This is a genomic window from uncultured Ruegeria sp., assembly GCF_947489545.1.
Classification (GTDB): domain Bacteria; phylum Pseudomonadota; class Alphaproteobacteria; order Rhodobacterales; family Rhodobacteraceae; genus Ruegeria.
The window spans coordinates 1-53515 of record NZ_CANLDZ010000014.1 but is presented as its reverse complement, the minus strand read 5'-3'; the positions used below and the strand labels follow the sequence as shown (position 1 = coordinate 53515).

The 53515-nt window shown below is 55.0% G+C and carries 63 protein-coding genes and 2 tRNA genes (1 of these 65 cut by a window edge); 40 read left to right on the top strand and 25 right to left on the bottom strand.

What is annotated here, in order from left to right; genetic code table 11:
- Nucleotides 1–316, bottom strand: partial view of an AAA family ATPase gene (locus Q1B13_RS17820; RefSeq protein ID WP_299082695.1) — the 5' portion only. 227 nt of this gene lie to the left of the window's left edge; only the first 316 of its 543 coding nucleotides appear in the window; it begins with the start codon at nucleotides 314–316; its stop codon lies off the left edge, out of view.
- Between the two features lie 714 nt (nucleotides 317–1030).
- On the opposite strand from Q1B13_RS17820, the gene Q1B13_RS17815 reads away from it, so the two are divergent.
- From Q1B13_RS17815 to Q1B13_RS17800, 4 genes are all read left to right on the top strand, one after another.
- Nucleotides 1031–2176: a Hint domain-containing protein gene (locus Q1B13_RS17815; protein ID WP_299082693.1), complete on the top strand. Its 1146-nt coding sequence runs from the start codon at nucleotides 1031–1033 to the stop codon at nucleotides 2174–2176.
- Nucleotides 2177–2346: 170 nt separating this feature from the next.
- Entirely contained in the window at nucleotides 2347–2634 is a 288-nt protein-coding gene (rpmB, locus tag Q1B13_RS17810) for a 50S ribosomal protein L28 (protein ID WP_298936971.1), read from the top strand.
- Nucleotides 2635–3044: 410 nt separating this feature from the next.
- Nucleotides 3045–3395 (top strand): hypothetical protein, encoded by a 351-nt coding sequence (locus tag Q1B13_RS17805; RefSeq protein ID WP_299800130.1) that lies wholly within the window; start codon nucleotides 3045–3047, stop codon nucleotides 3393–3395.
- 41 nt (nucleotides 3396–3436) lie between these two features.
- A complete protein-coding gene (locus tag Q1B13_RS17800; protein ID WP_299082689.1) occupies nucleotides 3437–3910 on the top strand; it encodes a copper chaperone PCu(A)C in 474 nt (157 codons plus the stop codon).
- 112 nt (nucleotides 3911–4022) lie between these two features.
- On the opposite strand, the gene Q1B13_RS17795 is transcribed toward Q1B13_RS17800, so the two are convergent.
- Both Q1B13_RS17795 and Q1B13_RS17790 read right to left on the bottom strand, forming a co-directional pair.
- A complete protein-coding gene (locus Q1B13_RS17795) occupies nucleotides 4023–4631 on the bottom strand; it encodes an HdeD family acid-resistance protein (RefSeq protein WP_299082687.1) in 609 nt (202 codons plus the stop codon).
- A 76-nt stretch (nucleotides 4632–4707) separates the two neighbouring features.
- Nucleotides 4708–5406, bottom strand: a complete 699-nt coding sequence (locus tag Q1B13_RS17790) for an NAD-dependent deacylase (protein WP_299082685.1) — start codon at nucleotides 5404–5406, stop codon at nucleotides 4708–4710.
- A 28-nt stretch (nucleotides 5407–5434) separates the two neighbouring features.
- Between Q1B13_RS17790 and Q1B13_RS17785 the strand changes: the two genes are divergently transcribed.
- Nucleotides 5435–5878: a low molecular weight protein-tyrosine-phosphatase gene (locus Q1B13_RS17785; protein ID WP_299082683.1), complete on the top strand. Its 444-nt coding sequence runs from the start codon at nucleotides 5435–5437 to the stop codon at nucleotides 5876–5878.
- On the opposite strand, the gene Q1B13_RS17780 is transcribed toward Q1B13_RS17785, so the two are convergent.
- Nucleotides 5875–6825 (bottom strand): LysR family transcriptional regulator, encoded by a 951-nt coding sequence (locus Q1B13_RS17780; protein WP_299082822.1) that lies wholly within the window; start codon nucleotides 6823–6825, stop codon nucleotides 5875–5877. The two genes, Q1B13_RS17785 and Q1B13_RS17780, sit on opposite strands and share 4 nt — an antisense overlap.
- 65 nt (nucleotides 6826–6890) lie before the next feature.
- Entirely contained in the window at nucleotides 6891–7199 is a 309-nt protein-coding gene (locus tag Q1B13_RS17775; RefSeq protein WP_299082681.1) for a hypothetical protein, read from the bottom strand.
- A 182-nt stretch (nucleotides 7200–7381) separates the two neighbouring features.
- On the opposite strand from Q1B13_RS17775, the gene Q1B13_RS17770 reads away from it, so the two are divergent.
- The 6 genes from Q1B13_RS17770 to Q1B13_RS17745 all read left to right on the top strand — a co-directional run bounded on the left by Q1B13_RS17770 (nucleotide 7382) and on the right by Q1B13_RS17745 (nucleotide 13151).
- Entirely contained in the window at nucleotides 7382–8122 is a 741-nt protein-coding gene (locus Q1B13_RS17770) for a hypothetical protein (RefSeq protein ID WP_299082679.1), read from the top strand.
- A 438-nt stretch (nucleotides 8123–8560) separates the two neighbouring features.
- The gene (gene lepA, locus Q1B13_RS17765; RefSeq protein ID WP_299082677.1) at nucleotides 8561–10360 is read left to right on the top strand and encodes a translation elongation factor 4; all 1800 of its coding nucleotides are present in this window, start codon (nucleotides 8561–8563) and stop codon (nucleotides 10358–10360) included.
- 326 nt (nucleotides 10361–10686) lie between these two features.
- The gene (locus Q1B13_RS17760) at nucleotides 10687–11799 is read left to right on the top strand and encodes a hypothetical protein (RefSeq protein ID WP_299082675.1); all 1113 of its coding nucleotides are present in this window, start codon (nucleotides 10687–10689) and stop codon (nucleotides 11797–11799) included.
- 188 nt (nucleotides 11800–11987) lie between these two features.
- Nucleotides 11988–12158 (top strand): hypothetical protein, encoded by a 171-nt coding sequence (locus Q1B13_RS17755; protein ID WP_299800125.1) that lies wholly within the window; start codon nucleotides 11988–11990, stop codon nucleotides 12156–12158.
- A gap of 107 nt (nucleotides 12159–12265) precedes the next feature.
- Nucleotides 12266–12586: a hypothetical protein gene (locus tag Q1B13_RS17750; protein WP_299082673.1), complete on the top strand. Its 321-nt coding sequence runs from the start codon at nucleotides 12266–12268 to the stop codon at nucleotides 12584–12586.
- Between the two features lie 112 nt (nucleotides 12587–12698).
- Entirely contained in the window at nucleotides 12699–13151 is a 453-nt protein-coding gene (locus tag Q1B13_RS17745; RefSeq protein WP_299082671.1) for a hypothetical protein, read from the top strand.
- 490 nt (nucleotides 13152–13641) lie between these two features.
- Here the strand turns inward: Q1B13_RS17745 and Q1B13_RS17740 are convergent, their stop codons facing one another.
- Both Q1B13_RS17740 and Q1B13_RS17735 read right to left on the bottom strand, forming a co-directional pair.
- The gene (locus tag Q1B13_RS17740; protein ID WP_299082669.1) at nucleotides 13642–13779 is read right to left on the bottom strand and encodes an entericidin A/B family lipoprotein; all 138 of its coding nucleotides are present in this window, start codon (nucleotides 13777–13779) and stop codon (nucleotides 13642–13644) included.
- Nucleotides 13780–13956: 177 nt separating this feature from the next.
- A complete protein-coding gene (locus tag Q1B13_RS17735; protein ID WP_299082667.1) occupies nucleotides 13957–14298 on the bottom strand; it encodes a helix-turn-helix transcriptional regulator in 342 nt (113 codons plus the stop codon).
- Nucleotides 14299–14666: 368 nt separating this feature from the next.
- Here Q1B13_RS17735 and Q1B13_RS17730 point away from each other — a divergent pair, with 368 nt between their 5' ends.
- From Q1B13_RS17730 to Q1B13_RS17705, 6 genes are all read left to right on the top strand, one after another.
- The gene (locus tag Q1B13_RS17730; RefSeq protein WP_298936956.1) at nucleotides 14667–15299 is read left to right on the top strand and encodes an ATP-dependent Clp protease proteolytic subunit; all 633 of its coding nucleotides are present in this window, start codon (nucleotides 14667–14669) and stop codon (nucleotides 15297–15299) included.
- Between the two features lie 132 nt (nucleotides 15300–15431).
- Complete coding sequence (gene clpX, locus Q1B13_RS17725; protein ID WP_298936955.1) at nucleotides 15432–16700, top strand: ATP-dependent Clp protease ATP-binding subunit ClpX; 1269 nt, start codon at nucleotides 15432–15434, stop codon at nucleotides 16698–16700.
- Between the two features lie 67 nt (nucleotides 16701–16767).
- Complete coding sequence (locus tag Q1B13_RS17720; RefSeq protein ID WP_299082665.1) at nucleotides 16768–17139, top strand: Rid family hydrolase; 372 nt, start codon at nucleotides 16768–16770, stop codon at nucleotides 17137–17139.
- 80 nt (nucleotides 17140–17219) lie between these two features.
- Nucleotides 17220–17603 carry an NADH:ubiquinone oxidoreductase subunit NDUFA12 gene (locus tag Q1B13_RS17715; RefSeq protein WP_298936953.1) on the top strand — a complete coding sequence of 128 codons (384 nt, stop codon included), beginning with the start codon at nucleotides 17220–17222 and terminating at the stop codon, nucleotides 17601–17603.
- 12 nt (nucleotides 17604–17615) lie between these two features.
- On the top strand, nucleotides 17616–18065 hold the full coding sequence (gene mlaD / locus Q1B13_RS17710) for an outer membrane lipid asymmetry maintenance protein MlaD (protein WP_299082663.1): 450 nt from the start codon (nucleotides 17616–17618) through the stop codon (nucleotides 18063–18065).
- Nucleotides 18062–18430 (top strand): DUF2155 domain-containing protein, encoded by a 369-nt coding sequence (locus Q1B13_RS17705; RefSeq protein WP_298936951.1) that lies wholly within the window; start codon nucleotides 18062–18064, stop codon nucleotides 18428–18430. Before mlaD ends, Q1B13_RS17705 begins: the two co-directional genes overlap by 4 nt.
- Here the strand turns inward: Q1B13_RS17705 and aat are convergent.
- From aat to Q1B13_RS17685, 4 genes are all read right to left on the bottom strand, one after another.
- Nucleotides 18385–19017, bottom strand: coding sequence for a leucyl/phenylalanyl-tRNA--protein transferase (aat, locus tag Q1B13_RS17700; protein ID WP_299082661.1), 633 nt, complete (start codon nucleotides 19015–19017; stop codon nucleotides 18385–18387). The two genes, Q1B13_RS17705 and aat, sit on opposite strands and share 46 nt — an antisense overlap.
- Before the next feature lie 45 nt (nucleotides 19018–19062).
- Nucleotides 19063–20412, bottom strand: a complete 1350-nt coding sequence (gene accC / locus Q1B13_RS17695; protein ID WP_298936949.1) for an acetyl-CoA carboxylase biotin carboxylase subunit — start codon at nucleotides 20410–20412, stop codon at nucleotides 19063–19065.
- A 9-nt stretch (nucleotides 20413–20421) separates the two neighbouring features.
- Nucleotides 20422–20916 carry an acetyl-CoA carboxylase biotin carboxyl carrier protein gene (gene accB, locus Q1B13_RS17690; protein ID WP_298936948.1) on the bottom strand — a complete coding sequence of 165 codons (495 nt, stop codon included), beginning with the start codon at nucleotides 20914–20916 and terminating at the stop codon, nucleotides 20422–20424.
- Nucleotides 20917–21067: 151 nt separating this feature from the next.
- A complete protein-coding gene (locus Q1B13_RS17685) occupies nucleotides 21068–21604 on the bottom strand; it encodes a LuxR C-terminal-related transcriptional regulator (protein WP_299082659.1) in 537 nt (178 codons plus the stop codon).
- A 213-nt stretch (nucleotides 21605–21817) separates the two neighbouring features.
- Between Q1B13_RS17685 and Q1B13_RS17680 the strand changes: the two genes are divergently transcribed.
- The 5 genes from Q1B13_RS17680 (at nucleotide 21818) to Q1B13_RS17660 (ending at nucleotide 27743) form a co-directional block, all read left to right on the top strand.
- The gene (locus Q1B13_RS17680; RefSeq protein ID WP_299082658.1) at nucleotides 21818–23110 is read left to right on the top strand and encodes a helix-turn-helix transcriptional regulator; all 1293 of its coding nucleotides are present in this window, start codon (nucleotides 21818–21820) and stop codon (nucleotides 23108–23110) included.
- Nucleotides 23111–23188: 78 nt separating this feature from the next.
- Nucleotides 23189–23569, top strand: a complete 381-nt coding sequence (locus Q1B13_RS17675) for a response regulator (RefSeq protein ID WP_299082657.1) — start codon at nucleotides 23189–23191, stop codon at nucleotides 23567–23569.
- Nucleotides 23566–23886: a hypothetical protein gene (locus Q1B13_RS17670; protein ID WP_299082656.1), complete on the top strand. Its 321-nt coding sequence runs from the start codon at nucleotides 23566–23568 to the stop codon at nucleotides 23884–23886. The genes Q1B13_RS17675 and Q1B13_RS17670 overlap by 4 nt, the downstream gene beginning before the upstream one ends.
- A complete protein-coding gene (locus Q1B13_RS17665; protein WP_299082655.1) occupies nucleotides 23874–26552 on the top strand; it encodes an ATP-binding protein in 2679 nt (892 codons plus the stop codon). Before Q1B13_RS17670 ends, Q1B13_RS17665 begins: the two co-directional genes overlap by 13 nt.
- A 78-nt stretch (nucleotides 26553–26630) precedes the next feature.
- Complete coding sequence (locus tag Q1B13_RS17660) at nucleotides 26631–27743, top strand: FliM/FliN family flagellar motor switch protein (RefSeq protein ID WP_299082654.1); 1113 nt, start codon at nucleotides 26631–26633, stop codon at nucleotides 27741–27743.
- A 13-nt stretch (nucleotides 27744–27756) separates the two neighbouring features.
- Here Q1B13_RS17660 and Q1B13_RS17655 read toward each other — a convergent pair whose 3' ends face one another.
- Nucleotides 27757–28188 (bottom strand): TIGR01244 family sulfur transferase, encoded by a 432-nt coding sequence (locus Q1B13_RS17655; protein ID WP_298936941.1) that lies wholly within the window; start codon nucleotides 28186–28188, stop codon nucleotides 27757–27759.
- A gap of 193 nt (nucleotides 28189–28381) precedes the next feature.
- Nucleotides 28382–29245: an MBL fold metallo-hydrolase gene (locus Q1B13_RS17650; RefSeq protein WP_299082653.1), complete on the bottom strand. Its 864-nt coding sequence runs from the start codon at nucleotides 29243–29245 to the stop codon at nucleotides 28382–28384.
- A gap of 245 nt (nucleotides 29246–29490) precedes the next feature.
- On the opposite strand from Q1B13_RS17650, the gene Q1B13_RS17645 reads away from it, so the two are divergent.
- A complete protein-coding gene (locus Q1B13_RS17645; RefSeq protein ID WP_298936939.1) occupies nucleotides 29491–29706 on the top strand; it encodes a hypothetical protein in 216 nt (71 codons plus the stop codon).
- A gap of 9 nt (nucleotides 29707–29715) precedes the next feature.
- Here the strand turns inward: Q1B13_RS17645 and Q1B13_RS17640 are convergent, their stop codons facing one another.
- A complete protein-coding gene (locus Q1B13_RS17640; RefSeq protein WP_299082652.1) occupies nucleotides 29716–29934 on the bottom strand; it encodes a hypothetical protein in 219 nt (72 codons plus the stop codon).
- Between the two features lie 163 nt (nucleotides 29935–30097).
- On the opposite strand from Q1B13_RS17640, the gene Q1B13_RS17635 reads away from it, so the two are divergent.
- Nucleotides 30098–30364, top strand: a complete 267-nt coding sequence (locus Q1B13_RS17635) for a DUF2312 domain-containing protein (protein ID WP_120633351.1) — start codon at nucleotides 30098–30100, stop codon at nucleotides 30362–30364.
- 9 nt (nucleotides 30365–30373) lie between these two features.
- Here the strand turns inward: Q1B13_RS17635 and Q1B13_RS17630 are convergent, their stop codons facing one another.
- Nucleotides 30374–31285, bottom strand: coding sequence for a hypothetical protein (locus tag Q1B13_RS17630; protein ID WP_299800115.1), 912 nt, complete (start codon nucleotides 31283–31285; stop codon nucleotides 30374–30376).
- A 138-nt stretch (nucleotides 31286–31423) separates the two neighbouring features.
- Here Q1B13_RS17630 and Q1B13_RS17625 point away from each other — a divergent pair.
- Together Q1B13_RS17625 and Q1B13_RS17620 are read left to right on the top strand one after the other, a co-directional pair.
- Nucleotides 31424–31499, top strand: a tRNA-Thr gene (locus Q1B13_RS17625).
- A gap of 256 nt (nucleotides 31500–31755) precedes the next feature.
- Nucleotides 31756–32040, top strand: coding sequence for a hypothetical protein (locus Q1B13_RS17620; RefSeq protein ID WP_171105563.1), 285 nt, complete (start codon nucleotides 31756–31758; stop codon nucleotides 32038–32040).
- An 845-nt stretch (nucleotides 32041–32885) separates the two neighbouring features.
- Here the strand turns inward: Q1B13_RS17620 and Q1B13_RS17615 are convergent.
- Nucleotides 32886–33278, bottom strand: a complete 393-nt coding sequence (locus Q1B13_RS17615; RefSeq protein ID WP_299082650.1) for a hypothetical protein — start codon at nucleotides 33276–33278, stop codon at nucleotides 32886–32888.
- A 170-nt stretch (nucleotides 33279–33448) separates the two neighbouring features.
- On the opposite strand from Q1B13_RS17615, the gene Q1B13_RS17610 reads away from it, so the two are divergent.
- Complete coding sequence (locus Q1B13_RS17610; RefSeq protein WP_299082649.1) at nucleotides 33449–34102, top strand: hypothetical protein; 654 nt, start codon at nucleotides 33449–33451, stop codon at nucleotides 34100–34102.
- A gap of 72 nt (nucleotides 34103–34174) precedes the next feature.
- On the opposite strand, the gene Q1B13_RS17605 is transcribed toward Q1B13_RS17610, so the two are convergent.
- The 6 genes from Q1B13_RS17605 to Q1B13_RS17585 all read right to left on the bottom strand — a co-directional run bounded on the left by Q1B13_RS17605 (nucleotide 34175) and on the right by Q1B13_RS17585 (nucleotide 41124).
- Complete coding sequence (locus tag Q1B13_RS17605; protein ID WP_299082648.1) at nucleotides 34175–34993, bottom strand: hypothetical protein; 819 nt, start codon at nucleotides 34991–34993, stop codon at nucleotides 34175–34177.
- Between the two features lie 189 nt (nucleotides 34994–35182).
- A complete protein-coding gene (locus tag Q1B13_RS17600) occupies nucleotides 35183–37825 on the bottom strand; it encodes a DUF5906 domain-containing protein (protein WP_299082647.1) in 2643 nt (880 codons plus the stop codon).
- Between the two features lie 154 nt (nucleotides 37826–37979).
- Entirely contained in the window at nucleotides 37980–38909 is a 930-nt protein-coding gene (locus tag Q1B13_RS17595) for a hypothetical protein (RefSeq protein ID WP_299082646.1), read from the bottom strand.
- Between the two features lies 1 nt (nucleotide 38910).
- Nucleotides 38911–39099, bottom strand: a complete 189-nt coding sequence (locus tag Q1B13_RS27020; protein ID WP_366871110.1) for an AlpA family phage regulatory protein — start codon at nucleotides 39097–39099, stop codon at nucleotides 38911–38913.
- A gap of 301 nt (nucleotides 39100–39400) precedes the next feature.
- Nucleotides 39401–39979 carry a hypothetical protein gene (locus tag Q1B13_RS17590; protein ID WP_299082645.1) on the bottom strand — a complete coding sequence of 193 codons (579 nt, stop codon included), beginning with the start codon at nucleotides 39977–39979 and terminating at the stop codon, nucleotides 39401–39403.
- Nucleotides 39976–41124 carry a site-specific integrase gene (locus Q1B13_RS17585; RefSeq protein WP_299800111.1) on the bottom strand — a complete coding sequence of 383 codons (1149 nt, stop codon included), beginning with the start codon at nucleotides 41122–41124 and terminating at the stop codon, nucleotides 39976–39978. Before Q1B13_RS17585 ends, Q1B13_RS17590 begins: the two co-directional genes overlap by 4 nt.
- 578 nt (nucleotides 41125–41702) lie before the next feature.
- Here Q1B13_RS17585 and Q1B13_RS17580 point away from each other — a divergent pair.
- From Q1B13_RS17580 to Q1B13_RS17570, 3 genes are all read left to right on the top strand, one after another.
- Nucleotides 41703–42935: a tyrosine-type recombinase/integrase gene (locus Q1B13_RS17580; protein ID WP_299082643.1), complete on the top strand. Its 1233-nt coding sequence runs from the start codon at nucleotides 41703–41705 to the stop codon at nucleotides 42933–42935.
- A gap of 141 nt (nucleotides 42936–43076) precedes the next feature.
- On the top strand, nucleotides 43077–43310 hold the full coding sequence (locus Q1B13_RS17575; RefSeq protein WP_299082642.1) for a helix-turn-helix domain-containing protein: 234 nt from the start codon (nucleotides 43077–43079) through the stop codon (nucleotides 43308–43310).
- Entirely contained in the window at nucleotides 43310–44506 is a 1197-nt protein-coding gene (locus tag Q1B13_RS17570) for a hypothetical protein (protein ID WP_299082641.1), read from the top strand. The genes Q1B13_RS17575 and Q1B13_RS17570 overlap by 1 nt, the downstream gene beginning before the upstream one ends.
- Here Q1B13_RS17570 and Q1B13_RS17565 read toward each other — a convergent pair.
- On the bottom strand, nucleotides 44503–44700 hold the full coding sequence (locus Q1B13_RS17565; RefSeq protein WP_299082640.1) for a hypothetical protein: 198 nt from the start codon (nucleotides 44698–44700) through the stop codon (nucleotides 44503–44505). The two genes, Q1B13_RS17570 and Q1B13_RS17565, sit on opposite strands and share 4 nt — an antisense overlap.
- A 583-nt stretch (nucleotides 44701–45283) precedes the next feature.
- On the opposite strand from Q1B13_RS17565, the gene Q1B13_RS17560 reads away from it, so the two are divergent.
- The 5 genes from Q1B13_RS17560 to rfbA all read left to right on the top strand — a co-directional run bounded on the left by Q1B13_RS17560 (nucleotide 45284) and on the right by rfbA (nucleotide 49135).
- Nucleotides 45284–45412: a hypothetical protein gene (locus Q1B13_RS17560; RefSeq protein WP_299800108.1), complete on the top strand. Its 129-nt coding sequence runs from the start codon at nucleotides 45284–45286 to the stop codon at nucleotides 45410–45412.
- A 368-nt stretch (nucleotides 45413–45780) separates the two neighbouring features.
- Nucleotides 45781–46350, top strand: coding sequence for a dTDP-4-dehydrorhamnose 3,5-epimerase (gene rfbC / locus Q1B13_RS17555; protein ID WP_299082639.1), 570 nt, complete (start codon nucleotides 45781–45783; stop codon nucleotides 46348–46350).
- Nucleotides 46347–47387: a dTDP-glucose 4,6-dehydratase gene (rfbB, locus tag Q1B13_RS17550; protein WP_299082638.1), complete on the top strand. Its 1041-nt coding sequence runs from the start codon at nucleotides 46347–46349 to the stop codon at nucleotides 47385–47387. Before rfbC ends, rfbB begins: the two co-directional genes overlap by 4 nt.
- Nucleotides 47384–48262, top strand: coding sequence for a dTDP-4-dehydrorhamnose reductase (gene rfbD, locus Q1B13_RS17545; protein WP_299082637.1), 879 nt, complete (start codon nucleotides 47384–47386; stop codon nucleotides 48260–48262). Before rfbB ends, rfbD begins: the two co-directional genes overlap by 4 nt.
- Nucleotides 48263–48265: 3 nt before the next feature.
- A complete protein-coding gene (gene rfbA, locus Q1B13_RS17540; RefSeq protein WP_299082636.1) occupies nucleotides 48266–49135 on the top strand; it encodes a glucose-1-phosphate thymidylyltransferase RfbA in 870 nt (289 codons plus the stop codon).
- 406 nt (nucleotides 49136–49541) lie between these two features.
- Here the strand turns inward: rfbA and Q1B13_RS17535 are convergent.
- Nucleotides 49542–49627 (bottom strand) — tRNA-Leu (locus tag Q1B13_RS17535).
- Between the two features lie 556 nt (nucleotides 49628–50183).
- On the opposite strand from Q1B13_RS17535, the gene Q1B13_RS17530 reads away from it, so the two are divergent.
- On the top strand, nucleotides 50184–50372 hold the full coding sequence (locus Q1B13_RS17530; RefSeq protein ID WP_298936933.1) for a hypothetical protein: 189 nt from the start codon (nucleotides 50184–50186) through the stop codon (nucleotides 50370–50372).
- Here Q1B13_RS17530 and Q1B13_RS17525 read toward each other — a convergent pair whose 3' ends face one another.
- Nucleotides 50373–51131, bottom strand: coding sequence for an alpha/beta fold hydrolase (locus Q1B13_RS17525; protein ID WP_299800105.1), 759 nt, complete (start codon nucleotides 51129–51131; stop codon nucleotides 50373–50375). It abuts the gene before it with no gap.
- A 90-nt stretch (nucleotides 51132–51221) separates the two neighbouring features.
- Here Q1B13_RS17525 and Q1B13_RS17520 point away from each other — a divergent pair, with 90 nt between their 5' ends.
- From Q1B13_RS17520 to Q1B13_RS17505, 4 genes are all read left to right on the top strand, one after another.
- Nucleotides 51222–51596: a hypothetical protein gene (locus Q1B13_RS17520; RefSeq protein ID WP_299082634.1), complete on the top strand. Its 375-nt coding sequence runs from the start codon at nucleotides 51222–51224 to the stop codon at nucleotides 51594–51596.
- A 56-nt stretch (nucleotides 51597–51652) separates the two neighbouring features.
- Nucleotides 51653–52243 (top strand): TetR/AcrR family transcriptional regulator, encoded by a 591-nt coding sequence (locus Q1B13_RS17515; RefSeq protein WP_299082633.1) that lies wholly within the window; start codon nucleotides 51653–51655, stop codon nucleotides 52241–52243.
- An 89-nt stretch (nucleotides 52244–52332) separates the two neighbouring features.
- Nucleotides 52333–53016 (top strand): PspA/IM30 family protein, encoded by a 684-nt coding sequence (locus tag Q1B13_RS17510; RefSeq protein WP_299082632.1) that lies wholly within the window; start codon nucleotides 52333–52335, stop codon nucleotides 53014–53016.
- A 42-nt stretch (nucleotides 53017–53058) separates the two neighbouring features.
- Nucleotides 53059–53343, top strand: a complete 285-nt coding sequence (locus Q1B13_RS17505) for a hypothetical protein (protein WP_299082631.1) — start codon at nucleotides 53059–53061, stop codon at nucleotides 53341–53343.
- Nucleotides 53344–53515 lie beyond the last annotated feature (172 nt).

Here is a 53515-nt window from a genome sequence, read left to right as displayed (position 1 = left end):
GGCCAAGCGTCTCGTGGATGCCCACCCCTGTTGCCACCTGCAAGGCTACCGCTGCATCGATCAAGCCTCGGTCAAAGAACACAAACCCGATCTTGTGCGCGGCGGTTCGAAGATCCTCGTGCGCCATCTTCAGCGCGCGATGTGCAAAGGCCTCTAGATTGACCCAAGGAAGGGCCGCGCCGGTGCCAGTTTTCTCCTCTGCGACGACGCGGCGACCAGGTTCGGCTACTGTCCATTGCCCTCGACGCCTGAGTTCCGCGAGCAGGGCCGACTTGCCGCCGCCAGAGCAGCCAGAAATCAATATACGTTGGTTCATAACCAATTGCCAAGAAACCTATTGGTTGTCCTACCTGCTTTCAAAACCGCAGTCAGCACTTTGCAGGGCTACACGACCGACAAACATGGATGCCTGTTCGCTTTTTCAATAGCTTTTGCAGGATTGCGAGAAGTCAATCCACGCCTCCGGTGTATCATGGTGTCTTTCGCTCATTGCGCGCACGACAATATGCTGAAGACGCGCGCCTGAAACGCCCATTTGGGCAACCCCAACGTACAAAATTCCACTTGGGTGAGACACAACGATGCCCGACTCCAACCTAAACCAGTCAACGCAGCCATGTCTTTTTGGGACCTCGCAGCCCGAAACCAAGCGAGCGCTATTATATCCATCTGACGCAAATGTGGCGTGCAGTTAAGCTTTGGTATTTGTGGGCGTGACAGCCACAGGACTATTTCAAAGCCAAGTGGGCCGGCTCTGATCAAACGGGGTTTTGCACCACAGCCTTGGTGCGCAATCTATGTATTGATCGGTTCATCTGATGAATTCGGCAAATCCCACTTCGCACGTTCAACCTCTATGTCTTGTTGGCCTCAGGTGAACGTCAAAAAAAACGTGGAGGTGGCGAAATCGCCACTGGTCCGCTAAGCTGGCCCTGGATGCGGCTTTGTGTTGTTTCTCGCCAAAGCGTTGAAAGTGTTTTGGGAATTGTGCAAACGCGCTTGCTAGATCGGACAAACGGGACCCGACCACATGCCCAATATTGTAGGGACAAATGGCGCCGACAATATAGATGTCACCAATGACAACGGCACCCTGAACGGTACGGCGCAGGGGTCGCCGATTGATGATATTCGCGCGCGTGGTGGGGCGGATACGATCACGGTGACCAACAGTACCATCATTGGCCGGGTCCGCGGCAATGCTGGTAATGATGACATTACCATCACCGGCAGCACGGTGAACGGGCAAGTCAACGCAGGCAATGATGATGATACGGTCACTGTTCAGGGATCAAACATTGGCGATATCCGTCTGGGTCGCGGCAATGACACGCTCAATTTTCAAAGCACCGATGTGTCGGGCGATGTGCGCGGTGGTAGCGGAACGGACGCTCTGAATCTGCCGGTCGGAACTGTGATTACAGACAGTACATTCGGCCCGATCACTGTTGCAGCCGGGGTCAGCTATTCGCTGTCCAGCGGTACCTTCACGCTGCCGTCGGGCAAGACGGTGACCTATACGACATTCGAAACCGGAACGGGGTTTCCGTGCTTTACCCGCGATACCCTGATAAGCGGTCCACGCGGCCAGATCCGGATACAGGACCTTAAGATCGGCGACGTTGTTCAAACCGTCGGCAACGGATCCTCTTCCATCCGGTGGATCGGTCGTCGCCGCTTTGACGCAACGGCGCTGCGGGACAATCCTAGACTTTTTCCCGTGCGCATTGTCGCGGGTGTGTTGGGTCAAGGTCTGCCCAGCCGCGACCTGCTTGTGTCCCGGCAACACCGCATGCTGGTGCAATCGCAAATCGCGCAGCGCATGTTTGGCGCCAACGAGGTGCTGGTCCCCGCGATCAAACTGACCTCGCTGCCGGGCATTTTTGTCGACGAAAAAGTAGAGAGCATTGAATATTTTCACCTGCTCTTTGATAGGCATCAAGTCATATGGGCCGAAAATGCGCCGACGGAAAGCTTGTTCACGGGTCCGGAAGCGCTCAAGTCCCTCAGCGATGAGGCACGGCAGGAAATCTTTGGCATTTTCCCAGAGCTATCCGAGATGACCCATTCCGCTGATCCGGCACGCATGATTCCGTGCGGAAAGCTGCAAAAACAACTGGTCGCGCGACACCTGAAAAACAACAAACCTCTGTTGCAGGCGGCGGGTTCGGTCTAATCGAACGGCAATCAGCTCAAGGGTGCAAAGATTTCACTTTGTCCGTCTTGACCCTTGTTGTGATTCCCACTAAACGCATCCAACCAGTTTTCGGGCGCGACTTCGGGTTGTGCCCCTTGTGATTTGGCCGAGGGCCTTGTGCCCGGCCACCAGAAACAAAGGAAGAAACCATGTCGCGCCGTTGCGAACTGACCGGAAAAGGCCCGATGACTGGCAACAATGTCAGCCACGCCAAAAACAGAACTCGTCGTCGTTTTCTGCCCAACCTGAACGACGTCACCCTGCAGTCGGAAACCTTGGGCCGTGGCGTCAAGCTGCGCATCTCGGCGGCTGCCTTGCGCTCGGTCGACCACCGCGGTGGTCTGGACGCCTTCCTGGCGAAAGCCAAGGATGATGAGCTGTCCACGAACGCTCTGAAAGTGAAGAAGGAAATCGCCAAGGCACAAGCCTCGGCCTAATCCTTTGACAGCTGCAAGAATTCAGCCTTGTACCCATGCGGTGCAGGGCCTTTTTTGTTTTTAATTTCGAAACGGTTAAACCCTATTGTTTTCATTTTTAGATTAATTGCACAGGTTGGTGACTTGGTTCACATACAAAGGGCCTGCGAGTATCTTACATTAGGACCTATCTAAAGCCGGTGGGGGCCAAGTTATGTCTTTAAAGAGTTTCTATTTTTTTCTGGTGCTGGCGGCGGTGTTTGGCAAAGTTGTTTCGGCATGCGCCCGGATGCAACGACGGGTGAACCGAACCCATACCAACCTGACCGAACGGCCTGTAAAGCGACCCGGACTAGACTGGTAGGGCCGGTTCAGGCGCGACCCTTTGGCGCTTGAAGCGCCTTGAACCGCTGGCCTATACCCGGGTCAGGATGAAAGCCGCTGTAAACAGAGTTCTGCCCCTTATCCTGTCCCTGCTCGTGATTCTAACCGGGCAGGGCGTTGCAGCGTCGCGTGGTATGGACAATGCCGTGGGCCAGATGGTGCTATGTACCGGTTCTGGCCCAGTTGTTGTCTATATGGATGAAAACGGGCAGCCCACGTCGCCCCCGCATTATTGCCCGGACTATGCACTTTCGCTGCTGGGCGCGGTTATGGTCCCCTCTGTGGCACTGCCGGAAGTATCGCAGCAGAGGCTGCTATCGCCTCAGCGCCAAACCGGCAGTCTTATTGCCTTGCCCAAGCCGCGACGGCCAGCCCGGGCACCGCCTGTTCCTGTCTGAACAGCTTTCATATCTTTCAGACTTTATACAGGAGAGACACAATGTCGCTCAGATCGACACTGCTTGCATCGCTGGCCGCCGCAGCGCTTGCGCTTCCCGCCCTCGCCGAAAGCGCCATCAAGGTCGATGACGCCTACGCCAGATCAGTAGGCAAGTCCGCCAAGGCAGGCGCAGCTTTCATGATGATCCAGAATCAGGGCGATACCGATGATCGTCTGATCAGCGCGTCCTCTGACGTTGCGGCGCGTGTGGAACTGCACACCCATATGATTGATGAAAACGGCGTAGCCAAGATGGTTCATGTTGAAGAGGGTTTTGTGATCCCGGCGGGTGAAACCCACATGCTGCAACGCGGTGGGGACCATGTGATGTTCATGGGCCTAACAGCCCCGTTCGAGCAGGACGCCAAGGTACCGGTTATATTGACTTTCGAACAGGCCGGCGTGGTCGAACTTGAGGTACCGGTCGACCTTGAACGTCAGGACAAGGGCGGCCACGGGTCACATTCGAACTAGGCCAACGCCTGTCTTCGAGCCGCGCTGCGGCCGTCATCTATGCGTCAGGCCGGGCATTGCCCGGCCTGTTACTGTTATGGCCAAGGGGTTTGATACATGGCAAGGATCATCGCTATTTGTGGATGGTCTTCATGCCCACCCGGTCACCGGCCTGACGAAAACGCGCAGCCAGCCAGAACATAACAAGCGCGAGTGTCAGCGCCGAGAATGCAATCGCCCATCCCAGGGCGACAAGACCGCTGCCAGGCCAAAACATCAGCACCAAACCGATGACGCAGGCGACACCGCCCGAGATGCGCATGGTCGCGCGCTGCGGATCCTGATCGTACATTTGTTGGCCCGCCATCAGCGAGCCGATCCCGATGATTAGCACCCAGGCTCCGATCAGGAAAAAGGCGAGCCGGGCAGCACCTTCGGGCCACAACAGCAGCACCAGCCCGATCAGCGCAGCGGCGATGCCAGCCCCTCCGACCAGACCGCGACGCCCGAACCCCAGCAAGGTTAAGCCGCCATCCAGGATCAGCAGAGCGCCGACGAGCCGCAGCAGCAACGCAATGCTGCTGGTTGGCCAGAACAGGGCCGCCAGGCCAACGGCGCCAGCCAAAACACCGCGCAGAAGGAAAGTCCACCACAGGTTGGCCAGCTGATTGCCCAACTGATCACGGCCCGCCATGCTGTCATCATCCACGATTTCGCCGGTTTGGGGGTCTTGGTCTGTCATATGTCACGCTCCACCGAGTTTGGGATCAGAATAAACAAGAATGAACAGGGCTGTCTTTAGTTTTCGCTGCCGCAGATTAATCCGTCTGCTGCAACAGGCGGTTGACCCATTGAGGAACCGTTTCGGTCGCCTTACCAACCAGCCGGTCGTCAAACCCCGACGCTCCCATCGTTGGTTCCAGATTGATCTCGATCGTGTGGGCACCTGCAGCCTGCGCCTCATGCACGAAGGCGGCGGCCGGATAGACTTGACCTGAGGTTCCGATGGCTGCAAAGACCGACGCGCTGGACAGGTGGGAATAGATCTCTTCCATGTGATAAGGCATCTCACCAAACCAGACTACATCCGGCCGGGCTGTTGGTTCGGCGCAGGCGGGGCAGGGCTCGCCCACTGCCATTTCCGGTGGAGCGGCCCAGCGATGCCCGCAAGCAGCACACAGCGCCCCGTCCAGACTTCCGTGCATGTGGATCACATTCTCAGCGCCGCCCGCCTCGTGTAGGCTGTCGACGTTTTGGGTGACAATGACCACCTCGCTGGGCCATTCCGATTGCAACCGGGCCAGGGCCTGATGCGCCGCATTGGGTTGCACTTGAGCCGCTTGGACACGGCGTGCATTGTAGAAATCTTGCACCAGATCGGGATCACGGGCGAACCCTTCGGGCGTTGCGACATCCTCGATCCGATGCTGCGCCCACAATCCGCCTTCATCGCGAAAGGTGTTCAGCCCGCTTTCGGCGGAGATTCCGGCCCCCGTCAGTATGACGATCTTTTCCATAGCTCCTCCGTGCGCTACACCTTGCCCCATGACCCACCGTATCCTGTTTGTCTGTCTCGGCAATATCTGCCGATCCCCCGCCGCTGAAGGTGTCTTTCGCATCCGGGCGCCCCATCATGCAACCGATAGCGCTGGCACCATGGGGTGGCATGTCGGAAACGCACCTTACGGGCCGATGCAAAAAGCCGCCAGCGCCCGGGGTGTCGATCTCAGTGACCTGCGTGCGCGCCAGTTTACGGCGCGGGATTTCGATGATTTCGACCTGATCATAGGCATGGATGCCAACAACATCGCGGATATCGAAGACCGGCGGCCTCCGGGAAATACCACACCGGTTCACCTGCTGACTGAGTTCGCTCCCCAGACCGGCGCTGATCATGTGCCCGACCCATACTACACACGGGATTTCGACGGCGCGCTGGACCTGATCGAAGCTGCGGTCACAGGGCTTGATGCGCATCTGTCGCGCTAGTCGATCACCTTCAGCTGGTCATTCAACCACGGCACCTGCGCTAGCGCCGGATCAATAATCTGGTTCTGCATCAGCCGCCGGATCATGCCTGCGACCTCCTGAGGGACCTGATCCGACCAGTCGGTGCGGGTGAACAGGGAAATGGTCCGGGAGAACGCCCCAAACGGGGCGGGATGCACTTCTAACCCGTCATGGAACCGGGCCGCCCGCATGTAACCCAGCGGCGTTGTGACCGCCCAACCCAGCCCACGCGCAACCATGGCCATCAACGCCATATGCGAACCGATCTCGAACCGCTCCTCGAACTCCATCTGTTGCCGCGCCAGATGGCCTTCGATCTGCCGGCTGATCAATTGCTCGCGCGCGTAGCGCAGAAACGGCAGGTCGCGCAAGGCCGCTTCAACGCAGCCCGCGCCTTTGGGTGTCGCCAGAATGAATGGATCCTGAACCAACGGGTATTCAATCACGCCTTCCAGCACCTCACCGCTATGGGCCGAGATCGCGAGATGCAGCCGCTGTGCCTCAAGCGCTTCGAACAGATCGAGACTGGACAGAGTGATCAGCTTGAATTTCGATCGGGTCAGGCTGTCAGCCAGCAACGTGGCCAGGCGCGGTGTCAGATCATTGTCGAAATCGTCGATCAACCCGATAGACAGCGTGGTCAGATGGCCCAGATCCATCACCGACAGCTCGCTCTGCGCCATCTGCAGCTCGGCCAGCACCGATTCAGCGCGGGCCAGGAAACTGCGCCCAGCCTGCGTCAAACGCATGGGACGCCGCCCATGATCTACCAGATCGGTGCCCAAGGCCTTTTCCAGGTTGCGCAATTGCTGACTGACCGACGGCTGGCTGAGCCCCGTGATCTCGGCCGCTTGCGCCACCGATCCCGTTCGCGCCAGCGCCTCGAACACCTCGAGCCCGCGCAGGGTCAGCCCTTTCATCACCATCGCACATACCTTTCGCTGCGCCATTTCTGGGGCGCAGCGTGCATCAGGTCAAGGACTGACAGGGGTTAGCTGCAGATCGCCTGCGCCATCTGACCAAAGTTTTGATACCGATCCCACAGAGCGTCATCGCGCGCGGTCTGCGACATCTTCAACTCCTGCGCCTGATGGGGGTCTTCGAACCATTTCGAGACGGTCTTCTGATCACTGCGCGTCAACGCCTGATCCGCGACGCGCTGAATGCAAGAGCACCGCGCCCGCGTCGCCGCCGACCGGTCCGACGCCATGCACGCCCGTTTGATCTGGGACGCGTCCACCGCCGGAGCCGTGGCCGTCAGCGATGCCGCACAAAATGCGATGAGGAGGAACTGTTTCATACTCGAGCCTCGTTTTTGCCTGCCCGGACGGGTCTGATGCCCCTCGCGGTCTGCGGCGGAGTATGAATCAAACGGGGGTAGGGATCAATTGTTTTGACACTCCAATCAAACGATGTTGATTTTGCTCGCGTGGCGCGACCGGCCGGAAGCGGACGTGAGCAGCGAATATAAGGGGCACGAAAATGAATTCTATCAAAACGGTTTTGGTGTCAGTCCTATTTTGCTTGTCTGCAGCAGTAGCTTTGGCGGAAGCACATTCTTTGCAAGGTGAAGATACAGCGGAATTCAAAGAAGCGATTCAGGCTTGGTTGGATGGAGAGGATCTGGCGGCGCTACAAAGTCTGTCTGAACGGGCGCAACAGGGGAATACGGCGGCTCAGATATTACAGGCGAGCATTGCAAGTCGGAGCAGCTTTCATGCGCATTTGACAACAAAAATGGATCGGAATGAGCGCATCAGTTTGCTGCGAATGCCTGGGGGATTCTCTGGCAAATCCTGGCTTATAGCTGCTCAAGAGACTGAACCGCTTGCTTTAGCTCTTCTTCAAGTGACCAGAGTACGAGAAAAGGCACCCGCGATCGCGGCGCTTGTCGAGTTCGGCGAACCACAAACCGCAATGATTGCTGCGCAAACAGTGCTCATAGACGGCCGGGGAAAGGAACTTGTAACAGTTCTACAGGGTTTGGATCAAAAACTGCCCCCGGAGGCGGATATCCTTTTGCTCTGGGCGCTATTTCAAGCCGAGAATGGTTTGGGTCCACCACACTATGGAGGGTCTCCCTGGCTTGCTTGGAGCTTAACAGGTGAAGATAGGTTTTTGCGATCAGAACTGGTTTGGAGGGGGCTCGCGACGAAAAAGCTCACAGAAGACCCGGAATATCGACAAGCCGCTATTAAGTTTAGCGGCGAAATAGAAGCTTAGACCCCAATTTACAATCTGTGTTCCAAATACTGTCCAAACGAAGTTGCAATATGCGCTGCGATGGGGGGATCTTTGTTGGCGTCACCGTTCACGCCGAGAAGTCCCTTGCAGAGTTTGATATCGAATGATGAGTATTGGGCGAGTGATCGAATTGAGGGTGACGTCGCGCGCTCTACTGTGAGCCTAGAGGCTTGGGATTCTTCGAAACACCCGACGCCGAGCCCCTGTTTCTTGTCCACGATCAACAAACTCCAGTTAAGACATTGGCCTTAAACGAGGTGTATGGACGATAAGGCAGCGCCTTTGCTTGAAAGTTCAGTTGGGATTCACGCTAGATCTGCCATCGGGTTTACGTCTGCTGGTACTATGTGAGTTCATGGTGAGAAGGTTTGCGCGAACCATTGACCACAGCCCATTTCCGACGCATATCCCCAACCCATGACAGACCTCGCTCATATTCGCAATTTCTCCATCGTCGCGCATATCGACCATGGCAAATCCACCCTTGCTGACCGGCTCATCCAAGAGACCGGGACAGTCAAGGATCGTGACATGAAGGAACAGCTGCTCGACAGCATGGATATCGAGCGGGAACGCGGCATCACCATCAAGGCCAACACGGTTCGCATCGACTATACCGCTGAGAATGGTGAGGCATACGTGCTGAACCTGATCGACACCCCCGGCCATGTGGACTTTGCCTATGAGGTCAGCCGGTCCATGCGAGCGGTCGAAGGATCGCTGCTGGTTGTGGACTCGACGCAGGGCGTTGAAGCGCAGACGTTGGCCAACGTCTATCAGGCCATCGACGCCGATCATGAGATCGTGCCGGTGCTGAACAAGATCGACCTGCCCGCGTCCGATTGTGACCGCGTCGCCGAACAGATCGAGGATGTAATCGGTATCGACGCGACCGATGCCGTTCAGGTCAGCGCCAAGACAGGGCAGGGCATCCATGAGACGTTGGAGTCCATCGTCACCCATCTGCCCGCGCCCAAAGGCACGCTCGACGCGCCGCTCAAGGCGATGCTAGTGGATTCGTGGTACGACGCTTATCTGGGTGTGATCGTTCTGGTCCGTATCATGGACGGCACGCTGAAAAAGGGCATGCGGGTCAAGTTCATGTCGAACGGCACCCTGCATCATGTCGACCGCGTCGGTGTCTTCCGGCCCGAGATGGAGATGGTCGACAGCCTCGGCCCCGGTGAGATTGGCTTTCTCACAGCCTCGATCAAGCAGGTCCGCGACACCCGCGTCGGTGACACGATCACCAATGACCGCAACGGCACCGAAGTGGCGCTGGACGGCTTTAAACCCGCGCAACCGGTGGTGTTCTGTGGCCTCTTCCCCGTTGACAGTTCCGAATTCGAAGACCTGCGCGACGCGATCGACAAACTGGCGCTGAACGACGCCAGCTTCAGCTTTGAAATGGAAACCTCGGCAGCACTTGGCTTTGGCTTCCGCTGCGGCTTCCTCGGGCTTCTGCACCTTGAGGTCATCCGCGACCGCATCGAACGCGAATATGATATCGAGCTCATCACCACCGCGCCCTCGGTGATCTATCGCGTCTACATGAAAGACGGCGAGATGATCGAGCTGCACAACCCCGCCGACATGCCCGACCCCTCCAAGGTCGACCATATCGAGGAACCGCGCATCAAGGCGACCATCCTTGTGCCGGACGAATTCCTGGGCGACGTGCTGAAACTCTGCCAGGACCGCCGCGGCATCCAGATGGACCTGACCTATGCGGGCAGCCGCGCCATGGTCGTCTATGACCTGCCGCTGAACGAGGTCGTTTTTGACTTCTACGACCGTCTGAAATCGGTGACCAAGGGCTATGCGTCGTTTGATTATCAGATGACCGGCTATACCGAGGATAATCTGGTCAAGATGTCGGTGCTGGTGAATGACGAGCCGGTCGATGCGCTGTCGACCATGGTTCACCGCGACCGGGCCGAGATGCGGGGCCGGGCGATGTGCGAAAAGCTCAAGGACCTGATCCCGCGCCACATGTTCAAAATCCCGATTCAGGCCGCCATCGGAGGCAAGGTCATCGCCCGCGAGACCCTCTCGGCCCTGCGCAAGGACGTGACCGCCAAATGCTACGGAGGCGACGCCACGCGGAAACGCAAACTGCTGGACAAGCAGAAGGCGGGTAAGAAGAAGATGCGCCAGTTCGGGAAAGTGGATATACCTCAGGAGGCGTTTATTTCAGCTTTAAAAATGGACAGCTAATGCCGTCCATTTTTAAGGCGGGTGGGCGGAAGCGGTTGGCGCAGCCAAACGCGTGCGGCACCCGGTGCAGTTTGTGAGCAGGTGGACAGCTAAAGGCAGGCCAATTCTACGGCGGGTGGGCGAAAGCGGTTGGAGAAGCCAACGCGTGCGATAACTGTTCAAAGCTGAGAGTAAGGGGGCAACCAAAGCCAATCATTTTAAGTGCCGGCAGACGGCGATTGAACCACATCAGCTATTCACATTTATCTAGTCCCATGCCATCTTTCGGATGTGCTGGATCGTAGCTACGTTCCATCGAAACAATAGTTTTTCATTTGAGAAGTTGAATGTCAGATAATCAGATTTCAATAGCTTCAGGCCAAGGTGAAAACGAAAATTTAGTAGTACAGTTTTCAAAACAAGATTTTTCTGACTTCATTTTGTCGCTTGTTAAGACACCACAGGAACATGAAAAGGAACTTGAGGTAGGCTTCGACATCGGTATCACTGACTTGAGAAATTTGGTTGATAAATTACTCTATCAGGTCAAGACGCAAAACGATGTGCTTAACAGCGATTTGACTGCAAATATTGAATATTCTGATGGCCGAAAGGTATTCTATAACTCGTATGAGCAGCTGTTTCAGACTCACGATTATCGTCGTGAAGACGTAAGGCGAATTTCGATGACTATTTCTTTGTTAATTGGATTTAATCGGGGTGAGGATAAGAAAAGTTTCGAAAAACAGACGGTCGCACTCACTTTTTTGGCCGGTGAATTTGGATCTGCCGAAATCTCAATAAGATCGACGGAACTTACGTGGCCCAACACGGTCTTCTCGCTTTTGGAAAGTGAAGTGTTGGATATATCCGAGGCTACAGGCGGTTTGCCATCAATAAACGCACAAAGCAAGTACCTTCCATTAAGCAAGATGTTGGCGAAGAGTAAGTCTAAAGACAGTAAAGCACTTATTGATCCTGAAGGTCTAATTTTGGTGTTAATATTCTCGTTTTCATTTTTAGTTCTACCAGCTTTGTCGACCGATGGGCTAGCTGTGTTTGATGAGGAGCAAGGGAAAATCGTATCGATTTCGTTGGAAGAGGTATTAGAGAATTCGAATTGGCGCGAAGCTGTACAGGACCTAATTGCGACAAAGGAGTTGGAAAAAGCCGGTGTGGAACTGGCCGTTCCCAAGCCACACTTAGTCGCTAGAATTTGGCATCGACTGGTGGGTTTAGGTCCGATTGTGCATTTGGTTTCAGCAGGCGTATTTGTATACTTACTACTCACGTATCGATTGAAAAAACAAATTGAAATTCCGAGGAAAGCAAGGATTTTCTTAAGTCCTCCACCATTTCCGGAGAGGCCAAGTGTCGAACCATGGACTGGTTTGTTTGCTTCTTTGATCTATGGCATAGTGGGCGGTATTCTCACTAGTATTTTAATGGCGGTATTCTAAACTCTACCGTTTTAATTTCGTACCTTTGTTTGCGACCCGGGGCTCCGCCTGTTCGGCCCTGAAACGGTCCGCTGTACCGTTTCCGAGACGGGCCTCACCCCCTCGGGCCGGCGCTGCCCTTAGTTTGTTGATCGACCGCTCGGTAACCGGTTGCAATTGTGCTAAAAGCGGTCGAATTTGATACGATCATGTTTAGGTATGACCCCAAAATCGAATTCATCGCGTGTTGCATACTTGTGGCTGCTGTTGGTGCGTACCGTTGGGTGCACTATCAGCCGAACTACATAGTTGATGCGATTTGTGCGGGTGTGATCATCGGCGCGGCCTATTTTCACTATAGGTGGAAGCGAAAACAGTAGTTCGTAGCAGCTATTTCACCACCCAACCAACTGTGACCCACCTCACAGCCCCAACCCCGCTCACCTGCTATTGTTGACGCAACGGAAACAGTCCGAGGAAGCGTCCAATGTCCACGTCCATGATCCCCCTTATCGCCCTCGGGTCGGCGGGTCTCTATTCTGTGGCCATGATCGCGATGAAGTTCTGGTGGAAACTCCCCGGCGTCGGGCTTGGCCTGCTGATCGTCGCCACGCTATTGGCCGGGGCAACGCTCGAACTCGCCGCGTTGCGCGACGAACGGCTGGGCATCATCTATACCGGCATTCTGGGGGCCGAGGTGGTTCTGATCGCCATCGCCTCGTTCTTTCTGTTCGGCGAAAACTTCTCATATCGCGAGGGGTTTGGCATCGCTCTGGTCATCCTCGGCACCGCTTTGGCGTGGGCCTGAGGCGAACATGAAGCCAACATTAAGCCTCCTTTAGAAAACTTGCATGCCCCCCGAACCCTCCCAATCTGTTTAAGGACGGCCAATGATGGCCACACAGTTTGGAGGAGAGACCATGACCAGATATATGACTGCCGGAGCAGCCGCTTTGGCCACGAGCCTCACCCTTGGAACCGCCGCTTTGGCCGATACATCGCCAGACCTGCGCGGCACCTGGACCGGCACCTATACCAAGGTGTCCCCGTCCCGTACTGCCACCGGTGATGCCCCGCGTTTCCACGATGGCGAATGGCTGCTGGATATTCAGAAGCAGCAGGAAAACCTGTTCTGGGGACCCAGCATGTGGCGGCCGAACAGCGATGCGGACTGGCGGGTATATGATGCCACCGGCACCATCAGCTTGGATGGGTCAGGCACGATCGGATTGGTCGAAAGCTCGGCCGACCCAGAGATTGGTGTGAACGCACTGGTCGATGCCAAGTACCAGGACGGTAAGATTTATGCGGATTTCCGTAGCCTGCGCCGAGGGACAGCGTACAGCGTTGTTCTAGAGCGTCAGGTGAACTGAAGCGTCTCTGGCCCGACGGGTTGAGGGGGTATGTACCGCCGTTATGATTAGAATGCGGCATTGTGTAATCAGTATCCCGCTCGGGTCAGAGCGCTTCTCATAATCGGAACCAACACCCCCATCGGGGGGAGGTGGGCCGGGCGGCAATTTCGCCGCCCGCGATTGAATCCAGTCCGCCCCGCGTCAGAATGCGGTGTTCTTCGACCCGGATCATCTGGACCTTGCCTTTTGTGCAACTCGAAAGACTGGGGGTCTGAGTGTTGTACAAAATCCCGCAATTTCGATCTAATCGACCGTATGCTGCCTTTGTCGGTGGGGAGAATTGAAGGTTTCGCCGAGTGATTTTGTGCTTGGGAGGGTTTTTACATCCCAAAACGGTCGTAAGACAGGGCCCCGTTGCGACAGCAATAGAGCCCCGTTTTCACGTCATGTGATGCGGTGTTTGGTCAGCTTGGGTGTTGCAATCAAGCCAGCTACACTTGGCTGCGGTTCAGAGGTTTTCCTGAACGTCAGTTGCTGCGCCTTGTATGGCATCGCCAGCGTTTTCAATGTCTTTACCAGCGCCTTTTGCGGTTTCGCAAGCTACCAGTGCGAACAGGCTCAGGCCAATCAAAATTACGCGGATCATACGTGTCTCCTCAGTACATAATTCTCTTTCGGTAACATCTTTTGCGCACCTGAACCAGTGCCTTAGCCGCATATTGATACAAGCTGGTTTGAAAGCGCAACTTGGCTGTTCACCTTGCTGACGCTGATCTTTTGAGAATGGGCATGGTTCGAATTTATTGCGATCGGTCGGTTGACCTTAGGTGTTGTTATCGCTGCAAAAAAGCTCGTACACGACTTCAAGCATGCGGCGCGGACGCTCATCTGCCAGGCGATAGTAAATCGCTTTGCCCTCGCGCCGAGGTGTGACCAGACCTTCTAGTCGCAGGCGGGACAGTTGTTGCGACACTGCAGCTTGCCGCGCCGATAGAAGATCTTCCAGCTCAGTCACGGATTTTTCGCCCGAGGTCAGGTGACACAGGATCATCATGCGGCCCTCGTGGCTTATTGCCTTAAGGAAATTTGATGCTCGTGTCGCATTGTCGATCATAAGATCCATGTCTTCCTTAGACATGTCGTGGGACAGCTGGGGGAGTGCCATAATCGTCTTCCTTGCGAACCCGTCAGTTGGGTGCTGCTCCAGTGGCGGTGCGACCCTTAAGGACGATCCGCGTTTGTACTTGCCTTATATGCTTATTTGCAAGCGCATGAATCAGAATATTGTGATGAGCAAAAGGGGAACTAAAGGCGAATTTCCCCGGTATCGCCAAAGGCCAAATACAGGCTGCACTCGATAAGGATCGGGCTGTGCCGGTCGATAGCTGGACCCGTTGTGTGGTTTAGGGCGGTGCACCAATCGGCTATTGTTCTCGAACACCCCCCCTTGCAGCCCCCCGGTGGCAATACTAAGACTCGGGTAACTCTCGTTGGGATAAAATCCCGATCCATAGCAAAGCAGGCAGGTTCCGTATGTTCGATCCAGTAGATACCTACATGAATACGCTCGTTCCCATGGTCGTCGAGCAGACCAGCCGGGGCGAGCGCGCATATGACATTTTCTCGCGTCTGCTGAAAGAGCGGATCATTTTCATCAACGGACCGATCCACGATGGGATGAGCCATCTGGTCGTGGCCCAGTTGCTGCATCTTGAAGCCGAAAATCCGAACAAGGAAATCTCGATTTATATCAACTCGCCGGGTGGCGTGGTGACCAGCGGTTTGTCGATTTACGATACAATGCAGTACATTAAGCCAAAGTGTTCGACATTGGTAATCGGTCAGGCTGCCTCGATGGGGTCGGTTTTGCTGGCCGGTGGTGAGAATGGCATGCGCTTTTCGCTGCCCAATAGTCGCATTATGGTGCACCAGCCAAGCGGTGGGTATCAGGGGCAGGCCAGCGATATCATGATTCATGCGGCCGAGACGCAGAAACTCAAGGATCGCCTTTATGATATCTACGTTCGTCATACCGGGCAGACCAAAAAGTCGGTTGAAAAAGCGCTGGACCGTGACAATTTCATGAGCCCGGAAGAAGCCAAAGAGTGGGGTCATATCGACGAGATCGTCGAAAACCGCGCAAAAATGGATACGGAAGAGGCCTGATGCCAAAACTCCGCGTCACCGGCGCGGGGGTCATTTTGAGATTGTAGCCGTCACAGTGCTGGCCTAAGCTGCATGAACAGGCGCAAACGCGTTCCGCAAAGGGGCGCAGGGATGGAGCCCGAAAGGTAGATCATGGCGACGAATTCAGGCGGTGACGGCAAAAATACGCTCTACTGCAGCTTTTGCGGCAAAAGCCAGCACGAGGTGCGTAAGCTGATCGCGGGCCCGACCGTTTTTATCTGTGATGAATGTGTCGAGCTGTGCATGGACATCATCCGCGAAGAGACAAAGGCCAGTGGGCTGAAGTCCTCGGACGGTGTGCCGACACCAAAGGATATCTGCGAGGTTCTGGACGACTATGTGATCGGACAAGCCACCGCGAAACGGGTTCTGTCGGTAGCGGTACACAATCATTACAAGCGGCTCAATCACGCTCAGAAGTCTGGCAGTGATATTGAATTGGCCAAATCCAACATTCTGCTGATCGGTCCAACGGGCTGCGGTAAGACGTTGCTGGCGCAGACGCTGGCGCGCATTCTGGATGTGCCGTTTACAATGGCCGACGCAACCACGCTGACCGAAGCGGGCTATGTGGGTGAGGATGTCGAAAACATCATCCTCAAGCTGCTGCAGTCCAGCGAATACAATGTCGAACGCGCCCAACGTGGCATCGTCTATATTGATGAGGTCGACAAGATAACGCGCAAGTCTGAAAACCCCTCAATCACCCGCGATGTATCGGGTGAGGGTGTGCAGCAGGCGTTGTTGAAATTGATGGAAGGCACTGTTGCCAGCGTTCCTCCGCAAGGGGGACGCAAGCACCCGCAGCAGGAATTCCTGCAAGTGGACACGACGAACATCTTATTCATCTGTGGGGGTGCCTTTGCTGGGCTGGACAAGATCATTGCGCAACGCGGCAAAGGCTCGGCTATGGGCTTTGGTGCTGATGTGCGGGACAATGATGATCGAGGCGTAGGCGAGATTTTCAAGGAACTTGAGCCCGAAGATCTATTGCGATTTGGCCTGATCCCCGAATTTGTTGGCCGCCTACCGGTCCTGGCAACGCTTGAAGATCTGGACGAGGACGCTCTGGTCACCATCCTGACCAAGCCGAAGAACGCATTGGTCAAGCAGTACCAGCGCCTGTTCGAGCTGGAAGATGCCGAATTGGGCTTTACCGACGATGCGCTGAAGGCGATTGCCAAGAAAGCCATCGAACGTAAAACCGGTGCACGTGGATTGCGCTCGATCCTCGAAGATATCCTACTGGATACCATGTTCGAACTGCCAGGTATGAAGAACGTGACCGAGGTTGTTGTGAACGAAGAGGCTGTAAACTCGGAAGCGCAACCGCTGATCATCTACGCAGATGCTGCGCAGGAGTCTGCTTCGGCCGGTTGAGTATCTGCAAATCGTTCAAAAAGCGGCGCGGTAATACCCGCGCCGCTTCTGTTTGAGGAGTAGCCAAATGATCAAACGAATTCACTCCGGCGGAGAATATGAAAAGAAGGTTGGTTATTGCCGTGCAGTGGTTGCAAATGGTTTTGTTTTCGTCGCCGGAACTTGCGCCCAAGGTGATCACATTCCTGAAGATATTGTTGGTCAGTGCCAATCGTCTTTGGATGCTATTGGAAAAGCCCTGGCCGAGGCCGGAGCGGGTTTCAAAGATGTGGTCCGCGTGAACTACTATTTGCCGGATATGAGTGAATTCGAACTGTGTTGGCCGTTGTTGCAGGACGCATTCGGTGCAAACCCACCCGCAGCAACGGTGGTCGAATGCAACCTCATCACACCGAAAGACCGGATCGAAATAGAAGTCACCGCAGTTCTGCCTGAATAACGTTGAACCTAGGTCGGGCACTGGACCTTGGCGGGCCTTTGGTCCATACCTTTGCTCGACCGAAATGCCGGAGGCAGCCAATGGGAATCCTGAACACTCTTTTGCGGGCCGTGACGTGGTGGAACGGGGCAACCCTGAACACACAAATCTATACCGCGCGTAAGGGCGTTAAAGTTGGCGAAGACAACGAAGGCAACGTGTTTTACCGCAATGCAGATGACAGCAAGCGCTGGGTGATTTTCAACGGTGAAGCCGAGGCCAGCCGGGTTGATCCCGAGTGGCACGGTTGGCTGCACCGGACCTGGGATGAACCACCAACAGACAAGCCGTTGCCACACAAATCTTGGGAAAAACCGCATCAAGAGAACCTGACGGGAACGGCCCTTGCCTATACTCCCGCAGGGTCGTTGCGCCGGGCTGAACCGGTTGAGCGTAAGGATTACGAGGCCTGGAGCCCGGAATAAACGAGGCGAGCAATGTCCCACAATTGGACCGAAGTTATTGTCGGTGGCGCTGTATTGGCGTGTGCCGTTGCGTTTGGTGTCTATGCCAGCCAATCCACTGGCCTGTCGCAAAACAGCGCCGGGTATGAGCTGGGCGCATCGTTCCGCTCACTTGAAGGCGTCGGTGTCGGCACTGACGTGCGGCTGGCCGGTGTCAAGATTGGCACTGTCACAAACGTGGCCTTGAACCCGGATACTTACCGTGCCGATACGACGTTTTCGGTAGCAGACGGTATTCTTGTTCCGGATGACAGCGCCATCGTGATCTCGTCCGAAGGGCTGCTTGGCGGGAACTTCGTCGAAGTTATGCCAGGCGGATCGCCTTTCTTTTTCGAACCCGGGGACGAGATCGAAGATACCCAAGGCGCAGTCAGCCTGATCTCTCTGCTGGTCAAGTTCGTGGCCGGGGATGGCAGCGAATGATGCGTGCGGTCCTGATGTCTTTGCTGCTGGTGGGAACAAGCGCCGCAGCACAGCAAAAGGTTCAATCCGGTCCCGGTGCCTTGTTGCGCGGTCTGGACAAAGTGAATGGGCAGACCGTTGATGTTGAGATGCAGAACGGCCAGACCCAATCGGTTTTTGGGCTGGATGTGGCGTTGGGCGATTGCCGCTATCCGGTGGACAATCCAACCGGGGATGCCTTCGCCTATCTTACAATCTGGGACACAGGCAAAGCGGATCAGTTGTTTGATGGCTGGATGATAGCGACCTCACCGGCGCTGAATGCTTTGGATCACGCGCGCTATGACGTTTGGGTGATCCGCTGTATCACGCCTTCGGCGGACTGAGACAGCGGCGCAGAGAAATCGGCGCTGGTGTTTATCGCTTCTTCCAGCAATGAACGGTACCGACTGCGCGGTATTTCGATGGCCCCCAAGGACGCGAGATGTGCGGTTAGAAATTGCGTATCGAACAGTTGAAACCCGGTTTGCAGCAAACGGTCTGTCAGATAGGCCAACGCGATTTTCGATGCATCCCTGCGGCGCGAGAACATGCTTTCCCCAAAGAATGCAGCCCCCAGAACGACGCCATAAACTCCGCCCACCAACAAGGTTCCGTCCCAGATTTCAAGGGAATGCGCGTGGCCCGAAACGTGCAGGCGCTGATACAGGCTCCGTAGTTCGTCGTTAATCCAGGTGTCGGCGCGGTCGGCACAGCCATCCACGACACCGGCAAAATCCTGATCAATGGTCACATTAAATCCGCAGTTTCGGATCCGGCGGGCAAGGCTGCGTGAGATGTGAAACCCGTCCAACGGAAAAACGCCCCGAATTTTGGGATCGACCCAGAACAGCTCCGGATCATGACGATGTTCCGCCATCGGGAAGATGCCGATGGAGTAACCGTGGAGTAAAAGTTCAGGGGACAGGCTCATTTGGGTCGCCTGAGGGCCGGTGAGTGACCCACCGGCCCAGCGTTGTTATTCGGACATATTCTCCGCAAGCCAGTGCTCCAGCCAGTGGATGTTGTAATCGCCGCTGTGGATATCTGGGTTCTGAAGAAGCTCGTGAAACAACGGTACCGTGGTGTCGATGCCATCTACAATCAGCTCTCCCAGTGCCCTGTTCAGGCGCGCCAGTGCCTCGTCCCGGTCGCGACCCTGTACAATCAGCTTGCCGATCAGCGAGTCGTAATAGGGCGGGATCGAGTAGCCATCATACAGCGCTGAATCCATCCGCACGCCCAATCCGCCGGGCGCGTGATAGGCCGTTATCTTGCCGGGGCAGGGCGAGAAGTTGGGCAGCTTTTCAGCATTGATCCGAACCTCGATCGCGTGGCCGTTGATTACAAGATCGTCTTGCCCGAAAGACATCGGTTCTCCGGCTGCGACAAGGATTTGTTCGCGGACCAGGTCGACCCCGAAGATGCCTTCGGTCACCGGGTGTTCCACCTGAAGGCGGGTGTTCATCTCGATGAAATAGAACTCGCCATTCTCATAGAGGAATTCGATGGTGCCTGCGCCGATATAGTTGATCTTGGCAACCGCATCCGCGCAGACCTTACCGATCTTGGCGCGCTCTTCCGGGGTGATGCTGGGGCCTGGGGCCTCTTCAAAGACCTTCTGGTGGCGGCGCTGCAAGGAACAGTCGCGTTCGCCCAGATGCACGGCCTTGCCCTTGCCGTCACCGAAGACCTGGATCTCGATATGGCGCGGTGTGGTCAGGTATTTCTCAATATAGACCTCGTCATTGCCAAAGGCCGCTTTACCCTCGGCCCGCGCCGTCATGAAGGCACTTTCCATCTCATCCGCGCTCATCGCGACTTTCATGCCGCGCCCGCCGCCACCTGCAGTGGCCTTGATGATGACGGGATAGCCGAATTCCTCACCGATCTTTTTGGCCGCAGCCAGATCGGGAACGCCGCCGTCCGAACCGGGAACGCAAGGAACACCTAGTTCCTTCATGGTGTCCTTGGCGGTGATCTTGTCGCCCATGACGCGGATATGTTCTGCGGTGGGGCCGATAAAGGTGATGTCGTGATCTTCGACGATCTGCACAAACTCGGCATTCTCGGACAGAAAGCCGTAGCCAGGGTGGATTGCTTGCGCGCCGGTAATTTCACAGGCTGAGATGATCGCAGGCACTGACAGATAGCTTTGCGGGCTGGGCGGGGGGCCAATACAGACCGATTCGTCGGCCATGCGCACATGCATCGCGTCGCTGTCGGCGGTGGAGTGGACGGCGACCGTCTTTATCCCCATCTCGCGGGCAGCGCGGATCACGCGCAGGGCGATCTCGCCCCGGTTGGCAATCAGGATCTTATCAAACATGAGCCCGCCTTACTCAACGATGACCAGGGGGGTGCCGAATTCAACGGCATCGCCATCACCGACAAGAATACGCTTGATGGTACCCGATTTGGGTGCGTGGATGTGGTTCATGGTTTTCATCGCTTCGACGATCAGCAACGTGTCGCCTTCGGACACGGACGCGCCAACGCTAATGAAAGACGGTGCGCCCGGTTCGGGCTGCATATAGACGGTTCCAACCATGGGCGAGGTCACGGCACCGGGATGGCTGGCCGGATCTTCCTGCGCCGCTGGGGTCTCTGCTACAGGGGCCGCGGCTGGGGCAGCAGCAGGTGCTGCAGCGGCTGGAACGGCAACCTGGACCGGTGCAGGGGCGGCTTGCATCATTCGGCTGACGCGGACGTTCAGGCTGTCTTCCTCGCCATACTCGCGCTTGACCTGCAATTCGGTCAGGTCGTTGTCACGCAGCAATTCGGCCAGTGCTTTGATGAACGCAACATCCGCTTCGTGTTTGGTATCTGTCATGAGTGTCCTCGACGGTTCCCCTTTGGCCCGTCTGTTTCATGCGGGCTTTGATCTGATTACGCAGCGTTATAAGCTATGCGATGTGTCATGAAAAGCGCAGTCTGGCAATGTTAATCCGAGGGTTAAGCAGGCCCGGAAACGGTCGGCTCGATCACAAGGGCATTCCCGACAGTTTCGCCACCAGTTCCGGCAACTTGCGGGCACCGTGTTTCTCCAGAAGTCGGGCGCGATAGGCCTCGATCGTGCGGTAGCTCAGTCCTAATTCTATGCCGATTTCCTTGGCGGACAGGCCGCGGCAAGACAGGATCGCCACTTCGCGTTCCCGGACGGTGAGCTCAACCAGTGGCCTCTCTTCTGAGATGTCGGAAAAGCTCCAGATCCCGTGGCGAAACGGATCCTCGGGCGTCAGAGACCTCCCCCGTGCACGGCACCAGAACAAATCGCCATTGCGTCGTCGCATGACGCGCTCGTCGGAGTAATACCCGGTGTCCCTCATCACCTGCAGGCTGCGTTCGCCGATCCTCTCCCAGTCAGCAACCGAGGGGTAGAGTTGCAGCAAGGGCATGTTGCGATACTCGACTTCTTCTCCGCCGAATGTCCGCGCAAACTGCAAATTGCAGCGTCGGATAACCCGGTTTTCCAATTCGACCAGTCCGATCGGAGCATATTCAAAGGCGGGGTCACTCATCTGCCTATGGTGCAGGGAAACCGAGTGGAAATGAAGGGGTGATCCATGGTCTTGCCCACCAGAACCTATGGCGCGGGTGCGGCGGGCGGTGTTTTCGTTGTCAAAGCTGTAAAGAAAATTTGAAAACTAGTGCGTAAGCTTCAGGAATTGATAAGATGTTCTGAAAAGTGATTGCTTCTAGTGTAGGGTCACTTGCCACGAGGATTGTGACGAATGCGCAATACGCTGACTGGAAGCCGAATCCGAGAAAGACGGCAGATCGCAGGATTGCGGCAGGCCGAGCTTGCGCGTCGGGTCGGGATTTCAGCCTCCTATCTGAATCTGATTGAACACAACCGACGCCGGATTGGGGGGAAACTCCTGGTCGACATCGCGCGGGCTTTGTCGGTCGAACCCTCGCTTTTGACGCAGGGGATCGAAGCCACTTTGATTTCGGCATTGCGCGAAGCCGCGGTGGACTCTGTTGGTCACCAGGCCGAGTTGGACGTGCTTGAGGAGTTCGCCGGACGTTTCCCGGGATGGGCCGGTGTTCTTGCGCAAATGCATAGGCGTGTTGTGTCGTTGGAGCGTACAGTAGAGACCCTGTCCGACAGGCTGACCCATGATCCCCACCTTGCGGCATCGATGCACGAGGTGCTGTCTACGGCGGCCGCAATCAGATCAACCGCGGCCATTTTGGCGGACACCCAGGATATCGACGATGAGTGGCAGGATCGTTTTCACCGGAACCTGCATCAGGATGCCGAAAGACTGGCAGACAGTTCCAAGGCGCTTGTGACTTATTTGGATGACAGTGACTCAGCCGCGGATCCGCGCGGGGTCCCGTTGGAGGAGGTCGAAGCCTTCTTTGAAGCGCGGAGCCACAGCTTTCCTCAGCTTGAAACTGATGGTGATGCCGGGGCTATCGACTTGGGCGGCCTGAACACTGCGGCCGCCCGCAAAGTTGCCCGCGATTTGCTGAACCTCTGCGCTGCTGATGCGCGTGCCATGCCCTTGAATAAGCTCAAGGCCGCCTTGAAGGAGAAAGAGCCTGAACCGATTGAGTTGGCGCAGATGTTCTCCGTCGACATGGCCACAGTTCTCAGACGACTTGCCTTCTTGCCCGAAGGCTGTCTGCAGCGTCCTGCGGGCCTTGCGATATGTGATGCGTCCGGCGGTATCTTGTTTATCAAGCAGATTCCTGGCCTTGCCATACCGAGGCATGGCGAGGCCTGCCCGCTATGGCCGCTATATTCGGCCTTGAACCAACCTTTGGTGCCGATACGAAGGCGTATTGTGCAGCTGGGGCGCAGTGCGGCAGAGTTCGAGTGCCACGCATATGCCTGGCCACATTCGGTGTCTGGCTATGACCTGACTCCGGCCTATCGATCGGTGATGCTGGTGCGTCCTGCGGGGGATAGCGCGCTTGGCACGACCGCGACGACTGTCGGTCCAAACTGCCGTGTTTGCCCCAGTGGTGACTGCGAGTCGCGACGTGAGCCATCGATTTTGAGCGAAGGTTTTTGACAGTTTCCTGACAGAGCGCTTAATCTGGTCGCGGCGGGTTGCCATGTGTGCGATCCGTCATGGGGAGGAATTGAAAATATGAGCCGAAAGGTTCTGTTGATTGAGGATGAGCCGAACATAGCTGAGGCGATCCGGTTTTTGCTGACCCGTGAGGGGTGGCAGGTTCAAACGCATGGCGATGGTGCGGATGCGCTCCAGGTGATTCGGGCCGCAAATCCCGATCTGGTGATTCTGGATGTCATGTTGCCGGGCAAAAATGGCATGGATATTCTGCGTGACCTGCGAGAGCAGGACGGCATGCAAAGCCTGCCTGTGCTGATGCTGACCGCGCGTGGCCAGTCCCGTGACCGTGAAATGGCCGAAAACGCCGGCGTCAGCCGGTTTATGACCAAACCCTTTTCAAATGCCGAGGTGCTGACCGCTGTACGCGACCTGCATGCTCAGGCAACGCGGTTATGACTGCAGAAGAAAATTCCGAAACTAAGCCGCCGGGTCCAAGGCCCTCAGTTTTTCTGGAGCGACAAAGTTATCGCCGTCGCAGGCTTACGGATGCAGCACGTTTGCTGCCGTTTTTGGGGGCGGCGCTGTTTGCACTGCCGTTGCTTTGGCCCGGGCAGTCTGTTGAAGGCCAGGCAGTTCCACTGTCTTCGGCAATGTTCTACATCTTCGCTTGCTGGGGCGGGTTGATCCTGGTTGGCTTGATCTTCGGCGTGGCGGCCCGCCGTCTGAGGACGCGCGAGGATCCTGAAACGGATACCGATCAATGGCAACGCTGAACATCCTGATCCTGGTTTGTCTGGGGTATGTCGTTTTGCTGTTCGGTGTCGCGTTTGCAGCCGATCGCATGGCTGCGGCTGGGCGGGGCAGGTGGCTGCGGTCTCCGGTGATCTACACCTTGTCCCTGTCGATCTACTGTACGGCCTGGACGTTTTATGGCGCAGTCGGGAATGCCGCACGATCCGGGCTTGAGTTTGTGACCATCTACTTAGGTCCGACTTTGGTCATGGTGAGTTGGTGGTGGGGATTGCGAAAGCTTGTGCGCGTAGGCCGCAGTCAGAGGGTCACTTCGATTGCCGACTTGCTGTCCTCGCGTTATGGAAAGTCAAACACCTTAGCTGTGTGCGTCACCATCCTGGCTGTCCTCGGGGGCACGCCCTATATCGCGTTGCAACTGCAATCGATCACCCTGTCCTTCTCGATCTTTGCCGAAGCGGACACTTCGGGTCTATATCGCGAAGGGTCGAGTGTATTCTGGGTGGCTGCCGGGCTGGCTATGTTTGCTATTCTATTCGGCACGCGCAATCTGGATGCCAACGAGCGTCACCATGGCGTTGTCACCGCCATTGCATTGGAATCAGTCGTCAAATTGTTTGCTTTGTTGGCGGTGGGTATCTTTGTGGTCTGGGGCGTGGCGGGTGGTATGGGCCCGATGATGGACCGCATAGACGCCTCCGAAATCGGCCAGTGGAACGTGGATGCCGGGCGCTGGACCACCTTTATTTTTCTGTCCGCCGCCGCCTTCGTCTGCCTACCGCGCATGTTTCAGGTTATGATCGTCGAAAACGATGACGAGGGCCATTTGCGGACGGCTGCATGGGCCTTCCCATTGTATTTGCTGCTGATGAGCTTGTTTGTGGTTCCGATCGCCGTTGTTGGGTTGGACTTGCTGCCCGAAGGCTCAAACCCGGATTTGTTTGTTCTGACGGTCCCTTTGTCGCAAGGCAATGACTGGCTGGCGATGCTTTCGTTTATCGGTGGCTTTTCTTCGGCCACATCCATGGTGATTGTGACCGCGATGGCCCTGTCTACCATGGTGTCGAACCACGTGGTCATGCCGATCTGGCTGAGCACTCAGGAAGGTTCTGGTTCGATTTCGGGTGACGTACGCAACATCGTATTGATGGCACGCCGGGTTTCGATCGCGGTGATTATGGCGCTGGGCTATTTCTACTACAGCCTGTCTGGTGGCGGGACTGCGCTGTCGTCGATCGGACTGATTGCTTTTGCCGGGATATCTCAGATTCTGCCCGCTTTGGTCGGAGGGTTATTTTGGCGCGGGGCGACGCGGACCGGAGCGTTGGTTGGGCTTTCGGTAGGCTTTGTCCTGTGGATTTATACGCTGCTATTGCCGGGAATGGGCGCTGCCTGGATGCCCGCCTCGATCTTGGAAAGTGGCCCATTCGGTCTGGGCTGGCTACGCCCGCAGGCTCTGTTCGGGATCGAAGGAATCGACCCGATGGTTCATACAGTCATGTGGTCGCTGTCTCTGAACACGATCGCCTTCTGTGTGACTTCCCTGCTGAGTTTCCCCAGCCCGCTGGAGCGTTTGCAAGGCGCGCAGTTTGTCAACGTATTCGATCATTCCGCGGCGCCGCGTGGATGGACCGGCTCGGTGGCGCAAAGCGAAGACCTGATGATCATGACGCAGCGCATTTTGGGCGCTGGCCCCGCGCAGGAGTTCTTTCAGGCTGAAGCCGAACAACAAGGGGGGCGATCGCGCCTGCCCGAGCCGACACCGGGTTTTCTAAACCGTCTTGAACGCGAACTAAGTGGTTCGGTCGGTGCAGCCACAGCGCATGCAATGATCGGTCAGATTGTCGGGGGATCGTCTGTTTCGGTCGAGGATTTGCTGGCGGTGGCCGACGAGTCTGCTCAGCTATTGGAGTATTCCAGCCAACTGGAAGTCAAATCCGCCGAGCTGAGCCGAACCGCTCGAAAACTGCGAGAGGCCAACACAAAGCTGACCCAGGTATCTGAACAAAAAGACAGTTTTCTAAGTCAGGTCAGTCATGAGCTAAGAACGCCCATGACCTCGATCCGCGCGTTTTCCGAGATCATGCGTGATACCCGAGGGCTGAGCGGGACGGAACAGACGCGCTATGCCGCGATCATTCACGATGAAGCCTTACGGCTGACACGCCTTTTGGATGATCTGCTGGACCTGAGCGTGTTGGAAAGCGGTCAGGTAAGTTTGAATGTCGGCGATGACAGCCTCCGCTCGGTTCTGGATCGGGCGGTATCGAGCGCGTTGGCCGGAACCGACGAGAAATTGGCCGTGCGGCGCAGCCGGGCGTCAGAACGTATTCCGCTTCATACTGATCTGGACCGTCTGGGCCAGGTGTTTATCAACCTGATTTCAAATGCGCGGAAGTACTGCGAATCTCCTGAACCAGTTCTGACGATCTCAGCCCATGATGTCGGAGGGCGGTTGGTGATCGACTTTACGGACAATGGCAGTGGCATTCCGCCCGAGGCACAATCGCTGGTATTCGAGAAATTCGCGCGTGTCGGTGGCGACAAGGCAGGGGGCGCCGGGCTGGGATTAGCAATCTGCCGTGAGATCATGCAGCGGCTTGGGGGCGAGATCAGCTATTTGCCCGGGCAGGGCGGGGCCGCCTTTCGTGTAAGCCTGCCGCTGGCCTATCAACAGGCGGCGCAGTGACGGAGGCATAAAGAACTTCGTAACGGTCGTCGGGTTACACCAAGTGTCAGTTGCTGGAACAATTGGTGAATTAGAGCCATGGCACATTCTGTCAGCGCTGCTTTGGCGCGCAAGCTGTCGGTTGGGCAGGATGATTTGAGTGATCGTCCACGCTCGATTCTGCGCGCATTGCGACTGGGATTCGCACGGGCGGCGGGGGATAGGCTGAGCCTGCCGCTTGCGGTTATCGGAGTCAGGCAATCCACCCGGCAACAAAATGAGTTTGTTGAAACGCTCGGCGAAAATTTGTTGCTACTGTTGTTCAGTGGTCCGGAAGGGATTGCGGCGGCCTGTTTGGACCCCAGCTGTGTTTCCGCCATCGTTCAAACCCAAACAATAGGAGAGGTTACAGAAGCCCGGCCAAACGCGCGTGCGTTTACTGATACAGATGCCGCCATGGCAGCTCCATTGATCGAAGAAGCCCTGGCGCGCGCTGCCTCTCTGGTCGAGGCGGCAGCCGATCAGGCTTGCCTTACCGGATACGAATTCAGATCACGTTCTGCGGACTTGGGGAAGCTGTCCCTTGCCCTGGTTGACGATGCCTATCGCGTATTCGAACTGACTGTGGATCTGGCGGGGGGATTGCGGCAGGGGCAAATCACCGTTTTGTTGCCTGATCATCCGTTTCTGCCAGACGAAGGCGCTGCGTCTCCGACGGAAGCTGGACCAAGATTGGAACAATCTGCTGGCGTTGTTCGGGCAGAGTTGAACGCTGTCTTGTGCCGTATGGTATTGCCATTGTCGAATCTGTCCGGGCTGAAAGTCGGAGATCTGGTGCCTCTAACCGGATCCCGCGTGGATCGGACCGAGATCCTGAGTATAGATCGCACGCGCGTGGCAGTGGGGCGTCTTGGCCAGTGTGGCGGTCTGCGGGCCGTTCGCGTAAATGAACACGCGTCGCTGCCTGCCTTGGCAGACCCTGAGCTGGGAAAATTCGTTGCAAGCGAAACAAGGGCGCCACAACAGGACATCCAGGACGCCTCGAACCTGATTCCGGACACGCTGAACGTGACACCGTACAAGGTTGAAACTCCGGACCCTGAACCGCTTGAGAGCGATCTGGATTTTGCGAATTCGGATCAGATTGCAGCCGAGATTTCGCAATTGGCGGGCCTGACCGGACCAGAGGATGGGTCGGAGCGCGGCGGCTGATTCTACGGTCGGGTTAACCCGATGTTTTTCGAATCTGATCCAAAGTCGGACGCAGACCTTCCAACTGATATCCAGCTTTCGTCGTCGCGTTCAAAATCTCATCCGTACTCATGGAATCGCATTGCCCCAACGCCCAGACGACCGAACAGCGCGTGCCCGAGGCACAATAAGCCAGGACTGGGCCGCTGCAACTCTCTGCCAGATCACGTTGTAGCGCAACGTTTTCTGGGGTCATCGTCTGGTGGGTCAATTCCAGAACCTCATATTCCAATCCAGCGGCGCGGACAGCCTCGCCAATCGCATCGGATTGCATATCCGCAGGAACTTCCATGTTGGGGCGATTGCAGATGACTTTGACGAACCCAGCCTCGGCGATGGCAGGAACATCCTCGACCGCGATCTGCGGCGAGACGGAATAGCGGGGGGTTATTGGTCGAATCTCCATGCCATTTCCTTAGGCCGCGTCTGCGGGTCTGTCTAGTTGCACCCTTAATGTTGCACTATGTGCTGTCGCCAGTCTTTGGTCTATCGGCTTCCCAAGTAGCTCGGGTTGGGCCGCGGCTTGAGAACGCACGCCTAGATTTCTTTGGCCTTCGTCGGGCCAGGATGACCGGCGTCCAACCTGCATGCCGACAGAACTACAGTTTGTTGATGGGCACTTTCAGAAACACATCACCCTGTTCGTCTGCGGGGGGCATTTGCCCAGCGCGCATATTGACTTGCAGGGAAGGCAAGATCAGGCGCGGCATGGCCAGAGTCGCGTCTCGGGCGTCACGCATCTCCACGAATTCTTCGATGCTGCGCCCTTGGCCGATATGGACGTTCAGCGCTTTTTGTTCGCCCACTGTGGTTTCCCAGGCGTATTCGTCGCGGCCCGGCGCCTTGTAGTCATGCCCAACGAAAATGCGTGTCTCATCCGGCAAGCTCAGTATTTTTTGGATCGACTCGAACAGCGTTTTGGACGATCCACCGGGGAAATCGCACCGAGCCGTTCCAAAGTCGGGCATGAATAGAGTGTCGCCAACAAATGCCGCATCGCCGATCACGTAGGTCAGGCAAGCCGGAGTGTGCCCCGGTGTGTGCAGAACATCCCCGCGCATCTGCCCGATATGAAAGCTGTCGCCTTCGGAAAACAGAGCGTCGAACTGGCTGCCGTCACGTTGGAATTCGGTGCCTTCATTGAAGACCTTACCAAACGTGTCCTGCACTGCAACGATCTGCGCTCCAATGCCGATTTTGCCGCCCAATTTCTGCTGCAGGTAGGGGGCGGCAGACAGATGATCGGCGTGGACGTGGCTTTCGAGAATCCATTCAACCTTCAGGTCCTCGGACCCTATATACTCGGCAACCTTGTCTGCCGCATGTGTTGTTGTCCGACCCGACGCGTGATCAAAATCTAGAACGCTGTCGATGATTGCGCAGGCACTGCCTTCAGGCTCTTGCACAACGTAGGAAACCGTGAAGGTCTGGCCGTCAAAAAAAGCTTTCACTTTAGGTGTCATGGTGTCCTCCGCTCAGGCAGTTCCGGTCACCTATCAAACTTGGAATATGAAGCAAAAGTCAATCCGACCTTTGATGTCCATCAAAGCAGCATCGGCTAAATCGGATTAAACTTTAGCCGAACCGTGCCTGATTGCGGGAGTTGCCAGGATGTCAGGCAAGATTCCGCACAACTTCAAGGTAACATATTCGGGTCTTATTCTCGTTACCTATATCTGTCAGAATGACACCACTTGGGAGGATGGTTATGACAACAGCTAATCTCTATTCCGAAGCTGAGCAACTTGAGCAGAAGCTTCACAACGCGTGTCTGGATACGCGTCTGGCCCTGCAACCCAGCGTGAGCAAAGTTATTGATCGGATGCGCCGGCAAGGGATGCATGTCCCTTCACGCCTGCGCCGTCTGGATGCTGCGCTTTGCGAAGACGCTATGGAAGCGCGGTTTGACAATATGCCGGTTTGAACCGGTCGGTCATCCAAAGGAGATCCCGAGGATGACCAGCATCAAACCAATCACGGAAAGAAACAGTGAACCCAGATTCCACGGCAGCACGCCTTGGACCACTGCGCGCAAATCATCATCTGACAGCCCGGCCTTACGCGCTTTAATAACGCGAAAGATGCACCAGATCAGCCCGACGAGCCCGGCCAGCGACAGGGCGGCGCCGCCCCAGGTGATGAATTCGAACATAGTGCCCCGCAATTGTCCGTAAACTGTGCCCGCGCTTAGCGGATCAGACCGGATCGCACAAGCCTGGTCCCGGATTGGGTGCTTGCGACCCGAGCAGCGGCGATGTATCCGGCATATTGCCCGATGTGACAGCATCAGATTTCAGCCTCTGGGAGAGACCTATATGGAAGATATGACCGAAGATCAGGCCGCCGCCAATTACCGGGTGACAGCTGGTGAACTGCGCCAGTTTGTAGAACGGCTCGAACGGTTGGAGGCAGAAAAGAAAGACATTGCCGAACAGCAAAAAGAGGTCATGGCCGAAGCCAAAGCACGCGGCTACGACACCAAAGTCATGCGAAAGGTAATTGCCCTGCGTAAACGCGACAAAGACGACATCGCGGAAGAAGAGGCGGTGTTGGAAATGTATAAAGAAGCGCTGGGCATGTAGGCGGATTTTTTAGGGGTGCAAAACCCGAACATTCGGCATGGTGTGGATTTTGGCCAGATCTTGTTCGTACAACTCCGAAAACGCGCTGACGATGTCCGAATTCCAACCCGGTAGATCCAGTTCTTCTTCGATCTGCTCGGGTTGGGCGTGATCTTCAAAAATTCCGGCCAGACTGTCCCGCAGCGATTGTCTGTCCTTTGCGGTCCCTTGCTGGATCAGTTCCAGTAGCTGGGTTTTCCCGGTCCCAGTGAGAAGCGACAAGAGTAACGCATATTCATCCTTTAAGGCAACGTCGTCAGCTAGCCCCGCCATAGCGCGCACAATGTCTCCCCAAATCAGCGGCGTGTCTTCGTTTTCCCACAGCGTTAGCTTAACCCCGGGGGCCAGATCGCCAAGATCGTCGATCATGTTTAACCAGCTCAGGCAACTCAGGTCTGTGCTGCCCAAGATCGATTCTCTTTGGTCTTCATGCAGGGACATCAGAATTTTGGGAATGAAACTGCCCGGATTGACCAAACCGACAAAAAGCTCGAGTTGGGCCCCTTCAAGCAGTTTTTCGGAATAGGCCGTTCGCTTGGCAGCAAAAGGGTAGATCTGGCCGTGCTGAAGTGCTGTTCTTCTAGGCCCAAAGAACTTGTCGCTAGAGATGATCAAACGCTCGGCATTCAGATCCTCGGGAAATATCTCGCGCAGATCCTCTTGTGCGTCGTCGACTGGCACGTCTTTGATCACCGAATCGGACATTACTTTTACAAACTGTCGGCTGTGACGCGGGCCAAGAGGAAGGGACCGGCTTTGGGCAAGGGCCGCTTTGTTTGCCAAAAGGGACCCCAGCAGTCGGCCGTCATCGGTAAAAGCGGCACCAGCATGGATAACAACCTGCATTCTTTTAACACCCTGCGGCTTTGCCAAGCCTGTCATGGCCTGCGTTTTTAACAGTAAATCCTGCATTTTCAACAGAATGAATATCTGCACGTTCTCGCTAAATCGGGCAATCCCCAAGTTAGAGTAAAAATCAGACTTGCAGTCCTCTGCCAGAGACGGTAACCGACAGCTCGTGCCCCTATAGCTCAGCTGGTAGAGCAACTGATTTGTAATCAGTAGGTCCGCGGTTCGAGTCCGTGTGGGGGCACCATTTAATCATTAAAAATCAATAAATTACGCGTAAACTGGCTGCGCAATCCTGCTGCTGATCAGGCGATCAGACATATAGCAGACATTTCGCACAGGCCGACATTGTCAGCCACAGGCACCATGATTCTCGGCGCACTCTTCGATGCAAATGAGCGTGAGAGTTGCGCAAACCAAAACGCCAGCTACATAGTTGAAGCTTTCCGGTAGTGCTCGCGCTGAAAATGTGTAGTCTCACCTTGAGACTACAGGAGAATCTTATGGCTGTTTATGTGGTTACGTGGAATTTGAACAAAGAGAAGTCAAATTACGCGGCTGCTCGTAGCGCTTTTATCAAGCAATTGGAAACTTACACTAACAAAGCAGACTCTGGCTTGGAGTCGGTAAGGTTTATTTCGACAAATCAAAGCGCCGATCAAGTCGACGCCCATCTGCGCAAGAAGCTGGACACGAACGACCGACTTCTGGTGTCGAAAATGAATAACGGTGAGCATCAGGGGTGGCTGAGCAAAGACACATGGGAATGGATCAATGCCCGACTGTAGTCATGACGGGATTGCCGACGATCTTGCACCACGACCTTTTTGACGGAAAAGCCGCCCCTCCTGTAAATCCCGGCTTGGTACAGTGACCACAGGGTGCGTTGTCATGGGGGCGGCGTATCTCAAGCGTCTTTTTCAGCCGGAAATCTGGTGCATAAGTAAATGGACACCTCCATCTAGATCGGACCCCGCCCCCCACCTATAGGGGGGCATGTTATACCAGACCATGCAGCCAACGCCGCGACCGCACATCTCGGCACCTAATACCTAAGCGGCAGCAAACTCAGCAGGGCACATAGGGGTATGCAGGGCAATACTGTTCAATCCGCATCAAACCCGCTGGAACGTAACGGGCATAACAGAAACGTAACGGATGCACTCCCCTTAAATCATTGTTTTTATTATATTGTTATGTTTGTTATATTTGTTACGTACAAAAGTTCATCATAATATCAATATCAACAGTACGTATGTACTGCATAGGCAACGCGTACTTGCGCCACGCATCCCCCGCGAAAATCGTCCGAAAAACACACGATTTAAGGCCCCCTTCACAACGTAACAAGCGTCAAAAATCCACTTTTATATGAATGATTCCAATGCGTTATGTGTTATTTTGCAACGTAACAAATAGGGGGCAGGTTCAAGTATGACGCCACACAGCCTACCGGATGTATCGAATAAACACGGATAAATGTGCTGAGGTGGGCCAGACGAGCCAGCACGAATACCGTCAAGGAACCCGGCTCAAAAGGCAAAAAAAGGCCCCATGCCAGCGACACGGGGGCGAGGATGTCCACTGGCGACACGAACCCTGTGGACACTAGAATAGGGATTGATCAGATCAATTATGCGCGGGCGTGCTGTTTCAGGGCTGCTTGAGATCGGACCGCCTCAGATTCCCACGTTTCAACATTCATAACAGGGACCATCATCAAACCAGATGTTCGGCTGGTATTGGCGACTTGTTCTTTGGCGAGCCTGTCTCGGGCCACGATGGTTTTGAATAGCCGGTCGAATGCCTTGGAGGCGGCGTCGGCCTCGGCGGCGGTCAAACTCTCTTGGCCCATGTATTCGCCAAATCGCTTTTGCAGTTCATCCACGTTGGGGCAGCCATCAAACTTGACGGGCCGCACCTGTTTGGAGCGTTCCGCAAATAGCAGCTTGGCGGCGTCCACGTTGCCGGCACGGGCCTTGAGTTCCAGCGCCTGACGGACGCCTTGTTCTACTTCGGGGGTCATGTCGAAATCCTCACATCTGCCCACAACAATATGGCGGCTGAATCTGCGTGGCAAACGGTCTCAGAATGTGGGGTGAAAACGCCATCTCATTACCCTGTGGAAACATGGATTACCGTTTGGGAACAATCGCCTAAGCGAATAAAATGGGGGCGTGAATTGAGGATGGATCAATGCTTGAAAATGACGTGCCAACCGGGATGGAATTTGATGAAAAGGACATGCGCAAAGACTTGGATTGGGCGATCCAAAACCGGCTCATGTTCGGTGCGTTTAACCTGCTCTCAAAGGACAAAAGCCTGTATGCGCGAAAGTTTTTCTGCTTCCCGGATTTCGAACTAGCGCTGGCAGACATGCAGAACAACGCCGTTGAATACTTCCGTCGCAAGTCTGGTCCCAGAGTGACCCACGCCCGCGTCTATGTGTTGGACGGTCGGCGCGGCAAATCCGAGTTTCATGGCTTTGAATGGATGCCGGTAAACGGCGGTGGGCATGGGCTGACCCGGATCGACTACCGGGATGAGTATGAAGAGAGCGACCCATACGCAGGATACGCGATGATGGCCCTCATGGAGCAAAAGGGGCCACAAAAGGTGTCCACAGTGGCCCGGGCGGCATGGGCGAAGATTGGCGACAAGGTTTCCGACCTATACCCAACCGCAGATTACCCCAAAGCCGCCCATATGATCCTGCTCCGCAAAACCCTGCTGCGCATGTCGCACCTGAACCCCTGCATTATGCGCACTCGTGGCAATGACGTGCGTGGTCACGACACCATGATTGAGCATCTGGGTATCTACGATCAGCAGCGACGGTGGTTCTTTTAGCTGAACTTCGCCAAGTCCAAGCGCATACTTGGACGGCTCTAAACGAAATCGCACACGCCCTATGTTGTTGCTTTAGAATACAGTTTTAAGCACTTTACCTGTACCTTCGACAAGCTCGGCGATTTCTTCTTTTGTTGGTTCGCGCCCTTTTGCGTGGCTGCAAAGGTTTCGAGTGTCAGCTAAACTCTGGATGAAGCGTTCCTGAGCCAGTGTAATAACATCAGCTTTACGCAGGAGTTGCGAAAGGTCGGAGATGCCCGGATTTTTCTTCGCAATTTTTAGGTTATGATTTTCGCGGACATGGTTCAGGTGTTTTTCTATGACAACGCCACAGATCGCCCCTGCTGCGCGAAGATACCCAGCTTTTGCCAACCCTCCAGCAGTATCAATTTCACTGTCAAAAAGGTCAGCTTGGAGAACCGCAGTTAAATCCATAAGCTTGGACTCAAGGGATTTTTTCGCCGCCTTAACCATGTTTAGTTGCTGCGTGAACTCAGGAATAGCAGCCACACCGTCCGCAACTACTTCTTTTTCCCAGCCACGTGTAACCTGTAATCCCTGCAAGTAATCCCGGATCATATAGTTTTGGTAGGTGATGTCCTTGCGCCCTTTCGGTATTTCAAAGTACGAAATGAAATCGGCGAGACGGTCAGGCATTACTTGCTTAATCACAGCTTGAGCCTTGGAGTACCATGCTTGGTAATCGTTCTTGAAGTTTGGCAAAGCCTTAAGGAATGATTTCAGCTTCTTTTCGTCATCCTTGAAATGCTTAAGGTAGGCATCTTTGAATGCCTGCTGCTTGCACTCATATTCCATCGCCAGTGAGAGCATGTCGCCCTCTTCAATCAGACTATCCAACTCTTCGGAAAATTTCTTTGTTCTTTCAGACATAATAACTCCTGCGCTCAATCGAAAGCGACAGTCAGCCTGTCCAGATCAACTGTCAAGAGCATAGCGGGAGCAAAGGTCCGATGACGTCTAGGCACATTACTCAGGGATGCGAAAACGCCTTCATATGAAGGGCGACGAATACGCCTATCGCCCCCACATGCCGCGCCTCACGCGATGACAGGGCCGTTATCAAGCAGTGGCCCAGTCGTCGCTATCGTCGCCCCAATCAAACGATTGAATGCCCATGTGATCCAGGAACATTTGCCGCGCTTCGGGAAGTGGTGGCAGGAACAGGTGGCGGGCAACACTGGAAAAGCCGTTAATCGTTGATCGAGCATTTTTTGCACCTGTGGTGACTGGTTTCACGGCGGCGCTGCCACCCCGCGCCGATAGACCTTTGCCCGCATAGCCTTGGCGCACAAAGTGTTCATGCAGAAGGTTCGCCCGGACTGCCCATCCTTCGGCTTTCAGTTCTGAACCGATTGGCAAAATTCCTTCCCGAAGCAGTTCACGCAAAATCCGGTCTGGGCCGGTGGCGGATTCCATTTTCTGCTCATCCCGACCTGCGGTGTATGGAACGCGTGTCGCCTTGAAGTGACCAATATCCCGTGTCCACAGGTGGTGCATGAATGCGCTCAACTCGGCTTTGTAGGTCGCCCGGAACTGGCTCCAGAATGCCCGATCTTCGGCATGTTTGGGTGATACCTTGAGAACAAACATGCGCCGGTCATGACGGGCGAGGTGCGCGACATAGGCGGCGTTGGACGTCATGAATACGCGGGAGCAATTCCGTGCCTCGACTGCCGCGATGCCTTTGGCATTGTAGCTCAAGGTTTCATTGGTAATCAGGGCCTTGATCTTGCTTTCAAGTTTGCGGTCGTTTGGCGCTACTGCCTCCTCGAAATGTAGGAGCAGCTTATCTTTGGCGGCGGAATTGAACTGGCCAACAAACGTATCTGCGTCTGCCGTTGTTCCGCAGTATTTCGGGCCAAACAACTCTCGCAGAATTTCCGCGAAGGTCGATTTCCCGGTGCCCTGTTCTTCGCTTTGCAAGATGATGGCTGTTCCGGGCAAGTCCGATGGCTGTTGCACCATGTGGGCAAGGTAGTCGAGAACATAAGCCTCGCATGTATCATTACTGGCGCAAACAATATCTCGGATCAGATAGTGGATAGCAGGCCATTGCCCTGCGACTGGCTGAGTGCTCCACCCCTCAAATGTATTGAGAACACGCCCCTCGGGCCGCATGACAACCCGCTCCGTCACCCCGTAGCACATTTCCCTTTTGAAATAACGGGGTGACATTGGGGAATCTAACCAAGTTTGAGCGGCTGAACCAATTATAGGCGCGCCGTTTTCATCCCAGCCAGATAGCACTTTGTCTTGGCGGCGGGCGCGGACAAACTCGGGTTCTGTCCAGCAGGCATATGCCCCTGTGAACCCATCCGGCTGGTTGAGAAATACCATTTTCTTACCGCCATAGTTCTCGATGATGTGGTACGTTTCCTTGTATTTACGGAACACATTTCGACGGTCTATCTGCGCTTCTTCAAGTACCATAGCCTTCATGTACCGGTTCATTTCAGCGGACTCGGGAAAGTCATCTCCGAAGGCTTCAAATGCCATCTGGATTTCCAGCAATCGCTCGACTGCCCGCTGTTTATCCCGTTTCTCAAATACGTCCCGTACTTCGCCCAAGTCGCGGACACCTCGTTCGAGATAGCCAACAACCGGGGCCAACGCTTCAGTGTCACAGTGTCGCCGCATAACGGCTTGTTGCAGAAGGGAAAGGGCATGGTGCTGAACGCGGTAATTCACGTAGTCGCTCTGTTCTGACAGGCATTCACGGGTCAGGTCACCGACCACTCCATCCTGACCTTCGGACAATGCGCGCTGTCTACGGTTCGCCTCTGTGGTAGCCAGCGCAGCCTTCCAGTCTTCAGGCCATAAACGCTCCATCTTGGCCATACGAGTTTCGCCCCGACCGTCATCTATCTGCATAAGTGGACTGTTCGTCAGCACGCTGTAGGCCCGCCGCTCATCCGTACAAAACTCGGCAAGTGTGTGAATGATACCGATCCGGGCCTGTGAAACGTCTCTGCACACACCAGTGCGAAATGCGTGTCCATGTACGCCATTGCCGATGATAGCCCTCAATCGCGTCTCACTGCTGACATACGGGGTAACCTTAGTGTCCACAGTTGGCCGCGCCACCGGCTTCTTGGCGAAGTCGCGCAACAAGTTATTTGCCGCCTCGCTAATGTCTGGGGTTTCGATGCAATCATCGACCGCGTTACCGGTGATCAAAAGGCAGCTGGTGAAAAGCAAATCCAATTCCACATCCCGGACAGGCAGCTTTTCTTTGTGGTGTCGCACATCAGTGCCGCGACCGATGTAGTGCAATCCGCGTCCAGAGATAGATCGTTCGCAATAGGTGAAGCCAATTAGCGCCGATGCCAGAGCTTCGCGGAGCCTTGTCGCCATCGGGACGAAGCTAGGTGCGACCTTCTCCATCGGATCGAGGTCAAGGCAGATGAAATCATTGCCGACGCCTAGAACGAACATGAGGTTCAAGCTGGGATCGTGCTCGACCGCTTCAAGCACTTCTTCATACGAGCATAGGTAATCCGGATTTTTCCATCTCGCCCCAGTGTCGGCATTATCAACGATGACTTTGCCATTTCGGACGGGGAACGGCTTCTTCTTCCCGCCTGTGGATACCAACCAGCTGCGGCTGTCTTTCATTTCAGGTGGGATCATTGCAAAGCGCATCGCTGCGGTTGGGATGGGGGCCACTGCGGAAGCAACAAATGGTGTGGTCAATCGCGGCATGACTTCTGCCTCATTCCGTGTCGAAAAGGGATTTTGTCTGACATACGTCTGCTTGGAAGCGGCAGGCCAGATTACCCCTTTGATTTTTATGGGTAGTTTGTAATAGGCCCGCTGATCATTTGTCAGCGAGCCGGTTTTTGAGGGCGATACAGGCTCAATGCCCACCGCTTGGCCCGTCCTTCTTCGCAGGGGGCTGTTCCGCGCCAATTGCCTTTTCAAGTTCGCGCTGGGCCTCTGCCAAGAACTTTCCGTCGGCCTGTTCTTGAACTCGTTGCAGGTCCACGTCGGTCATGTTTTGCCATGACGCTACGGTCTCGATTGTAACGCCTTGCACCTGAGCCGTCACAGCGAATGCCTTGAGACGGTTTTGGGCATTGGATTGCATTTCCCGAGCCTGCTTCACCTGCTCAATTTCGGAGGCGTGTTTAACGATGTCCACAGGATTAGCCGCCATCGGGGCCGGGTGGCTGGCCTTGGGTGTAGCGCCAGAATACAGAACAGCCCCGGTCATATCGCAGATCACGGTTTGGCGGATAAAGGCGTCAGGGGCGATGTGAGGCAGCGGCTCATATTTGCTTTCTAGGCGATCCATGGGGTTGATAAACTGGTGGCCCGCCTGCGGTGGCTGATTGAAACGGCGGATGGCATCGTGATACTGCGCCGTGCGAGCCAACAGTCGCGCGAAACCGGGACAAGCTTGCATAAACTCTTGCATCAAGGCGTGTAGTTCAGCACCTTCCTTTTGCAGCGCTGCGTAGTCGCGCTTTTGCTGCTCATCGCGCACCCGGACAGTAACCAGCCGATGCAGTTCGTCCAATCGTGGCAAGGCTTCATTGAACATGTCCAATTGCCCTTGCAGCGCCAATAGATCACGTTTTGCACTATCTCGGTCGTCGTCTTCGGTGGTGATGTCCCGAACAACTTTCTGCTTTTCGGCAATTTCGCCTTCCAGATCGCCAATGAGGGATTTGGTTTCGTCGGTGAGGTGTTGAACCGCGTCCGGCGTGAAGGATTTGCCATGGGTTTTCAAAGCCCGCTTAATCTCGCCGCTCAAGTGCAGTTCTTTTGCGATTGCCTCGGTCATTTCAACGTTCCACTTCTTGGAGTGATTGTACCCATGCCGCGACGTCTGAATATCGCCACGCCACGGTGTTTGCGCTCGTCTTGAGCGGTTTGGGAAATTCGTTGTTTCGGATTTTCGCGTACAGTGTCGAGACGGACAGACCCGTCAAATCGACAACCTGCTGACGCCTGAGAAGTCTGATCTCGTCCATTGTGTCGCCCTCAATTGCTGTGCTGCAATCAACGTATTCGGCTCAATCGGGGGGCGCATGTGATGTATGGGGAGGCCCCCCAAAAATCACACAATAATATGGTCACCACAGGTGGCTGGGGGATCATCATCCGGGCGCGTGGCCTCCCTTTGCGCATCTTCAAATTCCGCGTTGTACGGCGGTTTCGCGGGGGCGTGTATGTCGGGACATTTAGGGGCGTTGTCGCGTTGTGAACCTAGCAACAACGCGACAGACAAGCGGGATCCGCGCCTCTTTACATCGGGTGCAACAGGTGGGGCCGTCAGCCCCGATAATAAGCTGTCCAAGCCGCAGATTCGGTGAACCGTGTGTCTTCGAAATGGGCGGCGCAGACGCGGGCGACGATTGCGCAAGCGCAATCGTGTGAATTGTCCTTGCTATGCGAGGCTTTGATTCCAAATTCTTTGACGAGGATAGTCACAAGCGTTTTCATCAATGCTCTACGTTGATCACCCCCATTTGGGTCGGATCGCCGTTTTCCGGGTTTGGGACGTGAAACCAAACCAAGCTCGAATTGAAGGTCCCGATAGTGAGGGTGTTCAACACCCCAGATTTTATAGGCATCGGTCATTCGGCCAACCAAATCCGCTGCCTCGTCCCATGCTGCTTGGTTTTGCTTTTCCGCTGCCGCTTCCAACAACCGCAGAATCAAGTCCCGTTGTGCCTCGGGATCAAGAGCGCAATAGTCGTTGTATGCTTGAACTCGGTCAGGGATAGCCGGATAGCCCAGTTCACGCAGTAGCACGGCATCGTCGGTCCGAATTGTAGCAATGATCGGTTCGGGGAAGGTACGCTGTAGGCGGCGGGTCAGCAAACCCACAGGATCGGTTGCGCTCGTCATACAGCCAACTTCACAACATTGGATTTCCGTTGCCTGATCAATGCGGCCCAGTCATCCAGCACTTTGGCGCGTTGGGGCAATTGACTGGACATGTTGTAGACCCGCGCGACCGCTGATGCCGCTGACCCTGTGGCCGCGTGATTAAGAATGCGATCCACCACGCCTTCATTGGCGCCAGACTCGGCCATGACAGTGGCAAACGATGTGCGGAAATCATGAAACCGCCAAGGTTCAAGGTCAGGCAGAAGTTTGTCCAATTCTCGTTTCATCTTGCTGAACCCGGAGACCGGGCTGTTGCCTGTGGTCGTGAAAAGCAAATCCCATTCGCCTTGCTCGGGCAATTCCACCAGTGCGGCCTCTGACAGGTGAACGATATGGGCGCGTCCTGATTTGGTGCGAACAGCAGGCAGGGTGAAGCGCTGCTTCTCCAGTTCGACCTCCGACCAGCGTAGGTGCGCAATGTCCGAGCGGCGTTGCGCGGTCAGGATCAGCAGGCGCACTATCGGTGTCCACAAGGGGCTAAGGAACTCGGCGGCGTCATAAATGGCGCGGATTTCGTCCAGCGTCAGAACCCGGTCGCGTGGTTTTTCCCGCACCGCGTTTGACAAACCAGCGCCGATGTTTTCATCCGTATATGACCGCTGCCATGCGAACTTGCCGAACGCACTCAATGCCGCCTTGTACCGGTTTGCATGGATCGGAGCATTTGCTGCGGTTGCGTCAATGAAAGCCTGCATGTCGCGCCGGGTTAGCTTGGAAATCGGTTTGTTCGAATGATCAGCCAATGCGGTCTGTAGCTGGCGGTAGCGTTCAACGCCGGATTTTAGGTTGTCGAGATGAAGCGTCTTGTAAGCGTCCAAAACTGTGGCGACCGTTGTATTGCGGATTTGCTCGGCCTTGCGGTCGACGCCTTCCATGGCCTCTTTCTCAAGCGCGATTGCTTTCTCCCGTGCCTCGGAAAGGCTGATGGCAGGAAAGCGGCCAAGGGTGTGGCTGCGCAATGGCCCGCCACGAATGCGCTTTTCAAACACCCAAGTCTTGATCCCAGTTGGGGTAACTCGAACGCGAAGACCAACCCGCAGGCTGTCCGATACGTCGTAGCGCTTGTCCCGCGTCTTGAGCGCAGCAACCGAGCGATCAGTCAATCTGACACGTTCAACCACATCCAAACCCTTTCAATCTGGCCGACCTATTTCTGGGCCGGCCTCTTCATCCGTAGGGCGACGGGGATCTGTGCATCAACAAGAAATAAGATCACTTTTTCTGGTCTGAAATCATCATTTCAAATCAGCATGTTGAGGCCTAGTTGGATATTGCCCGGCACATGGCAGGGTCAGTCTCTCAATCCAGATCAGGCCAGTTTCTCATTTCATCCTGTCAGACATATGGCAGACAATTTCACAAATCACGCGTCGCATTCGCATGTAACAAATGATAACGCCTCGCAATGCGGTTGGCACTGTTAATGGAATGAAATCAATCTCTTAGATGCAACGCACTGCAATGACTCGCACGCCTTTGCAACACCCCTGCTACTTGATTTGTAATCAGTAGGTCCGCGGTTCGAGTCCGTGTGGGGGCACCACTTAAATACCAGTCAAACACCGGAAGAATAAGAAGTTTCCTCAATAAAATGAGGTGCTTGTAAAATCTGTGGTTGGGTTTGATTGGGGTTAGAACGTATCGTGAACCTTGTAAAAAATCGTCGTTACAAGGATACGATATGCCCCACATTAAGTTCACGGATTCGACCCTGAAGACGTTGACGGTCGATAAGACCACATGGTTCACAGACCCAACATGCAAAGGCTTGCGCCTGTGTGTGACGGGCGGTGGCACCAAAACTTGGTACGTCAACAAATGGGACCCAACATCGCAAAAGACGCGTTCGGTCAAGCTGGCGCAATGGGCGAACAAAGGCGCGCATTGCCGTTGGGCGAAAGATCAGGTCGGCAAAATTGCCCATGATATTGCGACAGGGAATGTCCTGACACGGGATGAACATGAGATCGTGCAGACCGCCTTGGGCATCCCGACATTCCGCGACGCGCTTGAGCAGTACATTGAACATCGGACGACAGCGCGGCAGTCAGGACGGGCGCGTATGATGGAAAGTACGGCCTACGATTACCGAATGTCCTTCAACAGACATCTGACTCGTTGGGCCAATGTCAAAGTCGATGAATTGCCGATTTTGGAGATCAACCAATATCTGAACACGGTGCAGATCGACACGCCGAACGCGGCGCATCTTGCGGCATCGGTGGCAGGGGCAACTGTCCGGTTCATCAATAGGCTCTGCGCGCTCGCACTGCCGATACCATCGCTGCTTGACGGGACACGGATGAAGTCGCGCGTTCAGACCGGCAAGCTCGACATGTCGGTGCCTTGGGCAGATCGAAAGCAGGAGATTGACGCGATCAAGAATGAGCACATCAGGCTCGCTTGGATGATCACTTGGTACACAGGCTTTCGCGGTCGTGGACTGCGGGCGCTGACGTGGGACCGCGTTGATCTCGATGCAGGTACGGTCACATTCGACCGATTGAAGCGTCAGGAGGTCGAACGAGAGATTGTTGTCGCGGATGACGTGGTCAGGCTGTTTAAACGCCTGAATGACATTCTGGAGGATGACTGTGATTGGGTGTTCCCAAGCAGGCGTATCGTCAAAGGCAAGCGCGGGCATTTGGATGTGTTGGACAGGTTGCCCCTGACAGCGGCGGGCGACTTGCGCCATCTGTGGATGTCAACGGCAAGAGAGGTTGCACCGCGCCATGTTCACCGCTGGTTGGCGCAGCAGACAATGACCGATGATGATCTGCGGATGCTCGGGCACTACGGTGCGCCGAGCTACGAGGAGCAGAAGCGGTCGGCAGAGGCGATTGCTGCTGCGATCAACAGACTGTTTTCTGAAACACCCGCAACTGTTCTTGAATATGGGCGAAACCACGCTTAATTTAATGGTCATCAACGGAAATGCGGTGCGGCTTGCCGATCTGACGTCTGAGGACCCAGGAACGCCAGCGACTAAGCAACGCGGAAAATGAGCGGCCCAAATGTTGGGCTATATGATCGCATTCCCGCTGGAGAATTCACAATGACATCGCAAGACCTTGGCCAAGAGCTGGCCGAAATCCGTGCACTTGTTGTGCGCACAAACACCCCCGAAGTTCTGACACCGCGCGAAGCGGCGGACTTCCTTTCTGTAACTGATGAAACGCTCTTTCGTTGGCGCAAAGATGGTGTTGGGCCGAAGTATTCGCAGCCCAATTCCCGCATCGTGCGTTACCTGCGCGATGATCTGATCTCTTGGATGAAGGAGTATCAGTGATGAATTTCCAAGATTCAAAGGCAGAGATGACCCGGTTTTATGAAGGCGACGAAATTTTGCGCGTTTTTCGAGGTTCAATAACAAAGGCTGCGGAGGCAGGTCAGAGGTTCGCACTCGAACACCCGCGCATCCAAAAGACAGTCCACTACCAAACGTTGCGGGCGGGTCTCAAAGGTGAAGATATTCGCTCTCCCGTGTTCGAAGCTTTGGTCGACTTTTGTGGCGAGATCGACGACAACCCGAGGACCTTTTGTGAACCATTCGCGATCCCCGAAGATTGGAATTCGTTTGCGGCAGCGGCGCTCGAATACGCATCTCACAAGTGGTGGTTCGATGCCCTGAAACTTGACGACCTTTGCAAACCGGCATCGTTCCAATCGTGGTTGAGCCGCGAAACGTCACCGCGCGCATGGTCAGAAATCCGAGAGCGGGCGGTCGATTGGTATAACCGAGTTATGCAAGCCCTCGATGATTGGGAATTGCGTCTTTTTGAGAAGGCGCATGCCTATGAGATGATGGACACATGGGTCAAAGATATTCTCGATGCTGACGGTGAACTTGCCGAAATGCGTGAGTTCAAGCGCCTTCGGCAGTATAACTTTATTGTCTATGACGGCAGAAACACGTTCGATCCGGCGAACCCAGAGCAGGCCCAATTCATTTATCAAGAGATGGACGAAAGTGATTGGTTGCCTGATTTCCAGAAGCGCGTCGAAGCTGGTTGGTCACTGTATCGCCCGAGCAAACCGCAGCCTGATCGTGTTGAAAGCTGGAGCGCCGTGGCGAACTTCTGCGATGATAACTTGGCAACGTCATGGAAAGCAGATTGCGAGAAAGAAGCACATCTGTCGTGGGGCCCGCGATTGCGCGGTATGACCGGCACGCCGAAAGTGGTCAGGATCAAAGTGAAGCGCGACGCACGCCACGCGGTCGAAGGTGAGGATAATTGCCGAGATCGAAAGCGGACGTGGGTCAATGGTCAAAGGGTCGATGTGTTTCAGGAATACGTCTGGCGTTGGCGCGACATTGACGTGTTCGACAACTGGGTTACGTCTGAGGTCAAAGATAAGGCCATTGCGCTGGGGTTTGCGATGCAAGCGCAAGTGTCAGATGTGCCGCGCGAGTTGTTGCGGCAGGTCGATCAACCGATTGAAGAAGACGATCCCGACGTCCCGCGCGAATACACAATTGACTAAGCCGCAATCTGTGTATCGTTGAACCGGGTCAAGGCTGCTCGGGCAACGGCACGTCGGACGTTGTTCGAAATCCAAGCACGAACGAGCTGCGTGCGTCTTTCGGGGCGCACGTTTTCGAACCGGGCGTAGGCGTCGGCAATGATTTGGTCGAGGTAATCAGTTGTGAGGTTGCTCATGGTCATGTCGAATGGCATGGGATTGGGTCCTTTCGGTTGATTGGCAGGGCGCGTTTGCGTCTACATTTCTGTTGCAATGCAACGTGAATGTATCGCCCGCGAAGGCGGTGGGACGACCAAGATGGCAGGTGGGAATAACTGAGTTATGGGTCCAAGGCGTGATGTGCCTGAAAACTGATGCACGCTATATGCGCGCGCGTGCGTATGCTTAATAATATTATGATGATGTTCTCGATTTCTGCATCATAATATTATTGCGTATACGCGTGCGTGCGCGTTGTCGCGCAGGCATCGCATCATTCTGTCCCTGTCTCCCAACAGAAGCACGTCCCCTGCGGGCATTTCCCTTGGTCAAATGATGCATAATCAGTAGGTCCGCGGTTCGAGTCCGTGTGGGGCACCATTATCATAACATCAAAGCCTTTGTTTCTTTATTTCATCGGGCTATCAGTTCGAAAACTAGGGCAAAGTTGAGGGCACCTTTAGTACACAGAGGTGAGAGCATGTTGAATCACAAGCCAAAACATCTGGCCAGCATGCACCGTGGCAATACTCTGCGGTATTATTGGCGCTGGCTCAAAGGTATCGTTGATCAGATAGATTGCGCGAGCTGATTGTGTTCCTAAAAGAGTCAGGCTTCAAGATGGTTCAAGATCATGCGGCCATCGATGCCATGTTTGAGAAAACCGCTCAGGTCAAGCGCGACCAGCTGACCGATTGGACGGCCTAGCGGCAATACTCAAAGCCGCCTGAGTGCGGCTGGACAATTTGCCTTTGGAAAAGCCTATGCACTATTGCTTTGGTCTGTGGCCAACAGCTTTTTTTCTTAGGAAAACTTGCTACATCAAACTGACAAAACCAAAATCTCAGAAACTCTGGCACGTTCAATAGGCTCTACTTCGTTAGGATCGAACGCTTGCGGCTGGGCCGGGAAGGTTCACTTCGAACTTGGACGGGGTATTGCCAATGGCCAAACCGGGCTTTGGGCAAATGTGCGAACCAAAGCCTATTTTGGATGTTGAGGAGCGCCGGCGATTACGTTAGCCCATTCTTATCCCTGCTTGCACAGTGGGTTTGCACAGATAGGTATTGCTTACTATGGAATTTACATCCCTCTCCACACCAGAGGTAAAGTTGATTGCACCTAGGCGTTTTGGCGACCACCGGGGGTTTTTCGAAGAAACATATAATTGTGATCAGTTTTTAGCCGCCGGAATCGAAACTATCTTTGTCCAGGATAATCATTCCCTATCAAGCGAGATTGGAACAGTCCGAGGCCTGCACTTTCAGGCACCTCCTAGGGCGCAGGCGAAACTGGTGCGTTGTGGCCGCGGAAGACTGTTTGATGTCGTGGTGGACATTCGCAAGGGATCTCCGACCTTTGGTCAGTGGGTCGGCGCGGAGTTGAGTTTTGAAAATGGTCTCATGCTTCTGGTTCCTGCTGGGTTTGCCCATGGTTTCATGACGTTGGAGCCTGATACAGAAATCGTATACAAATGCTCGGATACTTACGCGCCCGAAACCGAAGGCGCGCTGCGCTGGGATGATCCAGAAGTCGGTATCGATTGGCCGTTGAAAGAGATAGAAAAAAAACTGTCGGACAAGGACCTCATTGCGCCACTCCTATCAGAACTCGATACTCCTTTCATGTTTGAGGACGTAACATGAAACTTCTGGTTACCGGAGGCGCGGGCTTTATTGGTTCTGCCGTCGTTCGTCGCGCCATCGCTCAAGGCCATTCAGTAGTGAACGTGGATTCGCTCACCTACGCGGCCTGCCTCGACAATGTCGCCTCGGTCTCAGACGCGCCGGGTTATGCCTTTGAACAGGCCGACATTCGGGACGCGGAAGCGATGGCACGCGTACTGAGAACCCACAAGCCCGATGCCATCATGCATCTCGCGGCTGAAAGCCATGTTGACCGGTCGATCGATGGCCCCGCTGCCTTTATCGAAACCAATGTGACAGGCACCTATGTTCTGCTTGAAGCAGCACGCGCCTATTGGACCGAAGCAGGCAAACCCACCGACTTTCGCTTTCACCATATCTCCACCGATGAAGTTTTCGGATCATTGGGTGAGACCGGCTTCTTCACCGAAGAAAGCCCTTATAAGCCAAATTCGCCTTATTCGGCGTCGAAAGCCAGTTCAGACCATCTTGTCCGTGCCTGGCAAGAAACCTATGGGTTGCCGGTTGTTTTGACCAATTGTTCAAACAATTACGGCCCATATCAATTCCCCGAGAAACTGATACCGGTGGTAATCCTTAAAGCACTGTCAGGGCAGCCTATTCCGATTTATGGAAAGGGCGAGAACATTCGCGATTGGCTGCATGTCGAAGATCATGCTGAGGCGCTGCTGCTGGTTTTGGAAAAGGCCGCTGCCGGATCATGCTACAACATCGGCGGCGAAAACGAGATGACGAACCTCGACTTGGTGAAAATGCTCTGCGGCATTCTGGACCGGCTGCGACCAACGGAAAGCTCCTATGCAGAACAGATCACCTTCGTCATGGACCGCCCCGGACACGACCAGCGCTATGCAATTGATCCAACGCGGATCGTTGAAGATCTGGGATGGCGCCCAAAGCATACTCCGAAGACCGGCTTGGAACAGACAGTTCAATGGTATCTGGACAATGAGTCATGGCTGAATGCGCTGTTGGCGCGTGACGGTGTCGGAGAGCGCTTGGGTGTAGATAGATGAAGATACTTGTCTTTGGTCGCAGCGGGCAGGTCGCCACGGAATTGCAAAGACAAGCAGCAGTTCGCGGTATTGCCGTAGAAGCGCTGGGCCGTACAGAAGCCGACCTAGCGAATGCGGCAATGTGTGCTGAACGCGTGTATGAATCCGACTCAGACGTGGTTATCAATGCCGCCGCGTACACCGCCGTCGACAAGGCCGAGGACGAAAGCGGCCTTGCCCGGTTGATAAACTCTGACGCTCCCGGGGCGATGGCGCGCGCAGCGGCGGCTCGTGGTATACCATTTCTTCATGTATCGACGGATTATGTCTTTGACGGATCGGGCGATATGCAAAGAACGACAGAAGATCCGACGGGTCCGTTGGGTGTTTATGGAAACACCAAGCTGAATGGCGAGCACCAGGTGGCTGAAGCTGGCGGTTGGCATGCTATCCTGCGGACAAGCTGGGTCTTCTCGGCGCATGGAAACAACTTTGTAAAAACCATGCTGCGACTGGCAGAAAGCCGAGACCAACTGAGCATCGTTGCAGATCAGGTCGGCGGTCCTACACCGGCTGCAGATATCGCTTCGACGCTGTTGACGATGGCCCAGAACGGGTCCCGGGTTGAAGGGGGCCTGTTTCACTATGCCGGAACTCCGAATGCAAGTTGGGCCGATTTCGCGCGAGAGATTTTTTTGCAGGCGGGCCTCGGAACCTTGGTCGAAGACATTCCCACCAGCGCTTATCCTACGCCAGCCGCGCGACCCAGGAATTCACGCCTGGATTGCTCACGGCTTGAGAAAATTCATGGTCTTCCGCGACCTGATTGGAAAGCGGGGCTGGCCGACGTGCTTTCTCAGTTAGGTCAGGTCAAAGCGCCATCTTCGAAAGGTTAAAACATGCAACGTAAGGGAATTATTCTTGCCGGCGGCTCGGGGACGCGCCTCTACCCGATTACGATGGCGATTTCGAAACAGTTGCTGCCAGTCTACGACAAACCGATGATATTCTACCCACTAAGCGTCCTGATGCTGGCGCAAATCCGTGAGGTTGCGATCATCACAACGCCACAAGATCAGGAACAGTTCATTCGCCTTTTTGGTGACGGAAGCCAATATGGGTTGAGCCTGACATGGATAGTGCAAGATTCTCCTGATGGGCTGGCCCAAGCCTATACGCTGGCAGAGGATTTCCTTGCCGGTGCGCCTTCGGCAATGATCCTAGGGGACAACGTTTTCTTCGGCCACGGGCTGCCGAGCCTATTGGCCGATGCAGACGCGAACAAGCGGGGCGGGACGGTTTTCGCCTATCGCGTCGCCGATCCTGAACGCTATGGGGTTGTGGCCTTTGAAGGAAAAAAGGTTCGGGAGATCATTGAGAAACCGAAAGATCCACCGTCAAACTATGCGGTCACCGGTCTCTATTTCTTAGATGGCGATGCACCGGCGCGGGCCAAGCAAATCAAGCCGTCGGCACGAGGTGAGCTTGAGATCACGTCACTTTTGCAGATGTACTTGGATGAAGATCTGCTCGATGTTCAAACCATGGGCCGGGGCTTTGCATGGCTGGATACCGGAACACACGGCACCCTGCTTGAGGCGGGAAGCTTTGTACGTACCTTGACCGAACGTCAGGGAATGCAGACTGGCAGCCTAGACGAAATCGCATGGAGTAACGGGTGGATTGATGATGCCGCCCTTGAGAAGCGCGCGCAAATGTTTGCAAAATCAACCTATGGCACGTATTTGGCTTCGCTCCTGAATGATTGAGTTTGGTCCGGCTTTAAATAGCAGGGCTTAGGACCATATTCGCACCCTTTTTGAACAAGAGCCTGTTTTGGACCGGAGGGTTTCTGGCCTGACAGGACTGCTTTACGTTTGCGTGTTACGGATCATGTCATGAGACATGAATACATAAGAAGAACAGCCTTTATCGGCGGTCTTATTTGGGTCAGCGAAGCGAAGACCAAGTGGATTTATCGGCACGGACAGCGATGCGCCCAAGCCGCGTCTGCATCGCGACAACGGGTTAAGCTAAATCTCTGCTGGTCTTGCTGAATGGCCGGAAGATCAGCATATCCGAGCCATGCCATATCATCCGCAGCCCCTGTGCAAGAGCAAGCGCTGGCACCAAGCCCTCAAGACCCGTATTTCGTCGAAAATAGATATTAAAATTTGGTACCCGCGGCCGGACTCGAACCGGCACGGCCTTCCGGCCCAGAGATTTTAAGTCTCTTGTGTCTACCATTCCACCACGCGGGCAAGTTGCTTTGGGCCTATTTCGGGTCCGAAAAAACCAGTAAAGCCACAAGGCCATGAATACAATGCGCTTTGCGGGCTAAAGCGAAGGATTTTAAGTCTGATATGTCGGCCAAACCATCACACCCACATGATGCGTCGGCTCCGCGTCGCTCCCTAACCATTCACTACGGGTAAAAATCCATCGGAAAATTCAGTTTACTGAAGTATTTAGGGCACAATGGCCCCGGAAGGATTGGACTTCGCGCAACAAGTCTTGGTTCAACCTGACGCTCTTTTCAAACAGACTTCAGATTTGAAGTAGAAGTAGCCTGACCGTTAGCAAATTGCCCTCCGCTCACCGAAAAGACCAGCCAACGAAGAACTGGCGACGCAGGCTGTGCGAAGCGCCCGAACCTAAACTAGTGGGCGCAACGCGGAGCGGGTCAGCTGGGTTAACTGAGGCGGAGAATTCGTCAAAACGTGATCCGATTCACTGTTTGATCTGACCCATGTCAAAGCCGGGTTCGCTGTACTTGCGTAACATCGTGATCGGGTTCAATCAAAGGAAAGACCGGTTATGTTTCGTCTTGCCGCTGTGCTATATTCACTGATCGCAACTGCAATGGCCGGATCGGCCGTTGTCGCTGTATTGTCAGCTGGGCTGGTAACCGTCAGCGCGATCGTATCTGCAGCTGCCGCAGGTGCTGTACTTGCCGCGCCAGCGTCGTGGCTGGTTGCGCGGAAATTGTATCAGAATAGGGGGTAATCAGGCATTCAGAAACGTGCGGACCGCTGCCTCGAATTCGCGGGGTTTTTCGGCGTGCAGCCAGTGACCGGCCCCTGGAATCTTGGCAAATCGCGCGCCAGGAAACAGAGAACGCACCTTATCGCGATGCTCGGGTAAAACGTAATCTGACGCGCCTCCAGACAGAAAAAGGGCCGGGCCATCCCACGCTGCCTCAAGCTTTGGGAACCCCATGATGTTTGGCATTTCGCTTGCCAGGACATCCAGATTCAGTAGCCAGCGTTTTCCAGCAATATCCAGGGATTGAGTGAAGAAGCTCTGTAGTGCTTTTTCTACGCCCAGATCTGCAAGCTGCTGCTCGGCGTCTGATCTGCGGCTGACATGTGAGAAATCCACGGCACGCATTGCCTCGATGAATTGAATCTGGCTGTGGCTGTAAGCGACCGGTGCGATATCGGCTACCACAAGTTTGCGAACAATCGGTCCGTGTTGCAGTGCCAGCGTCATTGCGGCCTTACCACCCATGGAATGCCCAAGGACATCCGCCGATCCTCCGATTTGGTCGATCACCTCGGCAATATCGTCCGCCAAATGGGGATAGTCATGCTGGGGGTTCCACATGCTGTTTGCGTGGTTGCGCATATCCACGGCCACAACTTGACGTTCATCCGACAGCCTGCGGGCAATCACGCCCCAATTTCGGGCCGATCCATACAGACCATGGGCGATTACAAGGGGCGGGAGCGAGGTAGGTTCGCCATGTACGATCGTGTTCAGCATATGCGGGTGATACAAGCCGCCAGTTGAAACGGCCAGCCCCATTGTAGCTTGCGGCGGCCGAGGCTAGATTGCCGCGTCAGGAGGTCACCTATGTCGCAAGACCCAGATATTCAAACCCGGATCGCGCAGACAATCGTGCTGCTGAAAACCAAGCTGGGCGTGCGTGGCAAGAGTCTGGCGGCGTCGGTTCGGCAGGCGAAGCCTCGCTTGCCGCGGCGGGTTTACAAACAGGCAATGGTGCTGGCACAGGCCGAGCAAATGGCTCAACATCCCAAACTGAGGCTGGTTCTGGATACTCCGAAGCTTGTGCAGGCGTCCGAAGATGTGCAGGCGCATCTCGGATCAATCAACCTGGCCGATCGCAGACTGGGATGGTTCCTGGGTCTGCTTGGGAGCCTGGCGTTCAACATGTTGGCATTGTTCGTGCTTGTTTTGGCGTTTCTTTGGTGGCGCGACTTGATCTGATCGGGTGTTCTGTCCTATGCGCTGAAGAATGAACGCGGTTCAAGGTTGAGGGCACAATGTCAACGAAATCCCAAATTCGACGCGAGCAATTACGGGACAAGCTGGTCGAAGCTGCCGAGAGTCGTATTGGGCGAGACGGCCTCAGCGATCTCCGGGCGCGGGATTTGGCCAAAGATGCAGGATGTGCGCTGGGTGCGATTTACAATGTGTTTGACGATCTGAACGCTATTGTCATGGCCGTGAACGGACGCACGTTTCGGCGGCTTGGACAGGCCGTCGGTACGTCATTTGACGGCAGCGAACCCCCGGTGCAGCGCTTGATTGTCATGAGCACTGCTTATCTGCGTTTTGCGGACGGAAACACAAATTTGTGGCGCGCGCTTTTTGATCTGAAGATGGCTGACGATGAGGCCGTGCCTGATTGGTATCGTGATGCGTTGAAAGGCTTGTTTTCTTACATAGCCGAGCCCGTCGGCCAATTGTTTCCTGATCTTGACAGGGTTGAAATGGACTTGATGACACGCGCCTTGTTCTCTTCGGTGCATGGGATTGTCACCCTTGGCCTTGAAAACCGGATATCCGGCGTACCGCCCGAGCAAATCGAAAAGATGATTACCCAGGTTCTTTCACGAATTGGAAACAGTTAGTTTCCTGAACAGCGTTCAAAATATCTTGAACACTGTTCAACCCATTGCTATATCCATGTTGTGAACATCGTTCATAATTGGAGAAGCACATGTTTGGCACTTTGAAGACTTTGATAAATGGAGCAAATGCCCGGGCTGAAGATCATCTGCGCGACACCTATTCAATAGAGCTGATTGATCAGAAAATTCGCGAAGCAGAGCAGAACCTGAAGGCGGCTAAGCTTACCTTGGCGAGCTTGATCCAGAAACAGCGCAATGAAAATCGTCAAATCGAAGGGCTGAAAAGCCGCGTTGAAGATCTGATGACCAGGGCCCGTCAGGCGCTGGCGGATGAGCATCAGGATTTGGTTGAGAGCGCTGCGCAAGCTGTCGCTGATCTGGAAAACGAAACGACTCTGCGCATGCAGACCGTGGATCGGCTTGAAACGCGTATCCTGCAATTGCGGCATTCCGTGCAGGCCGCAAGTCGCCGCATTCTGGACCTTAAGCAAGGCGCGATTTCCGCCCGCGCGGTTAAGCGAGAACAGGGCTTGCAAAAACGGTTGAACCGGCATCTTGGTGGAGACAGCCCGATTGACGAGGCTCAATCCTTGATCGAACGCGTGATGGATCAGGACGATCCGTTCGAGCAATCGGAAATTCTGCGGGAAATCGATACAGGTATGGATCACACCAACCTTGCTGCCCGTATGGAAGAGGCCGGGTATGGCCCAAAAACCCGCGCGACGGCAGCTGATGTTCTTAGTCGCCTGAAGGCGCAATCCGACACCTGAACTTCATCCGATCCAGACCAACTTTGAAATAGGAGACCTCCAATGAACAATCGCAATGAAAACGGCCTGATCCTGATGCTGAACGGAGCCGGAGTGGCCGTCGCCTACGCTCTGTTGGGTATTTCGCTTTATCTGTCCACCGATGTGCCATTGGCGACCAAAGGGTACTGGGGCATGGGCATCGTTCTTCTGACACTGAGCTTGATCAACGTGGTCAAATACCGCTTTGACGCACGTTCGGCTGAAGATCGGATCAACCGGATTGAAGAGGCCCGCAATGAAAAACTGTTGGAAGATGTCCTGAAAGAACCAGCATCGGACGCCTGATCCCAACCGCGCCGTTCCCGTCGGGGTCTGGCGCTTCACCCAACACAAAAAACGGCGCCGAACGGGCGCCGTTTTCTTTGTTTTGCAGCCCCGACTACAAGTTAGGATATAGGGGGAATTTGGCGCATAGGTTGGCGACTTCGGCTTTGACCTTGGCTTCGACGGCGGCGTT

Bases quoted from the DNA above. Each gene is read 5' to 3' on its own strand.
- Q1B13_RS17815 (WP_299082693.1), top strand. From the start codon at position 1,031: ATGCCCAATATTGTAGGGACAAATGGCGCCGACAATATAGATGTCACC.
- rpmB (WP_298936971.1), top strand. From the start codon at position 2,347: ATGTCGCGCCGTTGCGAACTGACCGGAAAAGGCCCGATGACTGGCAAC.
- Q1B13_RS17805 (WP_299800130.1), top strand. From the start codon at position 3,045: ATGAAAGCCGCTGTAAACAGAGTTCTGCCCCTTATCCTGTCCCTGCTC.
- Q1B13_RS17800 (WP_299082689.1), top strand. From the start codon at position 3,437: ATGTCGCTCAGATCGACACTGCTTGCATCGCTGGCCGCCGCAGCGCTT.
- Q1B13_RS17795 (WP_299082687.1), bottom strand. From the start codon at position 4,631: ATGACAGACCAAGACCCCCAAACCGGCGAAATCGTGGATGATGACAGC.
- Q1B13_RS17790 (WP_299082685.1), bottom strand. From the start codon at position 5,406: ATGGAAAAGATCGTCATACTGACGGGGGCCGGAATCTCCGCCGAAAGC.
- Q1B13_RS17785 (WP_299082683.1), top strand. From the start codon at position 5,435: ATGACCCACCGTATCCTGTTTGTCTGTCTCGGCAATATCTGCCGATCC.
- Q1B13_RS17780 (WP_299082822.1), bottom strand. From the start codon at position 6,825: ATGGTGATGAAAGGGCTGACCCTGCGCGGGCTCGAGGTGTTCGAGGCG.
- Q1B13_RS17775 (WP_299082681.1), bottom strand. From the start codon at position 7,199: ATGAAACAGTTCCTCCTCATCGCATTTTGTGCGGCATCGCTGACGGCC.
- Q1B13_RS17770 (WP_299082679.1), top strand. From the start codon at position 7,382: ATGAATTCTATCAAAACGGTTTTGGTGTCAGTCCTATTTTGCTTGTCT.
- lepA (WP_299082677.1), top strand. From the start codon at position 8,561: ATGACAGACCTCGCTCATATTCGCAATTTCTCCATCGTCGCGCATATC.
- Q1B13_RS17760 (WP_299082675.1), top strand. From the start codon at position 10,687: ATGTCAGATAATCAGATTTCAATAGCTTCAGGCCAAGGTGAAAACGAA.
- Q1B13_RS17755 (WP_299800125.1), top strand. From the start codon at position 11,988: ATGTTTAGGTATGACCCCAAAATCGAATTCATCGCGTGTTGCATACTT.
- Q1B13_RS17750 (WP_299082673.1), top strand. From the start codon at position 12,266: ATGTCCACGTCCATGATCCCCCTTATCGCCCTCGGGTCGGCGGGTCTC.
- Q1B13_RS17745 (WP_299082671.1), top strand. From the start codon at position 12,699: ATGACCAGATATATGACTGCCGGAGCAGCCGCTTTGGCCACGAGCCTC.
- Q1B13_RS17740 (WP_299082669.1), bottom strand. From the start codon at position 13,779: ATGATCCGCGTAATTTTGATTGGCCTGAGCCTGTTCGCACTGGTAGCT.
- Q1B13_RS17735 (WP_299082667.1), bottom strand. From the start codon at position 14,298: ATGGCACTCCCCCAGCTGTCCCACGACATGTCTAAGGAAGACATGGAT.
- Q1B13_RS17730 (WP_298936956.1), top strand. From the start codon at position 14,667: ATGTTCGATCCAGTAGATACCTACATGAATACGCTCGTTCCCATGGTC.
- clpX (WP_298936955.1), top strand. From the start codon at position 15,432: ATGGCGACGAATTCAGGCGGTGACGGCAAAAATACGCTCTACTGCAGC.
- Q1B13_RS17720 (WP_299082665.1), top strand. From the start codon at position 16,768: ATGATCAAACGAATTCACTCCGGCGGAGAATATGAAAAGAAGGTTGGT.
- Q1B13_RS17715 (WP_298936953.1), top strand. From the start codon at position 17,220: ATGGGAATCCTGAACACTCTTTTGCGGGCCGTGACGTGGTGGAACGGG.
- mlaD (WP_299082663.1), top strand. From the start codon at position 17,616: ATGTCCCACAATTGGACCGAAGTTATTGTCGGTGGCGCTGTATTGGCG.
- Q1B13_RS17705 (WP_298936951.1), top strand. From the start codon at position 18,062: ATGATGCGTGCGGTCCTGATGTCTTTGCTGCTGGTGGGAACAAGCGCC.
- aat (WP_299082661.1), bottom strand. From the start codon at position 19,017: ATGAGCCTGTCCCCTGAACTTTTACTCCACGGTTACTCCATCGGCATC.
- accC (WP_298936949.1), bottom strand. From the start codon at position 20,412: ATGTTTGATAAGATCCTGATTGCCAACCGGGGCGAGATCGCCCTGCGC.
- accB (WP_298936948.1), bottom strand. From the start codon at position 20,916: ATGACAGATACCAAACACGAAGCGGATGTTGCGTTCATCAAAGCACTG.
- Q1B13_RS17685 (WP_299082659.1), bottom strand. From the start codon at position 21,604: ATGAGTGACCCCGCCTTTGAATATGCTCCGATCGGACTGGTCGAATTG.
- Q1B13_RS17680 (WP_299082658.1), top strand. From the start codon at position 21,818: ATGCGCAATACGCTGACTGGAAGCCGAATCCGAGAAAGACGGCAGATC.
- Q1B13_RS17675 (WP_299082657.1), top strand. From the start codon at position 23,189: ATGAGCCGAAAGGTTCTGTTGATTGAGGATGAGCCGAACATAGCTGAG.
- Q1B13_RS17670 (WP_299082656.1), top strand. From the start codon at position 23,566: ATGACTGCAGAAGAAAATTCCGAAACTAAGCCGCCGGGTCCAAGGCCC.
- Q1B13_RS17665 (WP_299082655.1), top strand. From the start codon at position 23,874: ATGGCAACGCTGAACATCCTGATCCTGGTTTGTCTGGGGTATGTCGTT.
- Q1B13_RS17660 (WP_299082654.1), top strand. From the start codon at position 26,631: ATGGCACATTCTGTCAGCGCTGCTTTGGCGCGCAAGCTGTCGGTTGGG.
- Q1B13_RS17655 (WP_298936941.1), bottom strand. From the start codon at position 28,188: ATGGAGATTCGACCAATAACCCCCCGCTATTCCGTCTCGCCGCAGATC.
- Q1B13_RS17650 (WP_299082653.1), bottom strand. From the start codon at position 29,245: ATGACACCTAAAGTGAAAGCTTTTTTTGACGGCCAGACCTTCACGGTT.
- Q1B13_RS17645 (WP_298936939.1), top strand. From the start codon at position 29,491: ATGACAACAGCTAATCTCTATTCCGAAGCTGAGCAACTTGAGCAGAAG.
- Q1B13_RS17640 (WP_299082652.1), bottom strand. From the start codon at position 29,934: ATGTTCGAATTCATCACCTGGGGCGGCGCCGCCCTGTCGCTGGCCGGG.
- Q1B13_RS17635 (WP_120633351.1), top strand. From the start codon at position 30,098: ATGGAAGATATGACCGAAGATCAGGCCGCCGCCAATTACCGGGTGACA.
- Q1B13_RS17630 (WP_299800115.1), bottom strand. From the start codon at position 31,285: ATGACAGGCTTGGCAAAGCCGCAGGGTGTTAAAAGAATGCAGGTTGTT.
- Q1B13_RS17620 (WP_171105563.1), top strand. From the start codon at position 31,756: ATGGCTGTTTATGTGGTTACGTGGAATTTGAACAAAGAGAAGTCAAAT.
- Q1B13_RS17615 (WP_299082650.1), bottom strand. From the start codon at position 33,278: ATGACCCCCGAAGTAGAACAAGGCGTCCGTCAGGCGCTGGAACTCAAG.
- Q1B13_RS17610 (WP_299082649.1), top strand. From the start codon at position 33,449: ATGCTTGAAAATGACGTGCCAACCGGGATGGAATTTGATGAAAAGGAC.
- Q1B13_RS17605 (WP_299082648.1), bottom strand. From the start codon at position 34,993: ATGTCTGAAAGAACAAAGAAATTTTCCGAAGAGTTGGATAGTCTGATT.
- Q1B13_RS17600 (WP_299082647.1), bottom strand. From the start codon at position 37,825: ATGCCGCGATTGACCACACCATTTGTTGCTTCCGCAGTGGCCCCCATC.
- Q1B13_RS17595 (WP_299082646.1), bottom strand. From the start codon at position 38,909: ATGACCGAGGCAATCGCAAAAGAACTGCACTTGAGCGGCGAGATTAAG.
- Q1B13_RS27020 (WP_366871110.1), bottom strand. From the start codon at position 39,099: ATGGACGAGATCAGACTTCTCAGGCGTCAGCAGGTTGTCGATTTGACG.
- Q1B13_RS17590 (WP_299082645.1), bottom strand. From the start codon at position 39,979: ATGACGAGCGCAACCGATCCTGTGGGTTTGCTGACCCGCCGCCTACAG.
- Q1B13_RS17580 (WP_299082643.1), top strand. From the start codon at position 41,703: ATGCCCCACATTAAGTTCACGGATTCGACCCTGAAGACGTTGACGGTC.
- Q1B13_RS17575 (WP_299082642.1), top strand. From the start codon at position 43,077: ATGACATCGCAAGACCTTGGCCAAGAGCTGGCCGAAATCCGTGCACTT.
- Q1B13_RS17570 (WP_299082641.1), top strand. From the start codon at position 43,310: ATGAATTTCCAAGATTCAAAGGCAGAGATGACCCGGTTTTATGAAGGC.
- Q1B13_RS17565 (WP_299082640.1), bottom strand. From the start codon at position 44,700: ATGCCATTCGACATGACCATGAGCAACCTCACAACTGATTACCTCGAC.
- rfbC (WP_299082639.1), top strand. From the start codon at position 45,781: ATGGAATTTACATCCCTCTCCACACCAGAGGTAAAGTTGATTGCACCT.
- rfbB (WP_299082638.1), top strand. From the start codon at position 46,347: ATGAAACTTCTGGTTACCGGAGGCGCGGGCTTTATTGGTTCTGCCGTC.
- rfbD (WP_299082637.1), top strand. From the start codon at position 47,384: ATGAAGATACTTGTCTTTGGTCGCAGCGGGCAGGTCGCCACGGAATTG.
- rfbA (WP_299082636.1), top strand. From the start codon at position 48,266: ATGCAACGTAAGGGAATTATTCTTGCCGGCGGCTCGGGGACGCGCCTC.
- Q1B13_RS17530 (WP_298936933.1), top strand. From the start codon at position 50,184: ATGTTTCGTCTTGCCGCTGTGCTATATTCACTGATCGCAACTGCAATG.
- Q1B13_RS17525 (WP_299800105.1), bottom strand. From the start codon at position 51,131: ATGCTGAACACGATCGTACATGGCGAACCTACCTCGCTCCCGCCCCTT.
- Q1B13_RS17520 (WP_299082634.1), top strand. From the start codon at position 51,222: ATGTCGCAAGACCCAGATATTCAAACCCGGATCGCGCAGACAATCGTG.
- Q1B13_RS17515 (WP_299082633.1), top strand. From the start codon at position 51,653: ATGTCAACGAAATCCCAAATTCGACGCGAGCAATTACGGGACAAGCTG.
- Q1B13_RS17510 (WP_299082632.1), top strand. From the start codon at position 52,333: ATGTTTGGCACTTTGAAGACTTTGATAAATGGAGCAAATGCCCGGGCT.
- Q1B13_RS17505 (WP_299082631.1), top strand. From the start codon at position 53,059: ATGAACAATCGCAATGAAAACGGCCTGATCCTGATGCTGAACGGAGCC.